Source organism: Thauera aromatica, from assembly GCF_023093595.1.
GTDB classification, from domain to species: domain Bacteria; phylum Pseudomonadota; class Gammaproteobacteria; order Burkholderiales; family Rhodocyclaceae; genus Thauera; species Thauera aromatica_A.
Map to the genome: position 1 here is coordinate 56,693 of NZ_JALLIK010000101.1, position 47,382 is coordinate 104,074.

The 47,382-nt window shown below is 67.0% G+C and carries 43 protein-coding genes (1 of these 43 running past the window's edge); 12 read left to right on the forward strand and 31 right to left on the reverse strand.

Translation table 11 applies throughout. The features are described from left to right. Nucleotides 1–313: the beginning of a PHA/PHB synthase family protein gene (locus tag MXC99_RS09395; RefSeq protein ID WP_247725195.1), read on the reverse strand. 1,511 nt of this gene lie to the left of the window's left edge; the window shows 313 of its 1,824 coding nt (coding positions 1–313); the start codon lies at nt 311–313; its stop codon lies beyond the left edge, outside the window. Nucleotides 314–354: 41 nt separating this feature from the next. Next, on the reverse strand, nt 355–1,395 hold the full coding sequence (locus MXC99_RS09400; RefSeq protein ID WP_247725196.1) for an MBL fold metallo-hydrolase: 1,041 nt from the start codon (nt 1,393–1,395) through the stop codon (nt 355–357). 284 nt (nt 1,396–1,679) lie between these two features. Between MXC99_RS09400 and MXC99_RS09405 the strand changes: the two genes are divergently transcribed. Then, the gene (locus MXC99_RS09405; protein ID WP_247725197.1) at nt 1,680–2,873 is read left to right on the forward strand and encodes an acyl-CoA dehydrogenase family protein; all 1,194 of its coding nucleotides are present in this window, start codon (nt 1,680–1,682) and stop codon (nt 2,871–2,873) included. Nucleotides 2,874–2,935: 62 nt separating this feature from the next. Beyond that, on the forward strand, nt 2,936–4,138 hold the full coding sequence (locus MXC99_RS09410; protein WP_247725198.1) for an acetyl-CoA C-acyltransferase: 1,203 nt from the start codon (nt 2,936–2,938) through the stop codon (nt 4,136–4,138). Between the two features lie 11 nt (nt 4,139–4,149). Here the strand turns inward: MXC99_RS09410 and MXC99_RS09415 are convergent, their stop codons facing one another. Genes MXC99_RS09415 through MXC99_RS09425 form a run of 3 tightly spaced genes read right to left on the reverse strand, consistent with a single transcriptional unit; the run spans nt 4,150 to nt 5,748 of the window. After that, nucleotides 4,150–4,647, reverse strand: a complete 498-nt coding sequence (locus MXC99_RS09415; protein ID WP_247725199.1) for a hypothetical protein — start codon at nt 4,645–4,647, stop codon at nt 4,150–4,152. Further along, nucleotides 4,644–5,129 (reverse strand): SRPBCC family protein, encoded by a 486-nt coding sequence (locus MXC99_RS09420; RefSeq protein ID WP_247725200.1) that lies wholly within the window; start codon nt 5,127–5,129, stop codon nt 4,644–4,646. The genes MXC99_RS09415 and MXC99_RS09420 overlap by 4 nt, the downstream gene beginning before the upstream one ends. A gap of 34 nt (nt 5,130–5,163) precedes the next feature. Beyond that, nucleotides 5,164–5,748 (reverse strand): LolA family protein, encoded by a 585-nt coding sequence (locus MXC99_RS09425; RefSeq protein ID WP_247725201.1) that lies wholly within the window; start codon nt 5,746–5,748, stop codon nt 5,164–5,166. A gap of 249 nt (nt 5,749–5,997) precedes the next feature. Here MXC99_RS09425 and MXC99_RS09430 point away from each other — a divergent pair, with 249 nt between their 5' ends. The 9 genes from MXC99_RS09430 to qhpE all read left to right on the forward strand — a co-directional run bounded on the left by MXC99_RS09430 (nt 5,998) and on the right by qhpE (nt 15,786). Next, nucleotides 5,998–7,605, forward strand: coding sequence for a carboxyl transferase domain-containing protein (locus tag MXC99_RS09430; RefSeq protein ID WP_247725202.1), 1,608 nt, complete (start codon nt 5,998–6,000; stop codon nt 7,603–7,605). A gap of 74 nt (nt 7,606–7,679) precedes the next feature. Beyond that, nucleotides 7,680–8,465 carry an enoyl-CoA hydratase/isomerase family protein gene (locus tag MXC99_RS09435; RefSeq protein WP_247725203.1) on the forward strand — a complete coding sequence of 262 codons (786 nt, stop codon included), beginning with the start codon at nt 7,680–7,682 and terminating at the stop codon, nt 8,463–8,465. A 256-nt stretch (nt 8,466–8,721) separates the two neighbouring features. Further along, the gene (locus tag MXC99_RS09440; protein WP_247725204.1) at nt 8,722–10,878 is read left to right on the forward strand and encodes an acetyl-CoA carboxylase biotin carboxylase subunit; all 2,157 of its coding nucleotides are present in this window, start codon (nt 8,722–8,724) and stop codon (nt 10,876–10,878) included. 50 nt (nt 10,879–10,928) lie between these two features. Next, entirely contained in the window at nt 10,929–11,882 is a 954-nt protein-coding gene (locus tag MXC99_RS09445; protein ID WP_247725205.1) for a hydroxymethylglutaryl-CoA lyase, read from the forward strand. Between the two features lie 132 nt (nt 11,883–12,014). Then, complete coding sequence (locus MXC99_RS09450) at nt 12,015–12,212, forward strand: DUF1289 domain-containing protein (protein WP_247725206.1); 198 nt, start codon at nt 12,015–12,017, stop codon at nt 12,210–12,212. Then, nucleotides 12,209–12,406, forward strand: a complete 198-nt coding sequence (locus MXC99_RS09455) for a DUF1289 domain-containing protein (RefSeq protein WP_247725207.1) — start codon at nt 12,209–12,211, stop codon at nt 12,404–12,406. The genes MXC99_RS09450 and MXC99_RS09455 overlap by 4 nt, the downstream gene beginning before the upstream one ends. Next, a complete protein-coding gene (locus MXC99_RS09460; RefSeq protein WP_247725208.1) occupies nt 12,403–13,323 on the forward strand; it encodes an MBL fold metallo-hydrolase in 921 nt (306 codons plus the stop codon). Before MXC99_RS09455 ends, MXC99_RS09460 begins: the two co-directional genes overlap by 4 nt. After that, on the forward strand, nt 13,317–15,014 hold the full coding sequence (locus MXC99_RS09465) for an ABC transporter ATP-binding protein (protein WP_247725209.1): 1,698 nt from the start codon (nt 13,317–13,319) through the stop codon (nt 15,012–15,014). Before MXC99_RS09460 ends, MXC99_RS09465 begins: the two co-directional genes overlap by 7 nt. Nucleotides 15,015–15,027: 13 nt before the next feature. Next, a complete protein-coding gene (gene qhpE, locus MXC99_RS09470) occupies nt 15,028–15,786 on the forward strand; it encodes a subtilisin-like serine protease QhpE (RefSeq protein ID WP_247725240.1) in 759 nt (252 codons plus the stop codon). Between the two features lie 94 nt (nt 15,787–15,880). On the opposite strand, the gene MXC99_RS09475 is transcribed toward qhpE, so the two are convergent. The 15 genes from MXC99_RS09475 to MXC99_RS09545 form a co-directional block, all read right to left on the reverse strand. Continuing rightward, a complete protein-coding gene (locus tag MXC99_RS09475) occupies nt 15,881–16,231 on the reverse strand; it encodes a c-type cytochrome (protein WP_247725210.1) in 351 nt (116 codons plus the stop codon). Then, nucleotides 16,228–17,874, reverse strand: coding sequence for an FAD-binding oxidoreductase (locus MXC99_RS09480; RefSeq protein WP_247725211.1), 1,647 nt, complete (start codon nt 17,872–17,874; stop codon nt 16,228–16,230). The genes MXC99_RS09475 and MXC99_RS09480 overlap by 4 nt, the downstream gene beginning before the upstream one ends. After that, nucleotides 17,874–18,497 (reverse strand): hypothetical protein, encoded by a 624-nt coding sequence (locus MXC99_RS09485; RefSeq protein WP_247725212.1) that lies wholly within the window; start codon nt 18,495–18,497, stop codon nt 17,874–17,876. The genes MXC99_RS09480 and MXC99_RS09485 overlap by 1 nt, the downstream gene beginning before the upstream one ends. A gap of 74 nt (nt 18,498–18,571) precedes the next feature. Continuing rightward, nucleotides 18,572–19,579 (reverse strand): zinc-dependent alcohol dehydrogenase family protein, encoded by a 1,008-nt coding sequence (locus tag MXC99_RS09490; protein WP_247725213.1) that lies wholly within the window; start codon nt 19,577–19,579, stop codon nt 18,572–18,574. Between the two features lie 111 nt (nt 19,580–19,690). Further along, nucleotides 19,691–20,008: a hypothetical protein gene (locus MXC99_RS09495; protein WP_247725214.1), complete on the reverse strand. Its 318-nt coding sequence runs from the start codon at nt 20,006–20,008 to the stop codon at nt 19,691–19,693. A gap of 40 nt (nt 20,009–20,048) precedes the next feature. Continuing rightward, complete coding sequence (locus MXC99_RS09500; protein ID WP_247725215.1) at nt 20,049–21,233, reverse strand: lipid-transfer protein; 1,185 nt, start codon at nt 21,231–21,233, stop codon at nt 20,049–20,051. Between the two features lie 41 nt (nt 21,234–21,274). Then, nucleotides 21,275–22,021, reverse strand: coding sequence for an SDR family NAD(P)-dependent oxidoreductase (locus MXC99_RS09505; RefSeq protein ID WP_247725216.1), 747 nt, complete (start codon nt 22,019–22,021; stop codon nt 21,275–21,277). Between the two features lie 41 nt (nt 22,022–22,062). After that, nucleotides 22,063–22,866, reverse strand: a complete 804-nt coding sequence (locus tag MXC99_RS09510) for a glucose 1-dehydrogenase (protein WP_247725217.1) — start codon at nt 22,864–22,866, stop codon at nt 22,063–22,065. A 22-nt stretch (nt 22,867–22,888) separates the two neighbouring features. After that, nucleotides 22,889–24,424: an FAD-binding oxidoreductase gene (locus MXC99_RS09515; RefSeq protein WP_247725218.1), complete on the reverse strand. Its 1,536-nt coding sequence runs from the start codon at nt 24,422–24,424 to the stop codon at nt 22,889–22,891. A 127-nt stretch (nt 24,425–24,551) separates the two neighbouring features. Next, nucleotides 24,552–25,433, reverse strand: a complete 882-nt coding sequence (locus tag MXC99_RS09520; RefSeq protein ID WP_247725219.1) for an HAD-IIA family hydrolase — start codon at nt 25,431–25,433, stop codon at nt 24,552–24,554. Continuing rightward, a complete protein-coding gene (locus tag MXC99_RS09525) occupies nt 25,426–26,913 on the reverse strand; it encodes a biotin carboxyl carrier protein (RefSeq protein ID WP_247725220.1) in 1,488 nt (495 codons plus the stop codon). Before MXC99_RS09525 ends, MXC99_RS09520 begins: the two co-directional genes overlap by 8 nt. A gap of 1 nt (nt 26,914) precedes the next feature. Further along, nucleotides 26,915–28,297 carry an acetyl-CoA carboxylase biotin carboxylase subunit gene (locus MXC99_RS09530; protein WP_247725221.1) on the reverse strand — a complete coding sequence of 461 codons (1,383 nt, stop codon included), beginning with the start codon at nt 28,295–28,297 and terminating at the stop codon, nt 26,915–26,917. Next, nucleotides 28,294–28,785 carry an acetyl-CoA carboxylase biotin carboxyl carrier protein gene (locus tag MXC99_RS09535; protein WP_247725222.1) on the reverse strand — a complete coding sequence of 164 codons (492 nt, stop codon included), beginning with the start codon at nt 28,783–28,785 and terminating at the stop codon, nt 28,294–28,296. The genes MXC99_RS09530 and MXC99_RS09535 overlap by 4 nt, the downstream gene beginning before the upstream one ends. Further along, the gene (locus MXC99_RS09540; RefSeq protein WP_247725223.1) at nt 28,782–30,020 is read right to left on the reverse strand and encodes a Tm-1-like ATP-binding domain-containing protein; all 1,239 of its coding nucleotides are present in this window, start codon (nt 30,018–30,020) and stop codon (nt 28,782–28,784) included. The genes MXC99_RS09535 and MXC99_RS09540 overlap by 4 nt, the downstream gene beginning before the upstream one ends. Nucleotides 30,021–30,056: 36 nt before the next feature. Further along, nucleotides 30,057–32,051, reverse strand: coding sequence for an acetoacetate--CoA ligase (locus MXC99_RS09545; protein ID WP_247725224.1), 1,995 nt, complete (start codon nt 32,049–32,051; stop codon nt 30,057–30,059). Nucleotides 32,052–32,360: 309 nt separating this feature from the next. On the opposite strand from MXC99_RS09545, the gene MXC99_RS09550 reads away from it, so the two are divergent. Continuing rightward, nucleotides 32,361–34,190, forward strand: a complete 1,830-nt coding sequence (locus MXC99_RS09550) for a sigma-54-dependent Fis family transcriptional regulator (protein ID WP_247725225.1) — start codon at nt 32,361–32,363, stop codon at nt 34,188–34,190. A 37-nt stretch (nt 34,191–34,227) separates the two neighbouring features. Here the strand turns inward: MXC99_RS09550 and MXC99_RS09555 are convergent, their stop codons facing one another. From MXC99_RS09555 to MXC99_RS09605, 11 genes are all read right to left on the reverse strand, one after another. Continuing rightward, on the reverse strand, nt 34,228–35,310 hold the full coding sequence (locus MXC99_RS09555; RefSeq protein ID WP_247725226.1) for a hypothetical protein: 1,083 nt from the start codon (nt 35,308–35,310) through the stop codon (nt 34,228–34,230). Nucleotides 35,311–35,431: 121 nt separating this feature from the next. Next, entirely contained in the window at nt 35,432–35,902 is a 471-nt protein-coding gene (locus MXC99_RS09560) for a universal stress protein (protein ID WP_247725227.1), read from the reverse strand. Nucleotides 35,903–35,920: 18 nt separating this feature from the next. Next, nucleotides 35,921–38,317 carry an efflux RND transporter permease subunit gene (locus MXC99_RS09565; protein ID WP_247725228.1) on the reverse strand — a complete coding sequence of 799 codons (2,397 nt, stop codon included), beginning with the start codon at nt 38,315–38,317 and terminating at the stop codon, nt 35,921–35,923. Then, on the reverse strand, nt 38,317–39,447 hold the full coding sequence (locus tag MXC99_RS09570; protein WP_247725229.1) for a WD40/YVTN/BNR-like repeat-containing protein: 1,131 nt from the start codon (nt 39,445–39,447) through the stop codon (nt 38,317–38,319). The genes MXC99_RS09565 and MXC99_RS09570 overlap by 1 nt, the downstream gene beginning before the upstream one ends. A 160-nt stretch (nt 39,448–39,607) precedes the next feature. Next, nucleotides 39,608–40,972, reverse strand: a complete 1,365-nt coding sequence (locus MXC99_RS09575; protein ID WP_247725230.1) for a DUF1329 domain-containing protein — start codon at nt 40,970–40,972, stop codon at nt 39,608–39,610. A gap of 28 nt (nt 40,973–41,000) precedes the next feature. After that, complete coding sequence (locus MXC99_RS09580; protein ID WP_247725231.1) at nt 41,001–42,686, reverse strand: DUF1302 domain-containing protein; 1,686 nt, start codon at nt 42,684–42,686, stop codon at nt 41,001–41,003. Nucleotides 42,687–42,806: 120 nt separating this feature from the next. Continuing rightward, nucleotides 42,807–43,007 (reverse strand): hypothetical protein, encoded by a 201-nt coding sequence (locus MXC99_RS09585; RefSeq protein ID WP_247725232.1) that lies wholly within the window; start codon nt 43,005–43,007, stop codon nt 42,807–42,809. Between the two features lie 96 nt (nt 43,008–43,103). Beyond that, nucleotides 43,104–44,555 carry an aldehyde dehydrogenase gene (locus tag MXC99_RS09590; protein WP_247725233.1) on the reverse strand — a complete coding sequence of 484 codons (1,452 nt, stop codon included), beginning with the start codon at nt 44,553–44,555 and terminating at the stop codon, nt 43,104–43,106. A 113-nt stretch (nt 44,556–44,668) separates the two neighbouring features. After that, entirely contained in the window at nt 44,669–46,219 is a 1,551-nt protein-coding gene (locus MXC99_RS09595) for an FAD-binding oxidoreductase (RefSeq protein WP_247725234.1), read from the reverse strand. A 46-nt stretch (nt 46,220–46,265) separates the two neighbouring features. After that, nucleotides 46,266–46,853, reverse strand: coding sequence for a hypothetical protein (locus tag MXC99_RS09600; protein ID WP_247725235.1), 588 nt, complete (start codon nt 46,851–46,853; stop codon nt 46,266–46,268). Between the two features lie 9 nt (nt 46,854–46,862). Then, nucleotides 46,863–47,165 carry a c-type cytochrome gene (locus MXC99_RS09605; protein ID WP_247725236.1) on the reverse strand — a complete coding sequence of 101 codons (303 nt, stop codon included), beginning with the start codon at nt 47,163–47,165 and terminating at the stop codon, nt 46,863–46,865. Between the last annotated feature and the right edge of the window lie 217 nt (nt 47,166–47,382).

Here is a 47,382-nt window from a genome sequence, read left to right on the forward strand (position 1 = left end):
TTGCCACCGGCGCGGTGTTGAGGCCGGCAAAGCGCAGCATGGAATGCTGCCACAGCGAGAAGTAGTCCCACACCAGGCTCATCTGGGCCTGGGCGAGCTTGTACGGATTGGCCAGCAGCTTGGCCATCATGTCCATGAAGGCCTGGGCGATGCCGAGTTCATCGGCGGGAGCGGCGACGCCTTTCTTGAGCTGGCGCTGGACGTGGTCGCTGATCAGCGACGAGGCGCGGCGCGCCACTTCGGCATAGGTCTGGGCGACTTCCTGCGGATCGGGCAGTTCGGCAGTGGGGGTCTCGGTCTTGGGTGCAGCCATGTTGTTTGGACTCCAGTTTGGCGACGGGGCGGGTGGGTTCGTCAGCGACGAAGGGAAAAACGGATCAGGCCATCGGCGCCGACATCGCGTGTCAGCGCGCCCTGGGTTTCGAGATGGTTGAGGTGGGCGATCGCTTCGCCCATGGCGAACATGACCTGATGGGTATCGAGCTCGCGCGGGAACAGCGTCGGCAGCAGCTCTCCGGCACAGCGTGGTGCGGCGCATTCCGCCAGCAACGCGGCGCAGCGCTCGCGGTGATGCTCGACGAGCTGATCCACGCGGGCGCGGATTCCCCGGAAAGGGTGACCATGGGATGGTAGCACGAGGGTGTCTTCGGGCAGTTCGCACAATGCCTGCAGCGAGCTGAGGAACCAGCCCAGCGGGTCGGCACCGGGGGTGGCGGCGTAGACGCTGATATTGGTCGAGATCCGTGGCAGCAGCATGTCGCCCGAGATCAGGATGCCGAGTTCGGCGCAGTACAGGCTGGCGTGCTCGGGAGCGTGGCCGTAGCCGACGATCACGCGCCAGCGGTGAGCACCGATCTGCAGCGTGTCGCCGGCGAACAGGCGATGGTAGTGCGCCGGCAGCTCGGGGGCGCCGCGGCGGTAGGCCGGGCCGCGGGCGGACAAGGCGGCGAGCCGGGTGTCGTCCAGGCCGTGGCTGCGGAACTGCGCCACCATGTCCTCGATGCAGTGGCCGGGGAGCTGGTTCCACACCGCGTGGGCGGAGAGGAATTCGCCCTGGGTCATCAGCACCGTGGCCCGGTCGCGCGCTGCCAACCAGGCCGCGAGGCCGATATGGTCGGGGTGGTGGTGGGTCACGATCACCCGCCGGAGCGGCCGCGGATCGGCGGCCAGCACCTGCTCCCAGGCCGTGCGGGTGCGCTCGATGCCGAAGCCGCTGTCGATCGCGGTGAGGGCGTCGCCGTCGTCGAGCAGCCACAGGTTGATGTGGTTGAGCGCGAACGGCAGGTGCATGCGGACCCAGCCGATGCCGGGGGCGAGTTCGAGGCGCTGGCCTTCGGCGGGCGGCTCGTAGTGGGGGTAGTGGAGGGAGGGCGCGGCGGGGGCGGAGGAACTCATCATGTCGTCCATCGGATGCGGGCCGGTGCGTGGCAGGCGCGGGCGGAGAACCCTCGAATCTACCCGACCCTTGCATGAGGTTGGTTTTGTGTTTTTAATCAAAACAACGATTTGTGCTTATGGATCGGGCGTCTGCCGGATTCCGGCTGCCCGCTGGCAAGCGGTAAAACTAGAAATCTACACCAATATCCGACCGGTACGAAAGGCAACTGACCGCGTGCGGGAAGACGCCGCTGGCGGGGGTGGCGGGCGGCGTACCCGGCGGCTGGACAAGGAGACCGGAGATGAACCTTCCCTCCCTCGACTTCGGACTCGGTGAAACCATCGGCGCGCTGCGCGACTCGGTGCGGGCTTTTTGCCGCGCCGAAATCGCCCCGCGCGCGGCCGGGATCGACCGTGGCAACGCATTCCCCGCCGATCTGTGGGCCAAGCTCGGCGCGCTCGGGGTCCATGGCATGACGGTCGGCGAAGAATATGGCGGCACGGCCCTCGGCTATCTGGCGCACATCGTCGTGATGGAAGAGATTTCCCGCGCTTCGGCGGCCGTCGGCCTGTCCTACGCCGCCCACTCCAACCTGTGCATCAACCAGATCCACCGCCACGGCACCGAACGCCAGAAGCGCCGGTTCCTGCCGCCGCTGATTGCCGGCGACTACGTGGGCGCACTCGCGATGTCCGAATCCGAGGCCGGCTCCGACGTTCTCGGCATGAGATTGCGCGCCGAACGCAAGGGCGATCGTTTCATCCTCGACGGCAGCAAGATGTGGATCACCAACGGCGGCGACGCCGACGTTCTGGTGGTGTATGCCCGGACCGGGAGCGCCGGGCGCAGCGAGCGGGGGCAGGAAGGAATTACCGCGTTCCTGGTCGAAAAAGGAATGAAGGGGTTCAGCCACGGCACCCATCTCGACAAGCTCGGAATGCGCGGCTCGAACACCTATCCGCTGTTTTTCGACGAGGTCGAGGTGCCGGTGGACAACGTCCTCGGCGGCGAGGCGAACATCGGCCGCGGCGTCCGGGTGCTGATGTCGGGGCTGGATTACGAGCGTGCGGTGCTCGCCGGCGGGCCGCTCGGGATCATGGCGGCGTGCATGGACGCGGTCCTGCCCTATGTGCATGAGCGCAGGCAGTTCGGCGCCCCGATCGGGGAGTTCCAGCTGATGCAGGGCAAGATCGCCGACATGTACGCGACCTGGTCGGCCTGCCGTGCCTATGCCTATGCCGTCGGCCGGGCCTGCGACCGCGGCGATCATGCGCGCGGATTGAGGAAGGATGCCGCCGGGGTGATCCTGTACACCGCAGAGAAGGCGACCTGGATGGCCGGCGAGGCAATCCAGGCGCTGGGCGGAGTCGGCTACACCAGCGAATGCGCCACCGGCCGCCTGTGGCGCGACGCCAAGCTCTACGAGATCGGCGCCGGCACGAGCGAGATCCGGCGCATGCTGATCGGCCGCGAGCTGTTCGCCGAGACGCGCTGAACGGCGCTGCGGTGCAGTAGCCGCGGGGCGGACGGTCGCGCAGGATTACGGGGAGAAACGCCATGTCTGATCCAGTCGTTATCGTCGCTGCGGCGCGCACGCCGCTCGGCGGCTTTCTCGGCGGGCTGTCCGGCCTGAGCGCGCCGCGCCTCGGCGCTGCGGCGATCGGTGCCGTGCTCGGGCGTGCCGGAGTGGCGCCCGAACGGGTCGATGAGGTACTGATGGGGTGTGTATTGTCGGCCGGCCTCGGCCAGGCGCCCGCCCGCCAGGCGGCGCTGGCCGCCGGCCTGCCGGCGGCGGCCGCTTGCACCACGATCAACAAGGTGTGCGGTTCGGGAATGAAAGCGGTGATGCTGGGGCACGACCTGCTTCTGGCAGGCAGCGCCGGAGTGGTCGTCGCCGGCGGCATGGAGTCGATGTCGAACGCTCCTTACCTGCTGTCCAGGGCGCGGAACGGCTACCGCCTCGGTCACGGCCAGGTGCTCGATCACCTGTTCCTCGACGGGCTCGAGGACGGCTATTCAGAGGAAAACCGCGGCCGCCTGATGGGAGCTTTCGCCGAAGACTGCGCCCGCCACTTCGGCTTTACCCGGGAGCGCCAGGACGCGTTCGCCCTCGCGTCCACGCAGCGCGCGCGGGCGGCCGCCGCGGAAGGCGCTTGGGCCTGGGAAATCGCCCCGGTCACCGTCGCCGAGCGCGCGGGCGAGGTCCTGATCGAGCACGACGAGCTGCCGCCGAAGGTCCGCCCCGAACGCATTGCCGGGCTGCGGCCGGCGTTCGCCGAAAATGGCACCGTCACCGCCGCCAACGCCAGTTCGATTGCCGACGGAGCGGCCGCTCTGGTGTTGATGCGGCGGACGGGTGCCGAACGCCTGGGGCTGGCGCCGCTCGCCACCGTCGTCGCCCATGCCAGCCATGCCCAGGCGCCGGCGTGGTTCACCACCGCGCCGGCGGAGGCGATGCGCAACGTGCTGGCCGCAGCCGGGTGGCGTGTCGCCGATGTTGATCTGTGGGAAATCAACGAAGCTTTCGCCGTGGTCGCGCTGGCGGCGATGGAGGCGCTGGGGCTGGCGCACGAGCGGGTGAACGTGCATGGCGGGGCCTGTGCCCTCGGCCACCCGATCGGGGCCTCCGGGGCGCGCATCCTGGTGACGCTGATCGGCGCCCTGCGCCGCCGTGGCTTGCGCCGCGGCATCGCCAGCCTGTGCATCGGCGGCGGCGAGGCGACGGCGGTGGCGGTCGAGCTCGAACCCGCCGGGCGCTGAGGGGGGCACGGTCAGGCGCCGGCTGCCGGTGGCGGAGGCCTGTCCGGCAGCGCCCGGCACGCGGCGACGAGGGCGAGGCCGAACACGAGGTGGGTGAGCAGGGTGGTGCCGCCGCGCGCCACCGTGAACCAGGGAAACAGCAGGGTGAATCCGTGCAGGTTGACGGCGTAGAGGGCGAGGCCGTAGAGCGCCCCGCCGGCAAGGGCGGAGGCCGTCCCCCGCCGGCGTGCGAAGGGCCGCGCAAGTGCGGCACAGGCGATCGACAGCGCGAAATGGATCAGGGTCGCGGCGAGCAGCACGTCCCAGCGCCACTCCGGCGCCGCTGCCAGCACGGCCTCGCCCATCACGATGGCGGCGGTGAGGCGCGCGTCGCGCAGCAAGGTGGCGAGCACCGGCGTGCCTTCCAGCGACCACAGCAGGATCTGTACCGCGGTCGCCAGGGTGCCGGCGAACACGCCCGCGAGCGTCACCGCCGCCAGCGGCGCGCGCCAGCTCCGTGCCCCGTTCATGGCCCGGGGGCGCTGCCGCGCACCTGCAGGTGGCGTGCGAGGCCGATGCCGCCGGCGCGCATCAAGGCGTCGTGGTTCCAGCACAGCAGCGGCTTCGCCACTGTGGCGAGCACATTCATCCAGCGTCGCGTGGTGCGGATCTGCCAGTCGTAGCGTACGGCGACGAGGCTGCCGCGGCGCTCGAGGCGGAAGCGGCCGCTGCCCTCAAGCTCGCCCTCGACCCGGCCTTCGAGCAGGTGCAGCGGCTCGACCCGGGTCACCTGCGCAACGAAACTGAGCCGGTAGGGCAGCACGCTGCGGCAGAGGTAGTGCCGGCGGGCGCCGACGCCATCGGCAGCGCCGTGCCCGAGGGTGCGCACCTGTTCGATGCCGGGCCACCAGCGCGGCCAGCTCTCGGCATCGAACACCGCCTCCCACACCGCCTCGAGCGGTGCCTCGAATTCCCAGAACGTGGTGAGCCGGTAGTGTTCGGCGGTGCGCATGCGGGTCTCGCAGGAGTGGGTCTGCACTCGAAGGTCAGGGGGTGAACAAGCGCTCGGGAAAAACGACTCCGGTTTCGACTTCGCTCAGGACGACGGTCTCGATCGGGCTGCCGTCGGCGGCGAAGCTCTCCACCCGCAGCGGAAAGTGCGTGGCGTGCGCGAACCAGACCCGGTAGCGATACACGTCACCGACGTGAGCGCCCGCTTCGCCTGCGATTTCCATCCCGATCGCGGCGTGGCCGTCGACCTCGGTCGCGCCAAGCGGCGTGGCGTGGCCCTGCGCACGCAGCCGCTGCAGGTTGTCGAGCAGGGCGCCGACGTGTGAGCGGTCGATGCGATGACCGCGGCGGTCGCGCACCAGACGGTTGTCGGGCGCCAGCGACAACGACAGCACGCGCTCCGTACCGAAGGGCCACAGCCGCACCCGGCGTGTATCCGGATCGTAGATCAGCACCGCCCCCCGGTTCGGGTTCAGCATCTCGATGCGCACCCACCCCGGCTTGCGGTAGAAGTAACGCATCAGCCGGCGTTCGCCGTCGGCGGCGACCGCGCGCACCGTCGCCCGATAGTTGTCGAGAGCGCGGAACGCGGTTTCGACTTCGGTCAGGAGGTCGCCCATCCCGTGTTCCCGTTGGCTGTTGATCAAATACCATTCGTCGACCCCGTGGCCGAAAAATGGTTGCTCCCTGCAGAGTTTGCCGCACGGGCACGGTCCCTGTGGTCCGCACTCCCGGCACTTGCCCGCGCGGCGAGGCTGGCGCAAGGTCGACCACGGCTTGCGACTGCGAGCATGATGAACCCACCCTTCATGCGCCCCCCGCCGCTGTCCGGCGGGTGCATCGAGGGCGTACCCGACGAGGACATCCCCATGAGCGTGATCGAATCCGGCATCGATATCCGCAGCCCGCTCTTCCAGGCCAACGCCGCGGCGATGCGTGCGCTGGTGGAGGATCTGCGCGCGAAGGTGGCGGCAGTCGGCCGCGGCGGAGACGAAGCCGCGCGCGCGCGCCACACCGCGCGCGGCAAGCTGCTCGCGCGCGAGCGCATCGCCCGCCTGCTCGACCCGGGCACGCCCTTCCTCGAGATCGGCCAGCTTGCCGCGCTCGGCCTGTACGACGACGAAGCCCCTTGCGCGGGGCTCGTTGCCGGCATCGGTCGGGTCGAAGGCACCGAATGCATGATTGTCGCCAACGATGCCACGGTGAAGGGCGGCACCTATTACCCGCTGACGGTCAAGAAGCATCTGCGCGCGCAGGAGATCGCGGCGCAGAACCGGCTGCCCTGCCTCTACCTGGTCGACTCGGGCGGCGCCTTCCTCCCCCGCCAGGACGAAGTCTTCCCCGACCGTGAGCACTTCGGCCGCATCTTCTACAACCAGGCCAACCTGTCCGCCCAGGGCATCCCCCAGATCGCGGTGGTGATGGGCTCGTGCACCGCCGGCGGCGCCTACGTGCCGGCGATGGCGGACGAAGCCGTGATCGTGCGCGACCAGGGCACGATCTTCATCGGCGGCCCGCCGCTGGTGAAGGCGGCCACCGGCGAGGTGGTGAGCGCCGAGGAACTCGGCGGCTGCGACGTCCATACCCGGATCTCGGGGGTGGCCGACCACCTCGCCGACGATGATGCCCATGCGCTCCATCTCGCCCGCCGCATCGTCGCCAACCTCAACCGGGTGAAGACGGTGGGCCTCGCCCTCGGCGACGGCGAGGCGCCGTGCTACGACCCCGAGGAACTCTACGGCATCGTCCCCACCGACCTGCGCAAGCCTTTCGACGTGCGCGAACTCCTCGCCCGCGTGGTCGACGGCTCGCGCTTCGACGAATTCAAGGCGCGCTACGGCACTACCCTGGTGTGCGGCTTCGCCCACCTCCACGGCTATCCGTTGGGAATCGTCGCCAACAACGGCATCCTGTTCGGCGAGTCGGCACAGAAAGGCGCGCATTTCATCGAACTGTGCGGCCAGCGCGGCATCCCCTTGCTGTTCGTGCAGAACGTCACCGGCTTCATGGTCGGGCGCCGCTACGAGAACGCCGGTATCGCCAGGGAGGGGGCCAAGCTGGTCACCGCGGTGGCGACGGTGCAGGTGCCCAAGCTCACCGTGATCGTCGGCGGCAGTTTCGGTGCCGGCAACTACGGCATGTGCGGGCGCGCCTACGCCCCGCGCTTCCTGTGGATGTGGCCGAATGCGCGGATCTCGGTGATGGGCGGCGAGCAGGCCGCGAGCGTGCTCGCCACCGTGCGCCGCGATGCCATCGAGGCCGGCGGCGGACAGTGGAGCGCGGCGCAGGAAGAAGCTTTCCGCGCCCCGATCCGGGTGCAGTACGAAGTCCAGGGCCACCCCTATTACGCGAGCGCGCGCCTGTGGGACGATGGCGTCATCGATCCGGTGCAGACCCGCCGCGTGCTCGCCCTGTCGCTGTCGGCGGCGCTCAACGCCCCGATTGAGCCGACCAAATTCGGCGTGTTCAGGATGTGAATACAAGGGTCCGGCCGTGACCCGACAAAAATGGCCGGACCACAAATACCCAACCCCAGCAAGGAGACTAGAAGATGTACGAAACCCTGGAAATCGAGGTCGCGGGCGGCGTGGCGACGGTGTGGATGAACCGCCCGGCGGTGCATAACGCGTTCAATGCGCAGCTGATCGCCGATCTGACCGCGGCCTGCTGCGCGCTCGAGGCCGACGAAGCGGTGCGGGTGGTGGTGCTCGCCGGGCGCGGCAAGAGCTTTTCCGCCGGCGCCGACCTCAACTGGATGAAGGCGGCTGCGGCCGCCAGCGTCGATGAGAACCTCGCCGATGCGCGCCGCCTGGCGGCGATGCTGGGCACGCTCGCCGAGATGGCCAAGCCCACCCTCGCCCGCGTGCACGGCGCGGCGCTGGGCGGCGGCATGGGCCTGGCTTCGGCCTGCGACATCTGCATCGCCGCGGAGGCGGCGGTGTTCGCCACCTCCGAGGTGCGCTTCGGCATCATCCCTTCGGCGATCAGCCCCTACGTGATCCGCGCCATCGGCGCGCGCCAGGCCGGACGCTACTTCCAGAGCGGCGAGCGGATCGGTGCCGCGCGCGCCCGCGAAATCGGCCTCGTGCACGAAGTCGTCGCCGCCGAAGCGCTCGACGCCAAAGTGGGCGAAGTCGTCGCCGCGCTGCTGCAAGGCGGGCCGCAGGCGCAGGCTGCGGCTAAAGACCTGATCCGCGCCGTCGCCCACCAGCCGCTCGGCGATGAGGTCGCCGAGGACACCGCGCGCCGCATCGCCGCCCTGCGCGCCACCGCCGAAGCACGCGAAGGGCTCGACGCCTTCCTCGCCAAGCGCCCCGCCGCCTGGGTACCGCGCTGAGGGGGGCGGAGGCACGGCATGTTCGACAAAATCCTGATCGCCAACCGCGGTGACCCGGCGCGCAGCGCCACAGCGGCGGAGCCAAAACGGATGGCATGCGCAAGCATGCACAGGCGATTTCACCGCGGAGGCACGGCATGTTCGACAAGATCCTGATCGCCAACCGCGGTGACCCGGCGCGCAGCGCCACAGCGGCGGAGCCAAAACGGATGGCATGCGCGAGCATGCACAGGCGATTTCACCGCGGAGGCACGGCATGTTCGACAAGATCCTGATCGCCAACCGCGGTGAAATCGCCTGCCGGGTGATCCGCACGGCCCGCCGCCTGGGCATCCGCACGGTGGCGGTGTATTCCGACGCGGATGCCGGCGCGCGCCATGTGCGCCTGGCCGATGAGGCGCTGCGGATCGGTCCGGCGCCGGCGCGCGACAGCTATCTCGCGATCGAGCGCATCCTCGCCGCGGCGCAGCGCAGCGGCGTGCAGGCGATCCACCCCGGCTACGGTTTCCTGTCCGAGAACGCGGATTTCAGCGAAGCCTGCGCCCGCGCCGGCGTGATCTTCATCGGCCCACCGGCGGCGGCGATCCGCGCGATGGGCTCGAAAGCGGAGGCGAAGCGGCGGATGGAAGCTGCGGGCGTGCCGGTCACTCCCGGCTACCACGGCGACGACCAGCGCCCGGGCGGCCTGCGCGCGCAGGCCGACGCCCTCGGCTACCCGGTGCTGATCAAGGCCGTCGCCGGCGGCGGCGGCAAGGGCATGCGGGTGGTCGGTCAGTCCGCAGACTTCATCGACCTGCTCGCCGCGTGCCGGCGCGAGGCCGCCGCCAGCTTCGGCGACGAGCGTGTGCTGATCGAAAAATACCTCGTCCGCCCGCGCCACATCGAAGTGCAGATCTTCGCCGATGCCCATGGCCACTGCGTCCATCTGTTCGAGCGTGACTGCTCGGTGCAGCGCCGCCACCAGAAAGTGCTGGAGGAAGCACCCGCCCCCGGCATCGACCCGGCGCAGCGCGCGGCGATGGGGCAGGCGGCGGTGGCGGCGGCGCAGGCGGTGGGCTACGTCGGCGCCGGCACGGTGGAGTTCATCGTCGGCGAGGCGGGTGCCGCGCCCGCGGCCTTCTACTTCATGGAGATGAACACCCGGCTGCAGGTCGAGCATCCGGTCACCGAGATGATCACCGGGCTCGATCTGGTCGAGTGGCAGCTGCGCGTGGCCGCGGGCGAGCCGCTGCCGCTCGCCCAGGCGCAGCTGCAGATCCGTGGCCACGCGATCGAGGCGCGGATCTATGCGGAAGACCCGGCGAAGGGCTTCCTGCCCGCCACCGGGCGTCTGCATCACCTTGCGCTGCCGGCCGAGTCGGTGCATGTGCGCATCGATGCCGGCGTCGACGAAGGCGACGAGATCGGCCCGCACTACGATCCGCTGATCGCCAAGCTGATCGTGTGGGAGGAGGGCGGCGCGGATAGGGCCACCGACGGACCGGATGTGCGGGGGGGAGGAACCGGCGACGTTGTCGCCAGCGGTGGAACGCCGCTGCCGCCGCCTGCCGCGGGTGGCAGCCGCGAGCGCGCCCGGCTGCGCCTGCTGCAGGCGCTGGGCGATTTCCACATCGTCGGCGTGGCCCACAACATCGACTTCCTGTCGCGCCTGGCAGCGTGCCCGGCCTTTGCCCGCGCCGAGCTCGACACCGCCCTGATCGAGCGTGAACAGGCTTGTCTGTTCCCCGCCGACGACCCGGTGCCCGGAGAAGTCTGGCAGCTTGCCGCGCTCGCCGAACTGCTGCGCGAGGCCGAGGCCGGCGCTGAGGCGGCGCGCCGCAGTGCTGATCCGCGCTCGCCGTGGCATGTGCGCGATGGCTGGCGGCTGAACGCGAATGCCCGCCGCGAGCTGGTGTTTCGCAATGGGGGGGCGCGGCAGGCGGTGGTGGTCGAATACCGCGCCGATGCGTACCGCCTCTGCCTCGATCCTGCTTCCGGTGCCGGCGCCACCCCCGGCGTCGATGCCGCTGCCTGGCTGCCGGCGCGTGGCGAACTCGGTGCCCGCGGCCAGCTGCGTGCCGAACTCGACGGCCGCCGTCTCGATGCCACCGTGATCGCCGCCGGGGAACGTCGCCACCTTTTCCTGCATGGCCGCAGCTGGGTGCTGGTTCGCGTCGACCCGTTGGCGCAGGCTGCCGGCGAGCGCGTCGCCGAGGGCAGCCTGCGCGCGCCGATGCCGGGGCGGGTGGTGGCCCTTCTCACGCCGCCCGGACTCAGGGTGGACAAGGGCACGGCGCTGCTGACCCTGGAGGCGATGAAGATGGAGCACACCCTCACCGCTCCCGTTGCCGGGACGGTGAAGGTTTTCCACTGTGCGGTCGGCGACCAGGTCGAGGATGGCGCCGAACTGCTCGAATTCGAACCTGAACCCTGAGCGGAGGGGCGTGCGTTGCGCCCGTGCCCGACCGGAATGAGGAATCCGCCATGACGACATCCTGGCCTGCGGCCGTCCGCATCGTCGAAGTCGGCCCGCGCGACGGCCTGCAGAACGAGCCGTTCCCGCTGCCGGTCGTGGCCCGGGTGGAACTGATCCTCCGCCTCGTCGGCGCCGGCCTGAAGAGCGTCGAGGCGGGGGCTTTCGTGTCGCCGAAACGGGTGCCGCAGATGGACGGCAGCGCCGCGGTGCTCGCCCGTGTGCTGGCCGGGCCGCCGCCGACGACGGGCGCGACCGCGGGTGCAGTGGATTACCCGGTGCTGGTGCCGAACCTGCAGGGCTTCGAGGCCGCGCTCGCCGCCGGTGCGCAGACGGTGGCGGTGTTCGCTGCCGCTTCCGAGACCTTCAGCCGGCACAACATCCACTGCTCGATCGCCGAGTCGCTCGAACGCTTCCGCGCGGTCGCCGGTGCGGCGCGGGCGGCGGGGGTGAAGCTGCGCGGCTACGTCTCCTGCGTCGCCGGCTGTCCTTACGAGGGCGCGATCGTACCGCAGGCGGTGGCCAGGGTCGCCGCCGCGCTGCTGGCACTGGGGTGCGAGGAAATCTCGCTCGGCGACACCATCGGTTGCGGCACTCCGGCCAGCATCCGCCGCATGCTCGAAGCGGTGCTGCGCGAGGTCCCGGCGGAGCGGCTCGCCGGGCACTACCACGACACCTACGGCATGGCGGTGGCGAACGTCTATGCCTCGCTGGAGTTCGGAGTGGCGGTGTTCGATGCCGCGGTCGGCGGACTCGGCGGCTGCCCCTACGCTCCCGGCGCGAGCGGAAACGTCGCCACCGAGGAGCTGGTCTGGCTGTTCGACGGGCTGGGCATCGCCACCGGCGTCGATCTGGAGGCGCTGGTCGATACCGCGCTCTGGATCGGCAACCGGCTCGGCCGCACACCGGGCTCGAGGGTGGCGCGGGCGGTGCTGGCGCGGCGGGCTGGCGGGAGCGGTAATTGAAGGCCCGTGCGCATTGCGCTTCTCACCGCGGGCCGCCTGCCCGTCCTCGCGATCCCTTCCGGCCGCGTTCATAATGGCGGACCCTGTACCGTACGCTGCCGCTTGTCGCGGCGGCGCCCGATGGAGAGCGAAGTGATAGAGGTTTCCTCCCCCTGTATCGACATCTGCCGCCTGAGCCCGGAGACCGGCTGGTGCATGGGCTGCCTGCGCACGGTCGATGAGATCCGCGCCTGGCCGCGGGCGGACAACGGGGTGCGGCTGGCGATCCTCGAGCGTACCGCAGCGCGCCGTGCCGCGACTGCCGGGCTGCTGGCGGGAGCACTGGCATGAGCGGCGATGCGTTGTGCGTCGGGGTGTGCATGATCGACTGGGACACCGGGGTGTGCCTGGGCTGCGGGCGTACCGCGGAGGAGATCGAGGGCGTGCCGGTGGTGGCGCCGCCGGCCGGGTCCGTGCCGCCGGCCGGTCGGCCGGCGCCCTTGCCGGCCAATGTCGCCGAACAGCTCGGGGAGGGTAGCGATTGAGCGCGCGTCCACAACTGCCGCCCACCGTGCAGGTGCTCGAGCGCGGCTGGCTGTCGGCCAACAACGTGCTGCTGGTCGATGGCGACGAGGCCACCCTGATCGATTCCGGCTACCTCAGCCACGCCGAACAGACCCTGGCCCTGCTGCGCAGCGCGCTCGGCGGACGCCGCCTGCAGCGCCTGCTCAACACCCACTCCCATCCCGACCACATCGGCGGCCATGCCAGCGTGCAGCGCGCCTTCGGCTGTGCGGTGGTGGTGCCCGAGGGGATGGCGCGCGCGGTGGCGGAGTGGGACGAGCACGCCCTGCTGATCCGCGCCGCGGCACAGGCCGGCGAGCGCTTCGGCCACGACGGCACGCTCGCGGCGGGGGCCCGTTTCGTCGCTGGCGAGCTCGAATGGCAGGCCCTGGCTGCGCCCGGGCACGACATGGATGCGCTGGTGTTTTACAACCGCGAGCGCCGCCTGCTGATTTCGGGCGACGCGCTGTGGCGCGACGGCTTCGGCATCCTGTTCGCCGACGTGCTCGGCGACGGCGACGGGGTTGGCGAGACCCGGCGCACCCTGGAGGCGCTCGGCCGGCTCGCCGTGGACGCCGTCATTCCCGGCCATGGTGCGCCTTTCGCCGACTTCGAGGAGGCCCTCGAGCGCGCCTTTGCCCGCCTCGCCGCGTTCGAGGCCGACGGTGCGCGCATCGCCCGCAACGCCATCCGCGGCTGCGTCACCTTCATGCTTCTCGATGCGCGCCGCATCGGGCTGGCGGCGCTGACCCGCCACCTGGTGGACACCCCGCTGTACCGCGAAGCCAACGCGCGCTTCCTCGACATGGACCCCGATGCGCTTACCGGCTGGTTGATCGCCGAGCTCGAGCGCGCCGGGGTGGCGCGCCGCGAGGGCGACGCCCTGGTCGCATGCTGATGCGCTCGGCCGATGCGGGGCACGGCGGTTTGCGCTGGGTGTACGGATTCGTGCGCCCGCAGGCGCGCGCCATCGCCGGCCTGATCGCGCTGTCCCTGCTTGCCTCGGCGCTGGTGTTGCTGCAGCCCTGGCTGACCAAGATGCTGATCGATGACGGCCTGCTCGCCGGCGACTACCGTACCCTGGTCGCGATCGCGGCGGCGATGATCGCCACCGGCATCGCCGGCACCGTGCTCGCCGGCGTCAACCGCCTGCGCCACACCCGGTTGTCGGGCACCATCCTGTTCGCCCTGCGCAGCGATCTCTACCGCCACCTGCAGACCCTGTCGCCGGCCTTCTATGGCCGCCAGCGCGTCGGCGATCTGCTGTCGCGCATCGACGGCGACGTCGCCGAGCTCCAGCGCTTCGCCGTCGACAGCCTGTTCGCTGCGTTCAGCAGCGTGGTCGGCCTCGTCGGTGCGGTGGCGCTGATGTTGAGCCTGTCGTGGCAGCTGTCGCTCCTGGTGCTGGTGCTGATTCCGCTCGAACTCGCCTGGCTGCGCTGGATGCGGCGCAAGGTCGAGGCGCGCACGCGCACCGTGCGCGAACGTTCGGCCGACGTGTCGAGCTTTCTCGTCGAGACCCTGCCGGCGATGAAGTTCATCCAGGCCTCGGGGCAGCAGGGACGTGAGCGCAGTCGCCTCGATGGCCTCGGCGGGCGCTATCTCGACGAGCTGCTGCAGTTGCAGCGCACCGAGATCTTCACCCATGCCGTGCCCACCACGCTGACCTCGCTGACGCGCGCGGCGGCCTTCCTCATCGGCGGCGCCTGGGTCATCAACGGCCAGTGGCAGCTCGGTGCGCTGATCGCGTTCTCCACCTACCTGGGGATGGCGGTGGGGCCGGTCAACAGCCTGCTCGGGCTGTATGTCGCGATCCAGCGCATCGGGGTCAGCCTGACGCGTGTCAATGAGCTGCGCCAGGCGCCGGCCGACGTCACCGATGCCGGCGCCGGTGCGCGCCTGCCGGCCGCGCTGCGCGGTGAGCTCGCTTTCGAGCGGGTGGTGTTCCGCCACCATGGGCGGCCGCAGGCGCTGCTCGACGGCGTGGACCTGGTGATCCCGGCGGGCAGCAAGGTGGCGCTGAGCGGGGCGTCCGGGGTCGGCAAATCGACCCTGATCGATCTGCTGCAGCGCCATTTCGACCCTGAGCGCGGCCTCATCCGGCTCGACGGTATCGACCTGCGCACGATCGCGCTCGCCGAGCTGCGGCGCGCGATCGCCGTCGTCAGCCAGGACATCGTGCTGTTTCGCGGCACCCTCGCCGACAACCTGCGCTACGCCGCGCCCGGGGCCGACGACGCGGCGGTGCGCGCGGCCGCCGGTCGTGCCCGCCTCGACGAGCTGATCGCTAGCCTGCCGCAGGGGCTGGACACCCCGCTCGGCGAGCGCGGCCAGCAGCTCTCCGGCGGCCAGCGCCAGCGCATCGCGATCGCCCGCGCGCTGCTCCAGGCGCCGTGTGTGCTGGTCCTCGACGAGGCGACCTCGGCCGTCGATGAGGCCACCGAGGCGCAGGTGATCGCCGCGGTCGATACGCTGTTCGCCGGCCGCACCCGGATCCTGATCAGCCACCGTGCAGCGACGCTCGCCGGCTGTGAATGGCGGATCGTGCTCGACGGCGGCAAGGCCGAAGTGCGGGCGATGCAGGCGTAGACCGGTGGAAACGATGCGAAGCGAGCCGCTGCCGCAACTGCCTGAGGAGGAGGGCAACGCCGCTGCGGGCGGCGGCGACGCGTTGCGGGTCGGCTTGGTCGACAGCGGCTGGGCGCCGGCGCTGGCGGTGCGGGTGGACCGCGCGGCGGCGTTCGTCATCGGCGAGGACGGCGTTCGCCGCGAGGCCGCCGGCCCCGACCGTCTCGGCCACGGCAGCCGCCTGGCGGAAATCATCGCCGCGTGCGCGCCGCGCGCGCAATTGTGTGTCGCCCAGGTGTTCCATGCCCGGCTGGCGACCACCGCCGCCCAGGTTGCGGCGGCGATCGACTGGCTGGTCGCGCAGCGGGTGGCGCTGATCAATCTCAGCCTCGGCCTGCGGGCGCCGCGACCGGTGCTCGCCGAAGCCTGTGCGCGTGCGCGTGCGGCCGGCGTGCTGCTGTGCGCGGCCGCGCCGGCACGCGGCGAACCGGTGTACCCGGCGGCCTTTCCCGGCGTGCTGCGGATGACCGGCGATGCGCGCTGCGCGCGGATGGAGATTTCCGCCCTCGGCACCCGCTACGCCGACTTCGGCGCCCACGTTCGTCCTCTCGACGGCAGCCTGGCCGGCGGCGGTGCCAGCGTCGGCTGCGCCCACCTGAGCGGGCATATCGCCCGCTACCTCGACGACTGCCGTGCTGCCGGACGGATGGCGGAGGAGGAAGACGTGCGGCAGTGGCTGCAGGCCCAAGCCCGTTATCACGGGCCTGAGCGGAGAGGCAGTCCGCCGGGGTAAAACGCCTGAAACGATGGGGGGGGCCGGGTACGACCCCATCCGATCGACTCGCGTGCCCCCCAACGGGGGTTGAGGGCACGCACCTCGCCAAAAGCTAGCGTGGGTTGCTGCGCGACAGGTAGCTTCCCAACGCATCGAGTTCAGCATCGCTGATCTCGACCTTGCGGAAAAACGGCATCACCGAGATCCCGTTCCGCACGAATGCCCTGACGATCTCGGGGGACAGATCGGTGCGCTGCTCCAGCGCGCCCGGGAGGGCGCCCTGGTAGCGGAGATCGAGCGCCTGCGTTCCCGGATGACCCGGGCCGATCCCGTGGCAGGAAACACACCACTCCTGGAATACGGCCTGGCCGCGCTCGACCCCTGTCTGTCCGCTGGCCCAGTTCTGACCGGATGCCAGCGCCGCCATCATCGCGGTGCCCACGCAAAGCAGCTTTTTCATCATGCGCCCTCCCGGTAGCGTTTGGGCCAGATCCCGCCGCGCCCCGGCGCCATGATGCCGTGAGGGTCGATGACGTCCTTGAGCCGCTCCTGGAATCTCAGCAGGATGTTGTTGTTGAAGGAGTACGTTGCCGCCACCGCGTCCTGGAAGATGGGGGCGGTGCGGTATTCGGACCAGCCGTTTTCAGCGGCCAGTTTGATCAGCTTGTTGAAGTCGTCGACGGATTTCCGGTTGCGCTCCTTGTCGGAACGGGAAACGAACACCGGGAACAGGTAGAGGTAGGTACGGTACTGCCATGACATCGGCACGTTGGTGACGCTGATCGGGGCCGAGGTGATGTTCATTTCGCGCGCGGCCTGGGTGAAGACCTTGTGCGCGTGGATGAATTCTTCGCCATTGCGGGGGACGATCGGTGAAAACCACGCATGGCCGTCCCCGGGTTCCGGCATCGCCGCGGAGCGGGCGCCGATCGAGAAGATCGACATGTTCGGAATGCCCAGCGCAACCTTGTGACGGACTTTCTTGATCGCTTCCGGATTTTCGAGCGGGAACGCGTAGTTTTCGATTTCTTCGAAGCGGACGCCGGGAATGGCGGCGAAAACCGTCTTCTTGGCATATTCCCAGTTTGCGTAAACGGTTTCCTTCGGGCCGTAAAAATTGAGCATGACATTCCAGAATTCATGCCCCTGTTTCTCGGCATAGGCCTGGTACTCCTCGACCGTGGCCCCGCCGGGGCGGCTGTTGAGCGCCATCAGCTCGGGGGTCGGCTTGTAGATTTCCGGCTCCATCTGCATGCAAAGCGGATCCATCGGGCAGCTGTAGCGCGGATGGCCGATCAGGCCCTGGTCTTCCATCTTGTTGACGCCGTTGATCAGCGGGATGAGGTCATGATATTTCGGCACTTTGACCTGGCCGCTGAGGAAATGGTCCGGCTGCGGTTGCATCCAGAACCCCATTTTGGTGACGATGCCGAAGTTGGACTGGGCGAACAGGCCATCGACGTAGGCGCCATAACCGTATTTGTTTTCCGCCCAGGTCTTCGAGCCCGGTATCGCCGCCATCCCGGTGCGCATGATCTCGCCATCGGGGAGCACGACTTCCATGCCGCAATGAGAGCCGAAGTGGTCGCGATAATTCATCCAGGTGTAGCCGAGACCATGGTCGACCGCGTTCCCGAGCGGGCTGCCCCAGCCCGGATCGGGTACGTCCATCATGACCTTGAAGCCGCGCTCGTGGATGTACTTGTACAGATCGAAATAGGAGACGCCCGGCTCGACGATGCAGAAATTCCTCTTGTCATCGACTTCGATGACTTTGTTCATGCGCTTGAGATCGACGATGACGTTGCCCGCCATGTTCGGAGCCGAACCGCCGTAGCCCAGGTTCTTGCCGGTGGAGATGGCAAACAGCGGAATCCTGTACTTGCCGGCGATGCGCACCACGGCCTGGACCTGCTCGACGTTTTCCGGTGCAACCGCCGCGGAGGCGACCAGTTCATTGGGTTCCCCCCACTGCAGGGAATAGGCATCCCGGTACAGATGCATGTCCTCGTCGCCGGTGAACACCCAGTTTTCACCCACGACCAGGCGGAATTCTTTCAGTGCAGCGTTGAAGTCTTCGGCGCTGACGCCTTTGGGAAGTTTCATCACACGGTCCTTTCAACAGTAGCAAAAGCGTTGCGCGCCGAGGCGGGGGAGGGGCGCGGGGCAATGACCCAGGAAACCAGCGGCGCATGGCCGGGAGCAGCGTCTAGTTCGGGGCGGGGCGGGGCCGTGATCGCCAAGGTCGATGGCGTCTGCTCCGGGCGGTGGCAGCGGGACAGCATGTCGGCCACGCAGGCCCCCAGGCCGGGGTGCTCCGAAGCGGCCTTCTCGAATGCGTTCAACATCACGGCCGGGCCGGTCAGCTGGTGTTCGATGCGGCCGTTGCCCTGGCTGCGGTGCTGTGCGCGAAAAATGACGCGCAAGCCATGGTCCCACCCCATGCGCTCGAGCACGAACAGGGCGCTGGCATGGGTCAGACCCGCGATGGCCACGGGTTCGTGCCGCCACCGCGTGGCAAGGTGGTTCATCCAGAACTCGGTCACGTCGCCGTCGATGTCATGGGTGGCGTAGCCGAGTTGCCCGGCCGCAGCGCCGAAAGCGGCGCTGGGGGGAAAGCCGTTGTCGTAGAGGACGGAAAAGAGGGGCAAGGGCGCCTTGTCCCGGCCGGGGGCGAGCGCGGAGGCGAAGCCCGGGACCGACATCCCGGCGAGCGCCAGACCGCTCATTGTCATTGACCCTTGGAGGAAAGCTCTTCTTGAAAGCACGGGGAGTCTCCACGAAGACGATTGGGTGGCTACGCTCAGAATTCGAGGCAGATCTTGCCGAAATGCCCGCCGGCCTGCTGCAGGCGGAAGGCGTCGGCGATGGTCTCGAGGGCAAAGGAGCGGTCGATGACGGGCACGATCCCGGTTGCTTCGAGCGCACGGACGAGCTCGCTCTGCTGGCGGCGGTTGCCGACGATCAGCCCGTGCAGGCGTTGCTGGCGCTTCATCAGCGCGGCCGTCGGCACCGGCCCGGCGCCGCCCGTCAGCACGCCGATCAGGGCGATGTGGCCGCCGATCCGGCAGGCCTGGATCGATTGCGCCAGGGTGCCGGGCCCGCCGACTTCGATGACGTGATCGACACCGCGGCCGCCGGTGAACTCGAGCACACGCGACGCCCATTGCGCTTCGCGGCGGTAGTTGATGGTGTGGCTGGCGCCGAGCGCCCGGGCATGTTCGAGCTTCTCGTCCGATGACGAGGTCGCGATCACGCTGGCGCCCATCGCCTTGGCGAACTGGAGGGCGAAGATCGACACTCCCCCCGTGCCCAGTACCAGGACGCTGTCGCCGGCTTTCAACCCGCCGTTGTAGACCAGCGCGCGCCAGGCGGTGAGGCCGGCGGTCGTCAGCGTGGCGGCCTGGGCGTGGCTGTAGCCGCGCGGGGCGCGGGTGAATGCGGTCGCCGGGCGGACGACATATTCGCAGGCGTAGCCATCGACCCCGTCACCGGGGGTGGTGGAAAAATCCGCGATCGGAGCTTCGCCATCCTGCCAGTGCGGAAAGAAGGTCGAGACCACGGCGTCGCCGACGGCGAATTCATCGACCCCTTCCCCGACCGCTTCGACGACGCCGGCGCCGTCGGACATCGGGATGCGTCCGTCGGCGGCCGGCATTGCGCCGCTGACGACGCCAAGATCATGGAAGTTCAGGGAGCTGGCGTGAATCCTGACCCGGATCTCGCCCGGGCCGGGCCGCCCGGGATCGGGAAGCTCGACTTGGTCGAGGTGATCGAGGCCGCCGGGAGTACGTAATCTGATTGCTTTCATCTCATTGGTTTTCCATCAAAAAGCGATTCAATTTGCGGTCTGTCCAGTGCCGGTCAGGTGTGACGCCATACCGCTTGAACACGATTCGGGTCGATCATGGCGATCGCTTGTTCAGGTGTCGAAAACAGAGACTTCATCGGTCATGTTGTCGACCGTCATCAGCGTATCGACATGCCTGAGCGTGGGCCGGCAGGCAAAAGTCTGCTCGAACGCCTGAAGCATCGCGGGAGTGAAGAAAGCTTTTGCGCACGACAGGTTTTCCCAGATGTAAACGCTCGTTCCGGTGCCGTCGGATGCGTCGTAGCAGAAATATTTTTTCAATAAGCCTTCGGCGTCGATGAACTTATTCCGGGCTGATTTGAATTTTTCCAGGATTTCGCCCCGCGCCACGGCGCAAGGAAGCCTGTATTCGACAATCGTCGTGATCACGATCCCACCCCTCGGTTGAACAAGATGAAGGCGATTCCGCTCAGGCATTCTTCCCGTACAGGGTCACGACGCAGGCGCCGCCCAGCCCCAGATTGTGTTGCAGCGCAAGGCGTGCCCCGCTGACCTGGCGGGCGCCGGCCTCTCCGCGCAATTGCGAAACCAGTTCCGTACACTGGGCGAGGCCGGTCGCGCCCAGCGGGTGTCCCTTCGACATGAGCCCGCCGGAAGGATTGACGACGTATTTGCCGCCGTAGGTGTTGTCGCCGTGTGCGATGAACCTTTCCGCCTCCCCCTCGCCGCAGAGCCCCAGCCCTTCGTAAGTGATGACCTCGTTCGAAGTGAAGCAGTCATGCAGTTCGACGACGTCGATGTCCTGCGGACCGATCCCGGCCTGTGCGTACACTTGCGCGGCGGCATTGCGGGTCATGTCGGCGCCGGCGAGATCGATCGGGTTGTCGTTGCGGGCCGGACGGTCGGTGGTCATCGCCTGGGCGAGGATCGGAATGCCGCGGGCAAGGCCGTGGCGGCGGGCGAAGGCTTCGCTGCACACGACCGCCGCTGCCGCGCCGCAGGAGGGCGGGCAGGCTTCGAGGCGGGTCAGGTAAGGGGCGAAAATCACCGGCGACTGCATGACCTCGTCGACGGTGAGTGGCTGGTTGAACATTGCCAGCGGGTTGTTCATCGCGTGTTTGCGGGTCTTCACCGCTACTTTGGCGAAGATGTCGGGATTGGCGCCGGTCTTTTCGATGTAGGCCAGGGCGGCGGAGCCGAACAGGCGATGGGCGTTGGATGCCGGCGGTACGCCCGGCACGATCTTTTCGAGCTGATCTTCCATCTCGAGCAGCGGGGAAGTGCGATCGTTCCACACCGCGCCCAGTGCGCCCGGGCGCATTTCCTCGAAGCCGAACGCCAGCGCACAGTCGACGCTGCCGGAGAGCACCGCCTGGCGGGCGAGGAACAGCGCCGACGAGCCCGACGAGCAGTTGTTATTGACGTTGAACAGCGGGATGCCGGTCATGCCGACCCGATACAGCGCGGCCTGGCCGCAGGCGCTGTCGCCGAAGACGTAGCTGGCGTAGGCCTGCCGGATTTCGTCGTAAGGGATGCCGGCGTCGGCAAGGGCGGCGCGAATGGCCTTCGACGCCATGATTTCATAGGGCTCCTGGGTGCCGGGCTTGACGAACTTGACCATCCCGACGCCGATGACCTGAACAGGTGCAGACATGAATGAATATTCCTTCGATGGATTTCAATGAGTGATGACGGTCATCGTGCGAGGTAGCCGCCGTCGACCGCGTAATAGCTGCCGGTGACGAAGCTGGCCTTGTCGCTGCTCAGCCAGGCGACGAGATTGGCGACTTCCTCGGTTTCGCCGAGGCGGCGCAGGGCGTGCATCTGTTCGAGCTGCTGGCGCGTTTCGGGAGGAACGTTCTGGACCAGCGTGGTATTGATGAAGGCCGGGCCGACCGAATTGATGCGGATGCCCTTGCTGCCATATTCCCAGGCGACCGTTTTCGTCAGGCCGACAACGCCGTGCTTGGCGGCGGTGTACGGGGTGATTCCTTCGATCCCGATCTGCCCGGCGATGGAGGAAATATTCACGATCGCGCCGCCGCCGGTTTCGAGCATCGCGCGCAGCTGGGCGCGAACGCCGTAGAACACGCCCGACAGATTGATGTTGATGACGCGTTGCCACTGGGCATCGCTCGTTTCATCCGTGGGGGTGAATTCGCCGCTGATGCCGGCGTTGTTGCAGGCTACGTCGAGACGGCCGAAGGTGCGTTTGGCCGCGGCGATCAGGACGTCATGGTCTTCGGCGCGGGCGGTGTCGGCGCGCTGGAAAATGGCCTTCCCGCCCTTGGCTTCGATCAGGGCGAGCGTTTCCCGGCCCCATTCTTCATTGATGTCGGAAACGACGACATTCGCGCCCTCGGCAGCGTAGGTGAGGGCAATGGTGCGGCCGATGCCGTTGCCGGCGCCGGTGACGAGCGCGGTCTTTCCTTCGAGCAGCATGGTGTTCTCCTTTGGTCTGGCTTGTCCGGGCGGGTGGGGGATCAACTGATCGTCATGCCCCCGTCCACCACGATTTCGGTTCCGGTGATCCAGCTCGATTGTTCGCTGGCGAGGAAGAGGGCGGCGTTGGCAATGTCGCCGGGGATGCCGGTGCGGCCGATGGGATAGGTTTCCCGCATTTGCCGCAGCGCGGTTTCGCGATCGGCGAAAACCCCGAGGCCCACGAAATCATCCACGAGCTTGCTGCCCATGTCGGTATCGACCAGGCCCGGATGGATCGAATTGACCCGGATGCCGTAACCGAGGCGGCCGCATTCGACCGCGGCGGCCTTGCTGAGCAGCCGCACTGCGCCTTTCGAGGCGCTGTATACGCCCAGCGCCGGGGTGCCGATCAATCCGGCCACCGAGGACAGGTTGATGATGCTGCCGCCTTTGCCCGCGCTTCCGCCCGGACGCATCGCCCGGATGGCGTGCTTGTGGCCGAGGATCACGCCGGCCACATTGACGGCGAGGAGCCGGTTGATGTCGGCGAGCTCGACGTCGGCGAGGAGGCCGGTCTGCTCGATGCCGGCGTTGTTGACGAGGATGTCCAGCCCGCCGAACTGCGCGACTGCGCGTGCCAGCGCGCGTTCCCATTGCGGCTCGTCGGCGACGTCGTGGTGAATGAACGCGGCCTTGCCGCCCTGATCCCGGATCTGTGCGGCAAGGGCCTCGCCGCGCGCCTCCTGGACGTCGCCGAGAAGCACCGACGCGCCTTCCGCCGCGAAACTCCGGGCAATGGCGGCGCCGATTCCCGCGGCCGCACCGGAGACGTAAGCGACTTTTCCAGTCAGATTCTGCTTCATGCAATGCACCTCCGCTGCCCGGTCATGAGCGATTGGCCAGGTCGATTCCCGACTTGCCCGGCGACAGGATGTTGTTCGGATCGAAGAGCTGTTTCAGGTCGTGGCAGATGTCCCGGAACGGCCCGAGCTTGCGCATCAGGTAGTCGCCGGTGGACAGCCCGGTGCGGTAGGGCAGGTAGCCGACCTCGCAGTAGCGGTCGTACATTTCCCGCTCGCACTGCTCGGCGCGGCGGCGCTCTTCGGCATCGCTGCGATCGAACAGCAGCCAGATGATGTGGTGCAGATCGCGGCCGGTCCCCAGGATCAGCTCCGCGGCATAGTGGAAGCCGTACTTCGCGTAGGTCTCTTCGGCGATCCGGATCTGCTGTTCGACGGCCTCGTTGGTGACCGGGGCGACCGGCGAGATCCACAGCGCTCCCGCCTTGCCTTCCCAGTCCGACATGTCGAATTCCCACAGCGGCTCGCCGCGCATCGCCTTTTCCCGTGCCCGCCAGTAGGGGCTCGCCGCCTGTTCTTCCGCACTCAGGAAGCGGCAGCCGGGAAGGGCCGAGCGGAAGGCGTCTTCGACGATGCCGCGATAGGTCCGGACGGTTTCCGGCAGGCCGTAGAGCGCGCCGGCGAAGTTCCACTCACCCAGCGCGTACCTCTCTTTCAATGCCTTCAGGGTTTCCGCCGGATAGTCGAAGCGCCGGCCGACCCGGGGCAGGATGTTTTTCCCCTCGCCCCAGCACGCCGTCAGTCCCAGCGCTTTGCGCACGTGGGTGACGCAGGCGCCGTTCGGAATGACCATGTTGAGCTTGAGCGGGCGCAGGATTTCGACCGCCTTGTAGACTGCCGCCGGGTCGTCCATGGTCACCGCGAGCGGTTCGTAGGCCGGCGGGCGCGGCATCAACCAGAAGCCGGCCTTGGTGACGATGCCGAAATTGGACTGGGTGAACAGGCCGTCGAGCGACGGTCCGTAGCCCCACTTGAAGACCTGCCAGGTCTGCGAGTTCGGCAGCGTTCCGGTGCCGGTGCGCAGCACCTGTCCGTCGGCGAGGACGACTTCCATGCCGCAACTGAACAGGAACTTCTCCCCCAGCGGGGTGTACCCGGCCCCGCGCTCGGTGATGTTGCCCAGGCACGACCCTTCGGGGCTGCCGCTCGGGACGTCCATCCACAAGGGAATGTCGTTGTCCCTGAGGTAGCGGTAGAGCTGGGCGAAGGTCACCCCGGGCTCGACCAGGGCGTAGGCGAGCTCGACGTTGACCTCGAGGATGCGGTTCATCCTTTTGAGGTCGATGATCAGGGTCCCCGGGGTGGCGGCACAGGCCATGCCGTAGCCGCGGTTCTGCCCGCCGCTCAAGGTCCATACCGGCGTCTTGGCGGCGTTGGCGATTTTCAGCACCTGCTGGAGCTCTGCCGTCGACGCCGGCCGCACCACGGCGGCAGGCAGGATGTCGGCGGTGGCGAGCATGTTGACGGAATATCGCGAAAGGCTTGCGGTGTCGGTCAGCAGATGTTCCGCGCCGACGACGCGCTCGATCTCCTTCAGTGCCTGTTCTACGGTCGGTTTCATTGCACTGCGCCTCCGTTGCGTGGATCGCTGGACCGGAATGTCCGGCTTGTTCTGGAAAAAAGGGATGGCCGCTGCGGGCCGGCGCCGGGGGGAAGGGATTCATCGGGCGCCGGATGCATGGCGGGGGCTAAAGCGTCTGGCCTTGCAGCACGCGCAGCAGCTCATCGACGCCGTGCACGGTCAGGTGCGGCCAGCGCGCCGGTGGTAGATGCGAGAACGAGTCCGCATCGCCCAGCCCGGTATGGACCGCCACCGCCAGCGCGCGGCCGCGGTGCGCCATCGGGACTTCCAGTTCGGGATCGTCGCCGACGACCGCCAGGTCCTTGGCCCGCACCCCGAGGCGGCGGGCCGCAGCGCTCAGGGCATGGATCGAGGGCTTGCCCACGACCTGCACCCGGCAGCCGGTCAGATCCTTGAGCATTGCCGAAATGGCCCGGGACGTGCCCAGCGTCCTGCCCGCCGCGGTGGCGAAAAACAACGCCTGCGAAGCGCTGAAGGCCTGTGCTCCGCCCCACACCGCGTAGCAGGCCGCTTCGAGGTTGTTCATGGTGAATTCGCGGTACCAGCCGATCAGCACCGCATCGGCCTGGGGTCGGCCCACCGGGGCGACGACCTCGATGCCCGCCTTGCGCAGCGGCATCGCCAGACCGTCGCCGCCGAGCACCAGCACGCGCTTGTAGCCGCGCTGGACGAACAGATCCACCGCGCTGCTCGCCGGCGTCATCATCGCCGCGTCGGGCAGGGCGAAGCCGAGCTTGCGCAGCGTGGTGGCGTACTCTTCGGGCGAGCGCGTGGTGCCGTTGGTGAAGACGGCAAACGGGATGCCGCGCGCGCTCAGCCAGTGGGTGATTTCGAGCGCGCCCGGGAGCGGCTTCATGTCATGGTTGCGCTCGTTGCCGAGCAGCAGCGTTCCGTCCATGTCGAAGACGAAACCGCGGGTGCGGCCGAGGCGGGCGAGGGTGGCTGCGGGAATGTCCGGTCCGGCAAAAGCGATGCTGTCGTCATGCATTGGCGTTCTCCTGGCTGCCGTTACCGTGCAGTTCGAGGTGGAAATTGGGTTTGTCGATCACGATGTCGGAGACGCCCGGGCGGGTCTGCAGCTCGCGCAGCAGCTTCAGCACCGGTTGCACGTCGGGGTTGTAGTGCCGGCGCGCGGGGCCGGCGGCGATCATGGCCTCGACCTGTTCCGCCGGCATCGTCGCGCGCAGCAGGAACTCTTCGTCCGAAATGCCGGGCGGGAACTGGCGGCGCATTTCCGCCAGCGGCGGCGGCGGCGGCTCGTTCATCAGCTCCTTGGCGCGCGGGCGGGCCAGGATGCGGTCCTTGACCTGGGGGTCGATGATGCCGGTTGGGCGGCCGAAGTTGCCGAGGACGTAGCGGATCACCTGGTCCGAAACGTTGGCGTAGCGTTCGTTGCCGATCACGTTGTAGAAGGCCTGCGAGCCGAGCATCTGGGGGAAGGGGGTGACCATGATCGGATAGCCCAGTTCGGCGCGCACCCGGCTCAGCTCCTCCATGACCTCGTCGAAGCGATGTTCGAGCTTCAGTTCCGCGAGCTGGCGCCGGGTGGTCGAGATGTAGCCGCCCGCGGCCTGGTGGCGCAGGAAGGCGGCATCGAACTCCTGGGGCATGCCCGCCGGCAGGTTCTCGGCGGCGGCGATGCGGGTGAAGTAGTTCGACACCAGGGCGAGCGCGCGGTCGTCGACGTCCACCGTGTGGCCCAGTTCGCGCAGGTTGGCGACGACGCGCTGCGCGTTCGGCAGCGCAGTGCCGCTGCTCAGTGCGCCGCAGCCGACCTGCAGGGCGTCGATGCCCAGCTCGGCGGCGGTCATGTAGGTGATCGGCGCCAGCCCGATGTTGCAGTGGGAATGCAGTTCCAGCGCCTTGCCGCCCCGTTGCGCCTGGATCGCCGGGATCAGGGTGCGCGCCCGCTCGGGGGTCAGGATGCCGGCCGGGTCCTTGATGTAGAGGCGGTCGATGTCGGGCGAGCGGGCCAGTTGCGCGGCGAAGTTCGCGTAGTAGGCATCGTCGTGCACGACGCTGATGGTGTAGGTCAGGGCCGCGATGATCTCGCTCGCGCCGGCCTTGCGCATCATCTGCGCCGATTCGAGCATGGCCTGCGCATCGTTCATCGGGTCCATGACGATGAAGCGCGAGATGCCGTTGATGACGAGCCGGTCATACACGAGCTGCATGAACTCGGGGTGCTGGCTCTCCCAGGAGATGAAGCGCAGCCCGGTGCCGATGAATTCCAGCGGGGTGTTGGGCATCGCCGCGTGGGTCAGGCGGATGCGCTCCCATGGGTCTTCGCGGTGGGTCTTGATCGCCATCCCCATGTGCGTGCTCGAGGCGTAATTGATGGCGCGGAAACCGACCCGGTCGAGGATCGGGGCGATCGACAGGATCTGCGGGGTATTGAGCCCGGTTGCGCCCCACAGGCTCTGGTTGCCGTCGCGGATCGAGGTGTCGATGAGCTGGAGATGGGCCATGTCAGCTTCCTTTCGCGACACACGGGTCGCGCAATGCGGTCGCCCGGTTTTCCAGGAACCAGGGGAAATAAGCGGTATTCACGCCGCCGCGGGCGAACTCCTCCTGCGCCATCAGTTCGGCGTGCATCGGCAGGTTGGTGCTGACGCCGGTAATCTCGCACTGCGCCAGTGCATGGCGCAGGCGCTCGAGGGCCTGGGCGCGGTCGGCGCCATGGACGATCAGCTTGGCGAGGAGGGAGTCGTAGAACGGGGGCACGCGCGCGCCGCTCTGGATGTGCGTATCGACGCGCACACCTTCGCCGAGCGGAAACCGCGCGCGGCTCACCGTGCCCGGGCTGGGGCGAAAGTCCTGGGTCCAGTCTTCGGCGTTGATGCGGCACTCGATGGCGTGGCCGGCGAGGTGCACGTCGTCCTGGGTGAAGCGCAGCGGTTTGCCTTCGGCGACCGCGATCTGTTCGGCGACCAGGTCGAGCCCGCAGATCGCCTCGGTGACCGGGTGCTCGACCTGGATGCGCGCGTTCATCTCGAGGAAGTAGAAGGTGTCGCGCTCGCAGTCGACGAGCAGTTCGACGGTGCCCAGCCCGCGGTATGCGAGGTGCCTGGCGAAGGTGACGGCGGCCTCGTGCATCGCGGCGCGCAGGCCGTCGCGCAGGTTGGGGGCCGGGGCCTCTTCGACCAGCTTCTGGTAGCGGCGCTGGATCGAGCAGTCGCGCGTGCCCAGATGAATCACGTTCTCGCCATCGCCCAGCACCTGCACTTCCACATGGCGGCCGGAGGCGACATAGCGCTCCAGGTAGACCCGGGGGTCGCCGAACGAGGCATGGGCTTCGGCCATCGCCAGTTCGATCGTCGCCGCGAGCTGGCTCGGCTCGTGCACCAGCTTCATGCCACGGCCGCCGCCGCCGCTGACGGCCTTGATCAGGACCGGCCAGCCCGTTTTTTCAGCGACCGCGCGCGCTTCCTCGATGCTGTCGACTTCGCCGCCGGGGACCACCGGAAGCCCGGCCGCCAGGGCGTGGCTGCGCGCCTTGAGCTTGTCGCCGACGGCATCGAGCTGGGCCGCGGTCGGGCCGATGAAAATGATCCCCGCCGCGGCGCAGGCCTGGGCGAGGTGCTGGTTTTCGGACAGGAAGCCGTACCCGGGGTGGATCGCATCGGCGTTGGCCGTGCGCGCGGCGCCGACGATGGCATCGACGCTGAGGTAGCTGACGGACGACTTCGCCGGGCCGATGCAGATCGTCCGGTCGGCCAGGCGCGCCGCCAGCGACTCGAGATCGGCCTCGGAGGCGGCGAGGACGGTTTCGATCCCGAGGCGCTGGCAGGTGCGCACGATGCGCACCGCGATCTCGCCGCGGTTGGCGATGAGAATGCGGCGGATGGTCATGCGCCCTCCGCCTCGATGAACATCAGCACTTCGCCGTGCTCGACGGTGGCCGCGTCCTTGGCGCAGATCTCCACCACCGTTCCGGCGGCCCCGGCATAGACCGAATTCATCAGCTTCATCGTTTCGACGATACCGACCAGGGTGTCGGGCCCGACGCGGCTGCCCACTTCCACGAACGCAGGGGCGCCGGGCTTGGGCGCGCGATAAAAGGTGCCCAGCAGCGGCGTGCGGACCGCGGTGAGGTGCTCCTTTTCCGCATGTCTGGCTTCCGCTGGGGCATGGGCGGTGCTGGCGGCCGGCGCGGCGGCCGCGGTGGCCGGCGACAGCAGCTCGGGAGCGGAAAGGATCTGCGCTTCCTGCGTCCACATGCCGTCGCTGCCACGGCGCAGCTGCAGCTTGAAGCGCAGGGTCTGCAGGTTCAGTTCGTTGAACGGCCCCGCGTCCAGCAGTTGCAGGATCTCGTTGACGTCTTCGTTGGTCAGTTTCATTGGCTTGCAGCCTCGCTGCGATTTTTGGAAAAAGCGATGGCCTGCTCGACCAGCGCGTCGGCGAATTGCTCGTCGTTGATATGGAGGGGCAGCTCGATCACCGCTATGCCGGGGGGCATCGCCTGCTTCAGGTGCGCGGCGAACACCGGAGGCAGGGACGGATCGTGGAGGTGGCCATCCGGGCTGTCGTGATTGGAAAAGCCCTGCAGCGGCACGAAGAAGGCGACCGGTCCGCGGGCATTCCGGATCAGGCCGGCGAGGTGCTCGGCGTCGTTGCGGAATTCCTGCGCTTCGGCGCGCACCGCAGTCAGTGCCGGGTTGTGCTCGTGGTAGCGCTTGCCGGGGAATCGCACCTTGGCTTCCGCCAGCGGCCCGGCGACGAGGAAATCGAGGTTGCCGGGGGCGAAAATGGTCGGCACCCCTTTTTCCAGCGCCGCCTTGCCACGATCCGGGCCGGTCGCGCACAAGCCGCCATGAAGATATTCGCTGATCTCGATCAGGGACAGATCGATGACCACCGCGACGTCGCGCTCGCGGATGATCTGCTCCATCGCCGCGCCGCCGGTGCCAAGGGTGTGGAACACCATGACCTCGAAGCCTTGCTCCTCGAGCGATCGGCGGATACGTGCGCTGCATTTCTCCGTGGTGCCCAGCGTCGAGATGGTGACCAGCGGCTTGTTTCCGGTTTCCCCGGATTGGTAGTCGCGGGCCATGGCCGCTGCGGCGAGCGCGCCATTGCGGAAGGCGCTGCGGGTGATCGAGTTGAGCCCGGAAATGTCGCACACCGGATTCACCATCACGATGTCCTTGGCGCCGACGAACGGACGGGTCATGCCCGAGGCCATGGTGGAAATCATCACTTTGGGCAGGCCATAGGGAAAGCTCTGCATGATCCGGGTGGCAAGCGCGGTCCCCATCGAGCCGCCGAGGCCGAGGATGCCGCTCAGGCCTACGTCATGGTGCAGTTCGTGGGCGCACTTGAGCGCACCCCTGGTCATCACTTCCAGACATAAGCCTTCGTGCCTGAGCGCGCGGATATCGGGCATCGTCGTCTCTGCGGCGGCGGCGATCTGCTCAGGCCCGATCTCCGCTCCTTCGTCCACGGTGCGGCGGATGCTGGGGTCCAGGTGATAGACCTCGACTCCGGCCTCTTCCAGGCATTCCCGTATGTATTTCGATTCCTGTTCCTTGGTGTCGCGGGTGGCGATGAGAAGCACCTTCGGTTTGTCGGTCATGATTGTCTCCGGATCTTGTGGTTGCCGTGCCCGCTGTCAGCCCAGTGAATAGTCGTGCTGGGTCTTCGCGTAGTCGATGAAGAAGTCGAGGGCCTGGGGGTTGGCCATGGCGTTGCGGTTGACCGCCTTTTCGACCGCAATGCCCATCAATATCTTGCGCACCGGCACTTCCATCTTCTTGCCGGTGAGCGTTGCCGGGATGGCGGGCACGGCGATGATCCGGTCCGGCACGTGGCGCGGGGTGTATTCCTTGCGCAGGAGGGTGTTGATCCGCTGCACCAGGGCTGCATCGAGCTGGACGCCGGCACGCAGCTTGACGAATAGCGGCATGAAGAACTGGTTGTGCGGCAGGTCGAGATTGACGATCAGCGCGTCCTCGATCTCGTCGAGCGCGGCCAGCGCCCGGTAGATTTCCGCCGTGCCGATGCGCACCCCCTGGCGGTTCAGGGTCGCGTCCGAGCGCCCCAGCACGAAGCAGCCGCCGCGCGCGTTGATGCGGAAGAAGTCGCCATGGCGCCAGACGCCCGGGAAGTCCTCGAAATAGGCTTCGCGGTAGCGCACCTGCCCGGGGTCGTTCCAGAAGCCGACCGGCATCGACGGCAGGGGCGCGGTGATCACCAGCTCGCCGACTTCATCGACGACCGCTTCGCCCCGCTCGTTGAACGCGGCCGCGGCCACCCCAAGCGACGGTGCCTGGATCTCGCCGGCATGAACCGGCAGGGTCGGCACGCCGCCGACGAAGCCGGTGCAGCAGTCGGTGCCGCCGCTGCCGGTGGCGATCCACAGGTCTTTCTTGACGTTGTCGTAGAACCAGGCGGTGCACTCGGGCGACACCGGCGAGCCGGCCGGCATGATCGCGCGCAGTTTCGACAGGTCGTAGCGGGCTCCGGGCACGATGCCGGCCTTGTCCATGATGTCGACATAGGTCGGGCTGGCGCCGAAAAAGGCGGCGCCGCAATCCTGGGCCATCTTCCACAGCACGTCGGGGGTCGGATAGGCCGGGTTGCCGTCATAGAGCACGGGGCAGGCGCCGACCAGCAGCGAGCTCGCGACCACGTTCCACATCATCCAGCCGGTGGTGGTGAAAAAGAAGCTGCGCTCGCCGGGGTGGATGTCCATGTGGAAGGCGAGCAGCTTGTGCATTTCGAGGAGAATGCCGCCATGGCCGTGCACGATGGCCTTGGGCAGGCCGGTCGTGCCCGACGAGAACAGGATCCACAGCGGATGATCGAAGGGCAGCGGCTCGAACGCGAAGCCGTCGGCCGGAACGGGAGGGTGATCGAGCAGGCTTTCCCATGACCGCACCCGTTCGCCGGCCGGGGCCGGGCTGTGCGGATCGAGGTAGGGGAGGTGGATGACGTGCTCGATACTGTCGAGGGCGTCGATGATTTCCTGAACCTCCCCGCGGCGGTCGAACGCCTTGCCGCCATAGCGGTAGCCGTCAACGCAGAACAGCACTTTGGGGGCGAGCTGGGTGACCCGGTCGAGAACGCCGTGAGAGCCGAAATCCGGCGAGCAGCTTGCCCACACCGCACCGATGCTCGTCGTCGCCAGCAGGGCGATGATCGCCTGCGGGATGTTGGGCAGGTAGGCCAGAACGCGGTCGCCAGGCTTCACCCCGAGGCGGCGCAGCTGCGTCGCGAGGATGCGCACCTGGCCGGCCAGCGCTTCCCAGGCCATGGCGGTCAGGGGGGCGTTCTCGCTCAGGTACAGGAGCGCATCGCCACCGGCGCGCTCCTGGCGCAGGACGTGCTGCGCGTAGTTGAGCTTCGCCCCGGGAAACCACTGGGCGCCGGGCATGTTCCGGGCGCCGAGCACGCAGGTGGGGGGAGACGAGGCCTCGATCGAAAAATAATCCCAGAGTGCGCCCCAGAACGACTCCAGATCGGTCACCGACCAGCGCCAGAGCTCGCCGTAATCGGCGAATTCCAGCTTGCGGGTGGCCTGCAGCCAGTTCATGAACGCAGTCACGTTCGCGTTCGCTACCCAGTCGGCGCTGGGGGTCCAGAGCAAATCGCCTTCCTTGATCATCGATGCATCCCGGGTCCGTTGGACAAGAATTTGGTGCTTAAACTGCGTACATCGCTCGATGTCTGATATTCATCGCGCTGCCTTGTATTTAGCAAGACTGATGCCAGGATGGTCGTGGAAGTTGAATTGTGCGTCGCAGCAAATTACAGCCGCGGATTTCTGATAGACATTCCTGTTCGATGGATCAAAAATACTGCTGTGCAGCATTTATGGTCTGTGGCCTGGGTTCATGAAATCGTGAAAACGGCTCTACGACTTTGTGGTTGAATTCATAAAAATGGAAATATGGCTCAGTGAAGGAGACATGCCGTGATCAAAAGCAAAGGCAGGGCCACGATTGGAGAACGAGACTCGGAATTCTCGGCGTCGCAGCTCGGCGACTATGCCAGCTCACGTGCTGACGCCCGGCCGTCGCTGTCGGATATTTCGGCCTGTCTGTCGTTTTCGCCTGATGACGGATATATCTGGCTCAATGATCAACGCATGATCTTGATGCATGGCAATGCATTCGGAGCACTGCGGCGCGAGCTGATCGACAGTTTGGGAATGGAAAAGGCAAGAGGTTTGTTCACCCGCCTGGGCTATATCGCCGGAGCGCGCGATGCCCGCATGGAGCAGGCGCGCTGGCCCGATGCCGATCTTTCCGCGCTGTACAAGGCCCGCCTGCATTCCTTTGAAGGCATGGTTAAAGTCGAGCCTGTCAGATTCAATTTCGACCAGAAGAACGGTCAGTTCGACGGTGAATACTTATGGCATCACTCGATCGAGGCGGACGAGCACATCGCCGCCTATGGCCTGGGAACTGCAGCGACCTGCTGGATGCTGACCGGTTATGCGATGGGGCACGGGAGCACCCTCCTCGGACACCTCGTGATCGCGCGTGAAGTCAGCTGCCGGTCGATGGGGGATTCTGCTTGCCGCCTGATCGCAAAATCGGCCGAGCTGTGGGACGACATCACCGAGGACATGCGGCGTCTCAATGCCGAAGACTTTGTCGGCTCGCCGACGGGCAGCCGTGCCTCCACCGTGGTGGCGCCGGTGACCGGGCTGAAAGACAGCGCGGGAATGCTTGCGCAGAATGCCCCCTATCACGCCGCAATGGTCGGTGCGTCGGCCGCTTTCAATGCAGCCTGCCATCAGCTCCGGCGCGTCGCCGGTACCGATGCCACCGTCCTGTTTACGGGGGAGTCCGGGGTCGGCAAGGAAGTGTTCGCCAACATGCTCCACCGTATCAGCACGCGGGCTGAAAACCCCTTCGTCGCCGTCAACTGTGCGGCGATACCGGACACGCTGATCGAGTCCGAACTGTTCGGTGTCGAGCGTGGTGCCTATACCGGAGCGGTTGCGTCGCGCCCCGGTCGCTTCGAGCGGGCCGATAACGGAACCTTGTTCCTGGATGAAATCGGGACATTGAGTCCGATCGCGCAGGGAAAGCTGCTACGAGCGCTGCAGGAAGGGGAAATCGAACGAGTCGGAGGCAGCCGGAGCACCCGGGTCGACGTAAGAGTGGTCGCTGCGACCAATGTCGATTTGCGGCAGGCGGTGCGCGATGGAAGTTTTCGCGAGGATCTGTTCTACCGATTGAACGTGTTCCCCATTCAACTTCCTCCGCTTCGCGCTCGCAAGGACGACATTCCGCTGTTGATGAATCATTTCCTTAACTATTACTGCGACAAGTACCATCGAAGAGTGGTGGGCTTTACGCCCGCAGTCATCAGAGCCTTCCTCTCGTACGAATTCCCCGGAAACATAAGAGAACTGCAAAACCTGGTCGAGCGCGGCGTGATTTCTGCCGAGGATGACGGGGTGATCGATTTGCCGAACCTGTTCACCAGTGGGGAAACCCTGCCGCCGGATGTCCTGTCGATTGCCATGGGGGCGGGAAAGGGCGTGCTCAGGAATGCGCAGACCGAAACTGGCGAAGCCCCTGACACGTCATCCGGCCTGCTGCAGATGCTGCTGCAGACGCAAGGGGACGGAAAAAGCATTTCCCTGGAAGAAATAGAACGGACCCTGGTCGAGAACGCAGTATCGGTTTCAAACGGAAATTACTCCGCTGCGGCACGGCTGCTTGGCATTACCCGGTCGCAACTGGCGTATCGATGCGAAAAATACAAGCTCGCCGGAGATGAAGGCTGACATCCCGGCAGGCCGGGATGTGGCTTCAGCGCAGAGCTCAATGGCTGTCGCCGTCGTTTTTGAGCGGCCAGAATGCGAATCCTTCTGCATAGGCGACGATGAGAGGGAAGGTTATCGACAGCATCGCCGTCGCTATCCACAAATCAAGATCATATGCTGGCGGACCTGCCTGGATATTGCCGAAGGCATTGATGGAGACGAAACGATAAAGTCCGTAGGTGAGCAGCGCCAATAGCGCAGAGCCGACAATGAGCGCGCATCCCTTCGCCGGTTGTGCCAGCTTTTGAAACGGGGCAGTCTGGAACAGGGTCAGAAGAATGAACGTGCCGAATATGAAGGAGACTGGAATCCGGACGAGGTAATCCACCGTGTCCATGCCCGACAGGCCGACTCCTGCCGCCCAGACGACTCCGGCAACGGAGAGTACGATCGCCGTCGCAATCAGGCCGAAATAAGGCTGAGCGCTGAATGCGGGTTTCCTGCTCACGATGGCCGCAATCGGCCAGAACTCGAGCAGGACGAGCCCCATGATCACCGCAACAGTCGTGATGGCGTATGAGAGGATGTTCCAGGCGGGGAACGCACCTCGAGGGTCGAGATGTTCATGGTAGAAGGGCGCCCCCTTCATCGCTCCAAAATCGAATCCAGACTGGAAAACGACCCAGGCGGAAAGATAGGAAAGCATCAGCGTTCCGAGTCCGAGCGCGGCGGGGTGCGATGAAATCGCCGAAGATGGCCAGCACTGGAATACTGCGACCAGCCAGAAAGTCGCAACGATGCTCAGGATTATGTACATGTTCAGGAACGGGGTGGGAGGCGTGATGCCCCCGCCGACCAGCACCAGGGTTGCCGGGGCGATCACGCTTCCGGCCGCAACCAGGAGGCCGAGAATGGCTATCCCCCGCGCAGGTTGCCCCAGCCGGGCAAGCACGCCGGGATAGCGGTTGTTCCAGACGAGCCCGATGATGATTTGCGTCGGCACGATGCTCATCGCAAGAAAGGCCACCCATGAGCCGAAGAAACGAGGCTCGAAGCCGATGCTTATTACCAGCGACAATCCGATTGTAATTGCGGCGCCAATCGATCCTGCAACGGGCTGCTTCATGGCATTGTCAGACATGGGCTCTATCCTCGTCAGATTGCATTCGTGCGCAAGCGAGAAACCCGGACTTCGTCTCGCAACGGAAAGGGCGTGTTCACACCCCCGATCCAGGGAATGACCGCGTACCGATGGCGATTCTTCACGTCGTCATGTCGCTTCCTCGGGAAGGCGCAGCCTTTGCGACAAGGACCGGCAGCGGCGAGTGGGTGAGCACTTTCTGGGTCTGTGACCCGAGCACCAGCGCCTTGAGTCCGCGGCGGCCGTGGGACGCCATGTAGATCAGGTCGCAGCCCTTTTCCCCGGCGACCTCGATGATCTGCACATACGCCTCCGAGCCGACGCGCACGACCGCGTCGCACTCGAGCCCGGCCGCTTTTGCCGCCGCGATCGCTTTGGACAGGATGGCGGCGGCTTCACGTTTGATCTCGTTCTCGAAGGTTTCGGGAGACAGGGTGCGCATCAGCGCCCCTTCCTGGGTGGCGCCGTAGTCTTCGGCCATCGTGAAGAAGGTGATGCGGGCGCCGAGGGCGCGGGCGAATTCGACGGCCTGGGCGAGCAGGGCGCCGGCCAGCTCCGAGCCGTCGAGCGGCACGAGGATGTGACGATACATTGCATTTCTCCCTTGTCTTCAGCCCCGCGCGACCTGTTTCGGCCGCAGCAGGAAATGCCCGAGCGCGGGCAGCAGGATCAGTGCGCCGAGCATGTTCCAGATGAACATGAAGGCGAGCAGGGTCCCCATGTCGGCCTGGAACTTGATCGGCGAGAACGCCCACGTTGCGACGGCGATGCCGAGCGTGATGCCGGTGAGCACCACCACCTTGCCGGTGAAGGTGAGCGCCTTGTAATAGGCGTCCGACAGGCTCATGCCTTCCTTGAGCCGGGCCAGGGTGACCGTCATCACGTAGAGCGCGTAATCAACGCCGACCCCGACCCCGAGCGCGATCACCGGCAAGGTGGCGACCTTGACCCCGATGTCGAGCCACACCATCAGCGCTTCGCACAGCATCGAGGTGATCGTCAGCGGCACCACCGCACACACCACCGCCCGCCACGAGCGGAAGGCGATGAACGCGAGCACGATCACCGCCGCATAGACCAGGAACAGCATCTGCACGTTGGCCTTCCTCACCACGATGTTGGTCGCGGCCTCGATGCCGGCGTTGCCCGCCGCGTTCAGAAAGCGCACCTCCTCGGTGCCGTGGCGCGCGGCGAAGGCTTCGACCACATCGACCACGCTTTTGAGCGTGTCGGCCTTGTGGTCCTTCAGGTAGGCATAGACGGTGAGCAGGTCGCAGTTCTGGTTGAACATCTCGCGTGGGGCGCGGGTGATGATCGCGTTCAACATGTCCTGCGAGCGCGGGATCTCGAACCACTTCAGGCTGCCCTCGTTCATGCCCGCGTTGGCCACCTTGGCCAGCCCGGCCAGCGAGCTGGTCGTCTCCACCCCGGGCAGCTGCTGCAGCTCGCGCTCGAGCGCATCGACCGCCATCAGCGTGTCGTACTGGCCGCAGGCGTATTGCGGCGTGCGCACCATGACGATGTACACGTCGCTGCTCGCGGCGTAGTTGGCGGTCATGAAGGCGTTGTCGCGGTTGTAGCGCGAGTCCGGGCGCAGCTCGGGCGCGCCCGGGTCGATGTCGCCGATCTTGAGCTGAAAGCTCACCGCGAGCCCCACCGCGCCCATCGCCAGCCCGGCCAGCACCGCGATGGAGGCCCACTTGCGCTGGGTGAACAGATCGAGGAAGGCCCAGAACGGGTGCTTGTCATGCGTCCCGCCAGCCTCCATGAGCTCGGCCTTCAGGCTGCGCTGGGCCGCCACCGGGCTCACCCCGGTGTACGAGAGCAGGATCGGCAGCAGCACGAGGTTGGTGAAGATCAGCACCGCCACCCCGATGCTGGCAGTGATCGCCAGATCCTGGATGACCTGGATGTCGATCACCATCAGCACCGCGAAGCCCACCGCGTTGGCCAAGAGCGCGGTCATCCCGGCCAGGAACAGGCGGCGGAAGGTGTAGCGCGCCGCCACCAGCTTGTGCGTGCCGCGCCCGATGTCCTGCATGATGCCGTTCATCTTCTGCGCGCCGTGGCTCATGCCGATGGCGAAGACGAGAAAGGGCACCAGCACCGAGTAGGGGTCGAGCTCGTAGCCGAGCGTGGGCAACAGGCCCAGCAGCCACACCACGGCCACCACCGAGCACGCCACCACCAGGAGCGTGCTGCGCAGGCAGCGGGTGTACCAGTAGAGCACCGCGGTGCAGATGACGATCGCCATGGCGAAGAACACCATCACCTGCAGCAGGCCCTCGATCAGATCGCCCACCACCTTGGCGAAGCCGGTGACGTGGATCTTGATCGTGTCCGACTCGTATTTCGCCCGCAGCGCCTCGATGCGCTCGGAGAGCGCGTGGTAGTCGATGCGCTCGCCGGTCTCGGCGATTCTGTCCTGCAGCGGCACGAGCAGGATGCTCGACTGATAGTTGGCCGCCACGAGCTGGCCGATCTCGCCCGAGCGCTCGACATTGACCCGCACCTGCTCGATCGATGCGGGCGAGCCGTCGTAGTCGTCCGGGATCACCGGGCCGCCGTCGAGCCCTTCTTCGGTGACGCCGGTCCAGCGCACCGCGGGCGCCCACAGCGATTTCATGTAGGGGCGGTCGACGCCGGGCAGCAGGAAGAGCTCGTCGCTCATCTTGCGCACGGTGTCCAGGTACTCTTCGTCGAAGATGTCCCCTTCGCTCACTGCCACGGCGATGCGCAGGCTGTTGCCCATGCCCGCGAGCTGGCTGCGGTTGTCGAGGAAATTGACGACGTACGGGTGGCTGGTCGGGATCATCTTGTCGAACGCGGCGTTCAACTTCAGTCCGAGCGCCTGGTAGCCGAGCACCAGCGTGGCCAGCAGGCACAGCAGGACGATCAGCAGGCGGTTGTTGAACAGCACGCGTTCGGCCAGCGAGCCCGAACGTGCATCGAAGTCGGCCAGGTCGGCGATCACCGCTTCGGCCGGAAGGGAATGTGCGACAGCCATTATTTGCGTTCCGTAACGACGAGTTGAGCTGCATCGACGCGGTTCAGGCCGCGGGCGCCGGACAGCACCAGGGCGCCGTCCTCGATCTGCACCAGGGCGGTGACCGCGTTGGGGGCCGTGGCCTCGAGCGCGTGAAAGCTGCGCCCCGCATCGTCGCTGCGCAGCAGGCGCCCGCTCTCGTCGGCGAGCACGACGCTGCCGTCGGTCAGGCGCACGCCGCTGGTGAGGGTGATTTCCTGGTCGAGGGCGATCTGCGCCCAGTTCGCGCCTCCGTCCGCGCTGCGCCAGACGTTGCCCCGCAGGCCGTAGGCCAGCAGCGTGTCCGCCCCGAGCGCGAGGGCGCCGAAGAAGGTGCCCGGGTAGGGCGTGCGCACTTCGGCAAACGACGCCCCGCCATCGTCCGAGCGAAACAGCGCGCCCTGCTCGCCGGCGATGAGCAGGCGGGCACCGTCGGCGCGGACCTGATAAAGGTGCTTGCCGCGCGGATTGGGCAGGCGCGCGATGAAGGCCTGCCAGGACTGGCCGCCGTCCTCGGTGGCAAGCGCCAGGCCGTAGGCGCCGACCGCCCAGCCGCGGCGCGCGTCGGTGAAATGCACGCTCAAGAGCGGCTTGTCCGGGCCGTCCTCGACCATCGACTGGGCGTCGCGCAGGCGTCGCTCGGCCCCGTCCGCGCCCGCCGCTTCGAGCGCGCGGGCTTCTTCGAGCGCGGCCTGCGCGCCCTGGCGGCCGTCGAGCTGGCGCACCCAGGTTTCGCCCCCGTCGCGCGAATGGAGCACGATGCCGCTGTGGCCGACCGCCCAGCCCAGCTGGCCGTCGACGAAGCAGACGTCGGTGAGCGCCACGCTCGCGGGCACCGCGCGCGCCTGGCGCCAGCTCGCTCCGCCGTCGTCCGACAGCAGCACGGTGCCGCGCGCGCCCACCGACACCAGCCGATCGCCCGCCCGGGTCACCGCCAGCTGGACCGTGCTGGTGGCGCGCACATCGGCACGGGCCGGCAGCTCCAGCAGGTCCGGCACCGGCTGGCCGGTCGTCGCCGGCGCGGCCGCAGCCGTCGCAGCGGTCGCCAGCGGGCAGATCAAGCTCAAAAGGGTGGCCGCCACCAGGGGCCGCAGCGCAATGTTCAGAACCATGTGGCCTACTCTCATTCGCGCGCCGTCGCGCAGCAGCCGACCCCGCGGGTCGGTGCCGTGGACGGAACGTCGTTCAACAACAAAAAACCGGGTCTGGAAAACGGAGGGCCTGCCCGCAGCCCGGCAGCCCCTCCGGCGGCGCTCCCGCCGCCGGGCGAGATCAGCGTGCTGCGTCGGCGGCGACGGCATCCCCGGTGAAGAAGGTCTCGGGCTTGCGCGGCACGACACGGTAGGTTTCGTCGTTCAACCCCTGCACCGTGCTCATCGTGCCGGCCTGCAGGTTGAACACCGTCACCTGCTTGACCAGGAGCGCCGGAACGGCGGGCACGAAGAAGTTGGGCATCTGCGAAGTGCGCCACAGCTTGCCTTCTGCGTCGTAGCCATCCATCAGCACCATCAGCCCGGTGTCCTCGTCGAAGTAATACTTGCGCTTGGGCACCGCGTGGCGCTTGCCCGACACCACCGTGGCTTCGACTTCCCACACCCGATGCAACTCCCAGCGCACCTTGGCGGAATTCAGGTGGAACTTGTCGTAGGCGTCCGCAACCTTGGCAGTGACCAGTTCATTGTTGTTGTAGGGAATGTACATTTCCCGCTTGCCGACGAGCTTCCATTCGTAGCGGTCGGGGTGACCCCAGAAACCTTGCACCTCGTCGAAATAGTTCGCACCCGATGCAACGAAGTCCGGCGTGTCGTAGCCGACCGTTGGTGCGCGGCGCACGCGCCGCTGGCCGACCAGGTATTGCCAGGCCTGACGCGGGCTCCTGGAATCGATCCTGTCGCGAATGACCAGCGACTCGCCCACTTTGAAAGACGGGGCGGTAGTACTGAAACGCTGAATCGAATATTCGCCGTTTCCATCCTTCGCCCACGTCTCCCACGCTCCCTCTTTGTAATGGTAAGGGTGCTGCCAGAAGTTGTCGTTGCGAGTGGCCAGCGTATGACTGCCATCGGTTGAACCGAGAATGTTCTTGAAACCGAACTCAATCGATTCGGGTTCAACCCGCAAAAGGTAATTCCAGACGACCTCCACGCCGGTCTGCGGGATCGGGAACGGCAAACCGCCGAAACAGCCCTCGATCGAATTACCACCTTCGATCGTCTTGCAGTTGGTCGCATTCTTGAACGTGTTTGCGGCCACGTGCTCCGGCACCGTCGCCGTGCGATGGGTCGGATAAACGTCGACACGGAACGTATCCGGGTATTTCTTCAGCAGCGCCTGCGTGCCTTCGGAAAGCTTGTCCGCATGCTGGGCCATGTTCGCCGCGGTGATCTGCAGGACCGGCTTCTCGTTCGGGAAAAGGCTCACCGGGATGTCGCCCACTTTCGGCCCCGCGACCGGGCCGGTCTGGCCCCCGGTCCACGCCGGAATCGTCCCGTCCTTGTTGCCGGCTTTTTCGCCGCCGAGCGGCGTCAGCCAGGTTTTGAGCTTGGCCGCTTCGTCCGCGCTCACCGCGGCCATCGTGCTCTGCATGCCGGCGCTCAGCGCCAGGATGGAGACACACAGCAAGGTCTTTTTCAGCATCTTGATCTCCTCGGTCGTTTTATAAGAATCAGAACGTGCGCTGGATCGTGAGCGACACGAAGTCGCGGTCGCCGTGGAAATTGTCATAGGACAGCTCGCCGGCCGGATTGACGATCGAACCCGAGGAGCCGACGTAGTGGGTGTAGTTCAGCCCGCCCTGCCAGGTCTTGCGGTAGTCGGCCTTCACCCCGATGCTCAGGCTGCCGCCGTTCTCCGACGGGAACAGCACGCCATTGACCGAGGAGCGTCCGGCCAGGCCGTAGTTGACGCCGATCGGCACCTGCAGATCGAGCCCGGGCGCGACCTGGAAATATTCCGGCGTGAACACGAACTGGATCGCGCTGGCTTCGCGGGTGGCATTCGGGTCGAGCGCGGCGCGGTTGTCGGTGACGCTGAGCACCCGGTTGTAGGCGAACTCGCCGACGAAGGCGGCCCCGTCCCACAGCGCATTGGCCGGCAACACACTGATCGCCGACAGGCTCAGATGCATCGTCTTGCCTTTCGGAAAGGTCGCATCGTCATCGTTGTCCGCCCCGCCCAGCCCGAGTGCGATGTTGCCCGAAGCGACCAGCGGCTGGTTCTCGCGCAACGACAGTTCGCCCGAGACGTTGGTCTCCCCCACCAGCGTGGCAAAGCTGGCGCCGATGGTGCGGATGTTCTCCGCATAGACGAGGACGTAGTCGCCATCGATGCCGCGCCCCGGATCGGCGTTCACGCCGGGCCGGATGTAGAACTGCGGCAGCTTGTCGTGGAACTGGGCGGCGTACAGCCCGTACTCGGTGTCGCCGGCACGGAACTTGACCTGAATACCGCCCTGACCGGAGTCCTTCGCATCCATGTCGTCACCCCGGCGCAGCGTGCCGTTCGGCCCGAACGGCCCGTACAGGAACTCGCCGCCGGCGCCGGGGAAGTCGGCGAAGGCGAAGTAGCTGCCCGCCCCCGGCAGGCGCGAGTCGCGCCATTCGTACTGGTAATAGGCGCCGATCGAGACCTCGGGGCTGAGCTGCAGCTGCGCCGAGACCTGGCCGACCGGGCGCGCGACTTCCTTGAACTGCGAGTTCGGCACCGACAGCGCACGGGCCAGATCGAGCGGGGTCTGCGCGCCGGCGATGCCGTTGGCGCCGAAGAACAGGGTCTCGCCGTAGAGCTGGGTGAAGCGCCCCGCCTTCAGGTTCAGGCCCTTGCCGGCGATCTCGGTGCGGCCATAGACGAAGGCGTCGAGGAACTCCGCCTTGCGCCCGTGGAGCTTTTCGGTGGCGGTGGTGAATTCGTCGAAATCGGCCGAGCGCTGGTTGAGCGACCAGGCGTAACGTTGGCTGCGGTCGTTCGATTCGTTGTACACCTGGTCGTACCAGGCGGCGCCGCTGACGCGGAAACCCATGTTGTTGCGGTAGCGCAGATCGAATTCGGAGAGCAGGTCGACCCGGTTCGAAATCAGGCCGCGGCTGAAATTGCGGTCGCCGTCGTTGGTGTTGATCTGCGCCCCCGCATCCGAGGCGGGACCGCGCCCGTCCGCCTCCTCGACCCGCCAGCTCGCGTTGTACTTGAGCGTGTTGTCCCAGCGCACCGACAGGTCGGAATTGCCCGTGTCGATGGTGAAGCCGAACGCCGCGCCTGAAATTGCCATGCCAGCGCAAACGGTGGCGACGGCCCTGCCGATCGGTGAAACCCGCGGTGCGAAACCGGGATCGAAACGGGACTGCTTGTCGTTCATGTCTTCCTCCTTGAGCAAATATAATTGCGGCTTTTTTTCCTGCGCCCGGCTACGGCGGCAGGGTTATTGCAGAAGCGCTTCGAATGGCCGGGTCAATGAACAATAGCCACCCGCTTTTAATCATTGTGTGAACTGATCTTCAGTTGCTTTGGATAAAAAGCATGGATCATGCCAATCATTTTTGTAATGCATTGATGTTGCGGCGCGGAAGATGACTGCTCCTTCAAAAATGCGGGCTTGATTCGGATGACGCAACACGCCTTGCGCAGTGCGGAAGAAAAGCGTTTTCTGCCTGCTTGAGAAATTCGTGAAAAACTTCACCGAGAAGCTTGCTGGACTTCATATTTTTCGCGCTTCGCTTCAGGCTATCGTCGTAAGGATCCGCATCCTCTCCTAAGTGGCGTGCGGATCCGGAAATCAGAACGGGTAATTGCGTGCCGTGGTCTGCATCGTGATCCAGCGCAGCTCGGTGAAGGCGTCGACGCCGGCCTGGCCGCCGAAGCGGCCGTAGCCCGAATCCTTGACTCCGCCGAAGGGCATCTGCGCTTCGTCGTGGACGGTAGGTCCGTTGATGTGGCAGATCCCCGACTGGATGCGCGAGGCCACCTGCCAGGCACGGGCGAGGTCGCGCCCGAAGACCGCCGCGGCCAGCCCGAAGGGGTTGTCGTTGGCGCAGGCAACGGCCTCGTCGACGCCGCGCACGCGAACGATGCCCTTCACCGGGGCGAAGGTCTCCTCGTGGTAGATGCGCATCTCGGCGCTCACGTGATCGAGCAGGGTGGCGGGCATCAGGGTGCTGTCGGCTTTGCCGCCGCAGACCAGGGTGGCGCCCTTGGCCAGGGCGTCGTCGATCAGCGCGTTGCAGCGCTCGACCGTGCCCATGTCCACCACCGAGCCGAGTACCACCGGGCCCTGGCGCGGGTCGCCCAGCGGCAGGGCGCGGGCGCGGGCAGCGAGGCGTTCGACGAAGTCGTCGGCGACGGTGGCGTCCACGATGATGCGCTCGGTCGACATGCAGATCTGCCCCGAGTTGGCGAAGGCGCCGAAAGTCGCCGCGGCCACCGCGGCATCCAGATCAGCGTCGTCGAGCACCACCAGCGGCGCCTTGCCGCCCAGCTCGAGCACCGCGGGCTTGAGGTACTTGGCGCAGGTCTGCGCGATCACGCGCCCGACCCGGGTCGAGCCGGTAAAGTTGACCCGGCGCAGCGCGGGGTGGGCGACCATCGCTTCGACCACCGCACCGGCATCGGCCGGGGCGTTGGTGACGAAATTGACCACCCCGGGCGGCAGGCCGGCTTCCTGCAGCGCCTCGATGATCAGGCCGTGGGTGGCAGGGCACAGCTCCGAGCCTTTGAGCACGACGGTGTTGCCGCAGGCGAGCGGTGTGGCGATGGCGCGCACGCCGAGGATCACCGGTGCGTTCCACGGGGCGATGCCGAGCACCACGCCGGCCGGCTGGCGCACGGCCATCGCCACGTTGCCGGGCACGTCGGAAGGGATCAGCTCACCGTTGATCCGGGTGGTCAGCGACGCCGCTTCGAGCAGCATGCCGGCGGCCAGGTGGACGTTGAACCCGGCCCAGATCCCGGATGCGCCGGTTTCGGCGGCCATTGCCGCGGCGATGGCCTCGCCCTTGGCCTCGAGTGCGTGGGAAGCCTTCAGCAGCAGGGCGCGCCGTTCGCCCGGCCCCAGCGCGGCCCAGGCCGGAAACGCTGCGGCGGCGGCGTCGACCGCGGCGACTGCATCGGTCGCGGTGGCGGCCGGTGCGCGCGTGGCCACGCTGCGGTCGAGGGGATTGCGGCGTTCGAAGGTGGCGCCGTTGGCGGCAGCGCGCGGCTCGCCACCGATCAGCATGTGGATGTCAGTCATGGTGTCTCACTCCTCGATCGTCGACCGCCGCCGCTCCCGCCACAGGGGCGGTACGGCCGGGGATCGCTGAAGGCGGTGGTTGCGGAAAGCGTGTTGTGGTGTCGTGCTCATGTTTACAGGCTGATCCCGCAGCGCCCCGGCGCGATGATGTTGTTCGGGTCGAGGGCGCGCTTGAGGCGGCGCTCGACGTCGCGCTTGACCGGGCCGTAGGTGGCGGCGACCTTTTCCGCGAACGCGGTGTTGGCGCGATAGACGCCGTAGCCTTCGCGGGCGAAGGCGTGGAGCAGTTCGTCGTAGCAGGCGTGGGCGTTGCGCGTCTGCTCGTCGTCGCTGCGGTCGAACAGCAGGTCGATGACGTGGTGCATGTCGCGCCAGCCGACGATGAACTCGCCGACGTAGTCGAAGCCATGCTTGGTGAGGATGTCCTTGGCCAGTTTCATCTGCTTCAGGGTCTCACTGCCCTTGGCCTGCGATACCGGGGCGAACCACACCGAACCGCCGCCTCCGCGCCAGTTGTAGAGGTCGAACTCGCCGAGATTGGGCTTGCCTTTCATCAGATCGAAGCGGTACTGGGTGGCGCGCCCGCCTTCGTCCGCGGACTCGGTGACCAGCTTGCCGCCGGTGGCCGCGGCCACCGCCTCGATGATCTTCCAGTGGGCGTCGTTGGTCTCGGGGGTGCCGTAGAGCGCGGCATAGACGTTCCACGCGCCGATGTTGTGGTCCTTGCGGATGCGCTTGACTTCGTCGTCGGTGATCGCGCCCGGACCCGGGTGGTAGTCGGCGCGGTTGACCTTGGAGCAGGGTGCCTCCCACAGCGTGTGGGCGATCACCACCGCGTTCGGGATCACCATCGCGATGCGCAGCGGACGCAGCGCGTCGACGATCTTGGTGATGTCGGTGTCTTCGGGGTACTGGATCAGGAAGGGGCGGTAGTCGGGCGGGGCGGGCATCAGCCACATCCCCATCTTGGTGACGACGCCGTAGTTCGACTGGGTGAAGATGCCGTCGAGGGTCGGCCCGTAGCCCCACTTGAACACCTGCCAGGTGTTGGAATTGGGCATCGAGCCCATGCCGGTGCGCAGCACCTCGCCGTCGGCGAGCACCACCTCCATGCCGGACGAGAACAGGAAGTGCTCGCCGTAGGGGGTGTAGCCGACACCGCGGTCGACCATGTTGCCGAGCGGGCCGGCGATCACCGAGGGGGCGGGGCAGGAGAACCACAGCGGCAGCTTCTTCTCCTGCAGGTAGTCGTAGAGCTGCTGGTAGGTGACGCCGGGTTCGACCAGCGCGGTGCACAGCTCGGCGTCCACATCCAGGATGCGGTTCATGCGGCGCAGATCGAGGACGAGCTGGCCGCGCTCGACCGGCGCCGCCGAGCCGTAGCCGAGGTTCTTGCCGGTGGAGATCGGGTACACCGGGATCCGGCGCTTGTTCAGGATGCGCATGATCGCCTGCACCTGCTCGACGCTGTCGGGCATCACAGCGGCCGAGGGCGCGTGCTGCTCGTCGGGGACCGGCATCATGATCTTGTTGTAGGGGGCGAGCTGCGGGGACTCGGCCAGGACGTGGGCGTCGCCGACGATGGCGCGGATCTCGGTGAGTGCCTTGTCGAAATCGCTCGCGCTGACGCCCTTGGGCAGGAGGGTGCGCTTGGGTGTGCTCATTTCTTCTCCAGGATGCGGATGAGGTTGCGGGGTCGCGGGCAGCGCTTCAGAGCTGGATCAGGAAGGACGCCAGCGCGCCTTCTGCTGTAGTGATAGCGGCTGCAGGCCGGATGGAGGTAGGGGGCGCAATGCGTTCGCCGAGGGCGGCAAGGTAGAACTGCTCGACGTGTCGTGCCTGGCCATCCCCGGCTCCGTGCCAGGCGATCGGCTGTGGGTATCCGGTGGCGCTGCAGCAGTGACGTGTGGCGCCGGTGCTGCTGCGGTGATGGGCGCTGGCCAGCGAGTTCGCACCACGGCTGCCGGCTACGGCCTGGAAGATCACCGCGGCGGCATCGTCCATGATGCCGAGCAAGGGGGTCCCGGGCCGATGGTCGAGCAGGGCGCGAAGGTTGTCGATGTAACGCAGTTCGCTGCCGTCGGGCAGGTGCACGGCGGTGCGCAGGCCGGCGCTGCGGAACGCTTCTTCCAGCCGGTGGGTCAGCGCCGTTGCGGCGGGGAGGTCGCCCTGGCCGACCAGGACCAGCGGTGTGCGCCCGGCAGCGAGGTCCGGATTACCAAAGGACAGCGCCGCCGGCGACAGCGCGGCGAGCGACACGCCGCCGCCGGCACGGCGGAAAAATTCACGTCGGTCCATGGCGGCCACCTATTTCTGGCCGCCGACCGGCGAGGCCGACACCCACTGGGCGACGCCGGCGAGGGCCTTGTCGTCGATTTCCGCAGCGCGGAAGCTGGGCATCGCGCGAAAGCCGTAGCGCACCACGTGCTCGATGTAGGCGGGCTGCAGCTGGCGACCGAGGATTGCCGGGCCGATGCCCTGGTCGTGGCAGTAGCTGCACACCTTGGCGTAGACCGGATTGTCGTGCTGGGCCGGGCCGTCCTGTGCGAGCGCGAGCTGCATCGCGCTCGCCGCGAGACAGGCGAGGGCGAGTTTCGAAACCGAATGCATTTGTCTCCTCCTTTGCTGGGATCGGGTGCTCCCTTGAAGAAGAACAAAGCAAGGCTCGGGCCAGGTTTGTTAAAAATACAAATGTACCGATAAAACAAATGTTTATCCTAAATCCGGCAGTTACCCCAGCCCATCTGCATGATCAGCCAGCAAACGGAGGGGGTTCGGTGGCCCGATGGCTGCCAGCGTGCGCTTGAGCTGCTCACAGCAGCGCATC

Bases quoted from the DNA above. Each gene is read 5' to 3' on its own strand.
- MXC99_RS09595 (WP_247725234.1), bottom strand. From the start codon at position 46,219: ATGAGCACACCCAAGCGCACCCTCCTGCCCAAGGGCGTCAGCGCGAGC.
- MXC99_RS09515 (WP_247725218.1), bottom strand. From the start codon at position 24,424: ATGAAACCGACCGTAGAACAGGCACTGAAGGAGATCGAGCGCGTCGTC.
- MXC99_RS09560 (WP_247725227.1), bottom strand. From the start codon at position 35,902: ATGTATCGTCACATCCTCGTGCCGCTCGACGGCTCGGAGCTGGCCGGC.
- MXC99_RS09405 (WP_247725197.1), top strand. From the start codon at position 1,680: ATGAACCTTCCCTCCCTCGACTTCGGACTCGGTGAAACCATCGGCGCG.
- MXC99_RS09545 (WP_247725224.1), bottom strand. From the start codon at position 32,051: ATGATCAAGGAAGGCGATTTGCTCTGGACCCCCAGCGCCGACTGGGTA.
- MXC99_RS09555 (WP_247725226.1), bottom strand. From the start codon at position 35,310: ATGTCTGACAATGCCATGAAGCAGCCCGTTGCAGGATCGATTGGCGCC.
- MXC99_RS09540 (WP_247725223.1), bottom strand. From the start codon at position 30,020: ATGACCGACAAACCGAAGGTGCTTCTCATCGCCACCCGCGACACCAAG.
- MXC99_RS09420 (WP_247725200.1), bottom strand. From the start codon at position 5,129: ATGCGCACCGCCGAACACTACCGGCTCACCACGTTCTGGGAATTCGAG.
- MXC99_RS09430 (WP_247725202.1), top strand. From the start codon at position 5,998: ATGAGCGTGATCGAATCCGGCATCGATATCCGCAGCCCGCTCTTCCAG.
- MXC99_RS09410 (WP_247725198.1), top strand. From the start codon at position 2,936: ATGTCTGATCCAGTCGTTATCGTCGCTGCGGCGCGCACGCCGCTCGGC.
- MXC99_RS09530 (WP_247725221.1), bottom strand. From the start codon at position 28,297: ATGACCATCCGCCGCATTCTCATCGCCAACCGCGGCGAGATCGCGGTG.
- MXC99_RS09510 (WP_247725217.1), bottom strand. From the start codon at position 22,866: ATGAAGCAGAATCTGACTGGAAAAGTCGCTTACGTCTCCGGTGCGGCC.
- MXC99_RS09400 (WP_247725196.1), bottom strand. From the start codon at position 1,395: ATGAGTTCCTCCGCCCCCGCCGCGCCCTCCCTCCACTACCCCCACTAC.
- MXC99_RS09605 (WP_247725236.1), bottom strand. From the start codon at position 47,165: ATGCATTCGGTTTCGAAACTCGCCCTCGCCTGTCTCGCGGCGAGCGCG.
- MXC99_RS09465 (WP_247725209.1), top strand. From the start codon at position 13,317: ATGCTGATGCGCTCGGCCGATGCGGGGCACGGCGGTTTGCGCTGGGTG.
- MXC99_RS09575 (WP_247725230.1), bottom strand. From the start codon at position 40,972: ATGCTGAAAAAGACCTTGCTGTGTGTCTCCATCCTGGCGCTGAGCGCC.
- MXC99_RS09590 (WP_247725233.1), bottom strand. From the start codon at position 44,555: ATGACTGACATCCACATGCTGATCGGTGGCGAGCCGCGCGCTGCCGCC.
- MXC99_RS09445 (WP_247725205.1), top strand. From the start codon at position 10,929: ATGACGACATCCTGGCCTGCGGCCGTCCGCATCGTCGAAGTCGGCCCG.
- MXC99_RS09475 (WP_247725210.1), bottom strand. From the start codon at position 16,231: ATGATGAAAAAGCTGCTTTGCGTGGGCACCGCGATGATGGCGGCGCTG.
- MXC99_RS09580 (WP_247725231.1), bottom strand. From the start codon at position 42,686: ATGAACGACAAGCAGTCCCGTTTCGATCCCGGTTTCGCACCGCGGGTT.
- MXC99_RS09485 (WP_247725212.1), bottom strand. From the start codon at position 18,497: ATGAGCGGTCTGGCGCTCGCCGGGATGTCGGTCCCGGGCTTCGCCTCC.
- MXC99_RS09415 (WP_247725199.1), bottom strand. From the start codon at position 4,647: ATGAACGGGGCACGGAGCTGGCGCGCGCCGCTGGCGGCGGTGACGCTC.
- MXC99_RS09480 (WP_247725211.1), bottom strand. From the start codon at position 17,874: ATGAAACTTCCCAAAGGCGTCAGCGCCGAAGACTTCAACGCTGCACTG.
- MXC99_RS09425 (WP_247725201.1), bottom strand. From the start codon at position 5,748: ATGGGCGACCTCCTGACCGAAGTCGAAACCGCGTTCCGCGCTCTCGAC.
- MXC99_RS09490 (WP_247725213.1), bottom strand. From the start codon at position 19,579: ATGAAAGCAATCAGATTACGTACTCCCGGCGGCCTCGATCACCTCGAC.
- MXC99_RS09520 (WP_247725219.1), bottom strand. From the start codon at position 25,433: ATGCATGACGACAGCATCGCTTTTGCCGGACCGGACATTCCCGCAGCC.
- MXC99_RS09505 (WP_247725216.1), bottom strand. From the start codon at position 22,021: ATGCTGCTCGAAGGAAAGACCGCGCTCGTCACCGGCGCCGGCAACGGC.
- MXC99_RS09435 (WP_247725203.1), top strand. From the start codon at position 7,680: ATGTACGAAACCCTGGAAATCGAGGTCGCGGGCGGCGTGGCGACGGTG.
- MXC99_RS09440 (WP_247725204.1), top strand. From the start codon at position 8,722: ATGTTCGACAAGATCCTGATCGCCAACCGCGGTGAAATCGCCTGCCGG.
- MXC99_RS09600 (WP_247725235.1), bottom strand. From the start codon at position 46,853: ATGGACCGACGTGAATTTTTCCGCCGTGCCGGCGGCGGCGTGTCGCTC.
- MXC99_RS09500 (WP_247725215.1), bottom strand. From the start codon at position 21,233: ATGTCTGCACCTGTTCAGGTCATCGGCGTCGGGATGGTCAAGTTCGTC.
- MXC99_RS09565 (WP_247725228.1), bottom strand. From the start codon at position 38,317: ATGGCTGTCGCACATTCCCTTCCGGCCGAAGCGGTGATCGCCGACCTG.
- qhpE (WP_247725240.1), top strand. From the start codon at position 15,028: ATGCGAAGCGAGCCGCTGCCGCAACTGCCTGAGGAGGAGGGCAACGCC.
- MXC99_RS09525 (WP_247725220.1), bottom strand. From the start codon at position 26,913: ATGGCCCATCTCCAGCTCATCGACACCTCGATCCGCGACGGCAACCAG.
- MXC99_RS09455 (WP_247725207.1), top strand. From the start codon at position 12,209: ATGAGCGGCGATGCGTTGTGCGTCGGGGTGTGCATGATCGACTGGGAC.
- MXC99_RS09535 (WP_247725222.1), bottom strand. From the start codon at position 28,785: ATGAAACTGACCAACGAAGACGTCAACGAGATCCTGCAACTGCTGGAC.
- MXC99_RS09570 (WP_247725229.1), bottom strand. From the start codon at position 39,447: ATGGTTCTGAACATTGCGCTGCGGCCCCTGGTGGCGGCCACCCTTTTG.